Annotated in this window: 50 protein-coding genes and 9 tRNA genes (2 of these 59 running past the window's edge); 23 read left to right on the forward strand and 36 right to left on the reverse strand. The window is 48.7% G+C overall.

Features of this window, described 5'->3' with window-relative positions; all coding sequences use genetic code 11:
- Nucleotides 1-1,099, forward strand: the 3' portion of a protein-coding gene (locus Pan161_RS08150; RefSeq protein ID WP_145225749.1) for a catalase. Its footprint begins 341 nt before the window's first position; 1,099 of the gene's 1,440 nt are visible here — the last part of the coding sequence; its start codon lies beyond the left edge, outside the window; its stop codon occupies nucleotides 1,097-1,099.
- A 73-nt stretch (nucleotides 1,100-1,172) separates the two neighbouring features.
- Here the strand turns inward: Pan161_RS08150 and Pan161_RS08155 are convergent, their stop codons facing one another.
- From Pan161_RS08155 to Pan161_RS08175, 5 genes are all read right to left on the reverse strand, one after another.
- Entirely contained in the window at nucleotides 1,173-1,955 is a 783-nt protein-coding gene (locus Pan161_RS08155) for an ATP-grasp domain-containing protein (protein WP_145225751.1), read from the reverse strand.
- Between the two features lie 221 nt (nucleotides 1,956-2,176).
- Nucleotides 2,177-2,260: transfer RNA gene (locus tag Pan161_RS08160), tRNA-Leu, on the reverse strand.
- A gap of 199 nt (nucleotides 2,261-2,459) precedes the next feature.
- Nucleotides 2,460-2,537: transfer RNA gene (locus Pan161_RS08165), tRNA-Leu, on the reverse strand.
- A gap of 9 nt (nucleotides 2,538-2,546) precedes the next feature.
- Nucleotides 2,547-2,621 (reverse strand) — tRNA-Asp (locus tag Pan161_RS08170).
- Between the two features lie 14 nt (nucleotides 2,622-2,635).
- Nucleotides 2,636-2,709 (reverse strand) — tRNA-Leu (locus Pan161_RS08175).
- Between the two features lie 218 nt (nucleotides 2,710-2,927).
- On the opposite strand from Pan161_RS08175, the gene Pan161_RS08180 reads away from it, so the two are divergent.
- The gene (locus Pan161_RS08180) at nucleotides 2,928-4,406 is read left to right on the forward strand and encodes an IS4 family transposase (protein ID WP_232103254.1); all 1,479 of its coding nucleotides are present in this window, start codon (nucleotides 2,928-2,930) and stop codon (nucleotides 4,404-4,406) included.
- A gap of 100 nt (nucleotides 4,407-4,506) precedes the next feature.
- On the opposite strand, the gene Pan161_RS08185 is transcribed toward Pan161_RS08180, so the two are convergent.
- From Pan161_RS08185 to Pan161_RS08205, 5 genes are all read right to left on the reverse strand, one after another.
- Nucleotides 4,507-4,581: transfer RNA gene (locus Pan161_RS08185), tRNA-Asn, on the reverse strand.
- 38 nt (nucleotides 4,582-4,619) lie between these two features.
- Nucleotides 4,620-4,695 (reverse strand) — tRNA-Pro (locus Pan161_RS08190).
- 10 nt (nucleotides 4,696-4,705) lie between these two features.
- Nucleotides 4,706-4,776: transfer RNA gene (locus Pan161_RS08195), tRNA-Gly, on the reverse strand.
- 30 nt (nucleotides 4,777-4,806) lie between these two features.
- Nucleotides 4,807-4,879: transfer RNA gene (locus Pan161_RS08200), tRNA-Thr, on the reverse strand.
- A 20-nt stretch (nucleotides 4,880-4,899) separates the two neighbouring features.
- A tRNA-Lys gene (locus tag Pan161_RS08205) sits at nucleotides 4,900-4,971 on the reverse strand.
- 559 nt (nucleotides 4,972-5,530) lie between these two features.
- Here Pan161_RS08205 and Pan161_RS08210 point away from each other — a divergent pair.
- Together Pan161_RS08210 and Pan161_RS08215 are read left to right on the forward strand one after the other, a co-directional pair.
- Nucleotides 5,531-6,889: a right-handed parallel beta-helix repeat-containing protein gene (locus Pan161_RS08210; protein WP_145225753.1), complete on the forward strand. Its 1,359-nt coding sequence runs from the start codon at nucleotides 5,531-5,533 to the stop codon at nucleotides 6,887-6,889.
- Nucleotides 6,890-7,009: 120 nt separating this feature from the next.
- Nucleotides 7,010-7,444: a hypothetical protein gene (locus Pan161_RS08215; RefSeq protein WP_145225755.1), complete on the forward strand. Its 435-nt coding sequence runs from the start codon at nucleotides 7,010-7,012 to the stop codon at nucleotides 7,442-7,444.
- A 39-nt stretch (nucleotides 7,445-7,483) separates the two neighbouring features.
- On the opposite strand, the gene Pan161_RS08220 is transcribed toward Pan161_RS08215, so the two are convergent.
- Nucleotides 7,484-8,581 (reverse strand): prenyltransferase/squalene oxidase repeat-containing protein, encoded by a 1,098-nt coding sequence (locus Pan161_RS08220; RefSeq protein WP_145225757.1) that lies wholly within the window; start codon nucleotides 8,579-8,581, stop codon nucleotides 7,484-7,486.
- A 235-nt stretch (nucleotides 8,582-8,816) separates the two neighbouring features.
- Between Pan161_RS08220 and Pan161_RS08225 the strand changes: the two genes are divergently transcribed.
- From Pan161_RS08225 to Pan161_RS30945, 3 genes are all read left to right on the forward strand, one after another.
- On the forward strand, nucleotides 8,817-9,326 hold the full coding sequence (locus tag Pan161_RS08225) for a hypothetical protein (protein ID WP_232103664.1): 510 nt from the start codon (nucleotides 8,817-8,819) through the stop codon (nucleotides 9,324-9,326).
- Between the two features lie 135 nt (nucleotides 9,327-9,461).
- Nucleotides 9,462-10,463, forward strand: coding sequence for an NHL repeat-containing protein (locus Pan161_RS08230; protein ID WP_145225761.1), 1,002 nt, complete (start codon nucleotides 9,462-9,464; stop codon nucleotides 10,461-10,463).
- A 294-nt stretch (nucleotides 10,464-10,757) separates the two neighbouring features.
- Nucleotides 10,758-11,186 carry a S24 family peptidase gene (locus Pan161_RS30945; protein WP_232103665.1) on the forward strand — a complete coding sequence of 143 codons (429 nt, stop codon included), beginning with the start codon at nucleotides 10,758-10,760 and terminating at the stop codon, nucleotides 11,184-11,186.
- An 82-nt stretch (nucleotides 11,187-11,268) separates the two neighbouring features.
- Here Pan161_RS30945 and Pan161_RS08240 read toward each other — a convergent pair whose 3' ends face one another.
- The gene (locus tag Pan161_RS08240; RefSeq protein ID WP_145225763.1) at nucleotides 11,269-12,039 is read right to left on the reverse strand and encodes a hypothetical protein; all 771 of its coding nucleotides are present in this window, start codon (nucleotides 12,037-12,039) and stop codon (nucleotides 11,269-11,271) included.
- Between the two features lie 888 nt (nucleotides 12,040-12,927).
- Between Pan161_RS08240 and Pan161_RS08245 the strand changes: the two genes are divergently transcribed.
- Nucleotides 12,928-13,683: a hypothetical protein gene (locus Pan161_RS08245; RefSeq protein WP_145225765.1), complete on the forward strand. Its 756-nt coding sequence runs from the start codon at nucleotides 12,928-12,930 to the stop codon at nucleotides 13,681-13,683.
- A 14-nt stretch (nucleotides 13,684-13,697) separates the two neighbouring features.
- Here the strand turns inward: Pan161_RS08245 and Pan161_RS08250 are convergent, their stop codons facing one another.
- Nucleotides 13,698-15,062 carry an aspartate kinase gene (locus Pan161_RS08250; protein WP_145225767.1) on the reverse strand — a complete coding sequence of 455 codons (1,365 nt, stop codon included), beginning with the start codon at nucleotides 15,060-15,062 and terminating at the stop codon, nucleotides 13,698-13,700.
- Between the two features lie 486 nt (nucleotides 15,063-15,548).
- Here Pan161_RS08250 and Pan161_RS08255 point away from each other — a divergent pair, with 486 nt between their 5' ends.
- Nucleotides 15,549-16,118, forward strand: a complete 570-nt coding sequence (locus tag Pan161_RS08255) for a DUF6790 family protein (protein ID WP_145225769.1) — start codon at nucleotides 15,549-15,551, stop codon at nucleotides 16,116-16,118.
- A 111-nt stretch (nucleotides 16,119-16,229) separates the two neighbouring features.
- Entirely contained in the window at nucleotides 16,230-18,554 is a 2,325-nt protein-coding gene (locus Pan161_RS08260) for a hypothetical protein (RefSeq protein ID WP_145225771.1), read from the forward strand.
- A 96-nt stretch (nucleotides 18,555-18,650) separates the two neighbouring features.
- Here Pan161_RS08260 and Pan161_RS08265 read toward each other — a convergent pair whose 3' ends face one another.
- From Pan161_RS08265 to Pan161_RS08295, 7 genes are read right to left on the reverse strand one after another with little or no spacing between them, the layout of a single operon-like run.
- Nucleotides 18,651-19,754, reverse strand: coding sequence for an SAM-dependent methyltransferase (locus tag Pan161_RS08265; RefSeq protein WP_145225773.1), 1,104 nt, complete (start codon nucleotides 19,752-19,754; stop codon nucleotides 18,651-18,653).
- Complete coding sequence (locus Pan161_RS08270; RefSeq protein ID WP_145225775.1) at nucleotides 19,751-20,545, reverse strand: DUF1295 domain-containing protein; 795 nt, start codon at nucleotides 20,543-20,545, stop codon at nucleotides 19,751-19,753. Before Pan161_RS08270 ends, Pan161_RS08265 begins: the two co-directional genes overlap by 4 nt.
- Complete coding sequence (locus Pan161_RS08275; RefSeq protein ID WP_232103666.1) at nucleotides 20,542-21,855, reverse strand: SAM-dependent methyltransferase; 1,314 nt, start codon at nucleotides 21,853-21,855, stop codon at nucleotides 20,542-20,544. Before Pan161_RS08275 ends, Pan161_RS08270 begins: the two co-directional genes overlap by 4 nt.
- Complete coding sequence (locus tag Pan161_RS08280; protein WP_145225777.1) at nucleotides 21,852-22,634, reverse strand: DUF1365 domain-containing protein; 783 nt, start codon at nucleotides 22,632-22,634, stop codon at nucleotides 21,852-21,854. The genes Pan161_RS08275 and Pan161_RS08280 overlap by 4 nt, the downstream gene beginning before the upstream one ends.
- The gene (locus Pan161_RS08285) at nucleotides 22,550-23,884 is read right to left on the reverse strand and encodes an NAD(P)/FAD-dependent oxidoreductase (RefSeq protein WP_145225780.1); all 1,335 of its coding nucleotides are present in this window, start codon (nucleotides 23,882-23,884) and stop codon (nucleotides 22,550-22,552) included. Before Pan161_RS08285 ends, Pan161_RS08280 begins: the two co-directional genes overlap by 85 nt.
- Nucleotides 23,885-23,886: 2 nt before the next feature.
- On the reverse strand, nucleotides 23,887-24,297 hold the full coding sequence (locus Pan161_RS08290; protein ID WP_145225782.1) for a thiol-disulfide oxidoreductase DCC family protein: 411 nt from the start codon (nucleotides 24,295-24,297) through the stop codon (nucleotides 23,887-23,889).
- A gap of 38 nt (nucleotides 24,298-24,335) precedes the next feature.
- Nucleotides 24,336-25,274, reverse strand: a complete 939-nt coding sequence (locus Pan161_RS08295; RefSeq protein ID WP_145225785.1) for a sigma-70 family RNA polymerase sigma factor — start codon at nucleotides 25,272-25,274, stop codon at nucleotides 24,336-24,338.
- Between the two features lie 244 nt (nucleotides 25,275-25,518).
- Between Pan161_RS08295 and Pan161_RS08300 the strand changes: the two genes are divergently transcribed.
- Complete coding sequence (locus Pan161_RS08300) at nucleotides 25,519-26,397, forward strand: helix-turn-helix domain-containing protein (protein ID WP_145225787.1); 879 nt, start codon at nucleotides 25,519-25,521, stop codon at nucleotides 26,395-26,397.
- Between the two features lie 3 nt (nucleotides 26,398-26,400).
- Here Pan161_RS08300 and Pan161_RS08305 read toward each other — a convergent pair whose 3' ends face one another.
- The gene (locus Pan161_RS08305) at nucleotides 26,401-28,215 is read right to left on the reverse strand and encodes an arylsulfatase (RefSeq protein WP_145225789.1); all 1,815 of its coding nucleotides are present in this window, start codon (nucleotides 28,213-28,215) and stop codon (nucleotides 26,401-26,403) included.
- A gap of 181 nt (nucleotides 28,216-28,396) precedes the next feature.
- Here Pan161_RS08305 and Pan161_RS08310 point away from each other — a divergent pair, with 181 nt between their 5' ends.
- Nucleotides 28,397-28,849 (forward strand): VOC family protein, encoded by a 453-nt coding sequence (locus tag Pan161_RS08310; RefSeq protein ID WP_145225791.1) that lies wholly within the window; start codon nucleotides 28,397-28,399, stop codon nucleotides 28,847-28,849.
- A 5-nt stretch (nucleotides 28,850-28,854) separates the two neighbouring features.
- Here the strand turns inward: Pan161_RS08310 and Pan161_RS08315 are convergent, their stop codons facing one another.
- Nucleotides 28,855-29,220: a cupin domain-containing protein gene (locus tag Pan161_RS08315; RefSeq protein WP_145225792.1), complete on the reverse strand. Its 366-nt coding sequence runs from the start codon at nucleotides 29,218-29,220 to the stop codon at nucleotides 28,855-28,857.
- 170 nt (nucleotides 29,221-29,390) lie between these two features.
- Between Pan161_RS08315 and Pan161_RS08320 the strand changes: the two genes are divergently transcribed.
- Nucleotides 29,391-30,041: an FMN-binding negative transcriptional regulator gene (locus Pan161_RS08320; protein WP_145225794.1), complete on the forward strand. Its 651-nt coding sequence runs from the start codon at nucleotides 29,391-29,393 to the stop codon at nucleotides 30,039-30,041.
- On the opposite strand, the gene rny is transcribed toward Pan161_RS08320, so the two are convergent.
- Nucleotides 30,038-31,585 (reverse strand): ribonuclease Y, encoded by a 1,548-nt coding sequence (gene rny, locus Pan161_RS08325; RefSeq protein ID WP_145225796.1) that lies wholly within the window; start codon nucleotides 31,583-31,585, stop codon nucleotides 30,038-30,040. The genes Pan161_RS08320 and rny overlap by 4 nt on opposite strands.
- Before the next feature lie 991 nt (nucleotides 31,586-32,576).
- Here rny and tilS point away from each other — a divergent pair.
- From tilS to Pan161_RS08355, 6 genes are all read left to right on the forward strand, one after another.
- Nucleotides 32,577-33,641, forward strand: coding sequence for a tRNA lysidine(34) synthetase TilS (gene tilS / locus Pan161_RS08330; RefSeq protein ID WP_145225798.1), 1,065 nt, complete (start codon nucleotides 32,577-32,579; stop codon nucleotides 33,639-33,641).
- A gap of 284 nt (nucleotides 33,642-33,925) precedes the next feature.
- Nucleotides 33,926-35,491 (forward strand): MFS transporter, encoded by a 1,566-nt coding sequence (locus Pan161_RS08335; RefSeq protein ID WP_145225800.1) that lies wholly within the window; start codon nucleotides 33,926-33,928, stop codon nucleotides 35,489-35,491.
- A gap of 238 nt (nucleotides 35,492-35,729) precedes the next feature.
- Nucleotides 35,730-36,959, forward strand: a complete 1,230-nt coding sequence (locus Pan161_RS08340; RefSeq protein ID WP_145225801.1) for a threonine synthase — start codon at nucleotides 35,730-35,732, stop codon at nucleotides 36,957-36,959.
- A 42-nt stretch (nucleotides 36,960-37,001) separates the two neighbouring features.
- Nucleotides 37,002-37,952, forward strand: coding sequence for a hydroxyacid dehydrogenase (locus Pan161_RS08345; protein WP_145225803.1), 951 nt, complete (start codon nucleotides 37,002-37,004; stop codon nucleotides 37,950-37,952).
- A gap of 18 nt (nucleotides 37,953-37,970) precedes the next feature.
- Complete coding sequence (locus Pan161_RS08350) at nucleotides 37,971-39,437, forward strand: MFS transporter (protein ID WP_145225805.1); 1,467 nt, start codon at nucleotides 37,971-37,973, stop codon at nucleotides 39,435-39,437.
- Nucleotides 39,438-39,512: 75 nt separating this feature from the next.
- On the forward strand, nucleotides 39,513-40,331 hold the full coding sequence (locus Pan161_RS08355; RefSeq protein WP_145225807.1) for a sulfite exporter TauE/SafE family protein: 819 nt from the start codon (nucleotides 39,513-39,515) through the stop codon (nucleotides 40,329-40,331).
- Nucleotides 40,332-40,336: 5 nt separating this feature from the next.
- Here Pan161_RS08355 and Pan161_RS08360 read toward each other — a convergent pair whose 3' ends face one another.
- Both Pan161_RS08360 and Pan161_RS08365 read right to left on the reverse strand, forming a co-directional pair.
- Entirely contained in the window at nucleotides 40,337-41,032 is a 696-nt protein-coding gene (locus Pan161_RS08360; RefSeq protein ID WP_145225809.1) for a TIGR04282 family arsenosugar biosynthesis glycosyltransferase, read from the reverse strand.
- Nucleotides 40,996-41,757 (reverse strand): TIGR04283 family arsenosugar biosynthesis glycosyltransferase, encoded by a 762-nt coding sequence (locus Pan161_RS08365; RefSeq protein ID WP_145225811.1) that lies wholly within the window; start codon nucleotides 41,755-41,757, stop codon nucleotides 40,996-40,998. Before Pan161_RS08365 ends, Pan161_RS08360 begins: the two co-directional genes overlap by 37 nt.
- A 224-nt stretch (nucleotides 41,758-41,981) precedes the next feature.
- Here Pan161_RS08365 and Pan161_RS08370 point away from each other — a divergent pair, with 224 nt between their 5' ends.
- The 4 genes from Pan161_RS08370 to Pan161_RS08385 all read left to right on the forward strand — a co-directional run bounded on the left by Pan161_RS08370 (nucleotide 41,982) and on the right by Pan161_RS08385 (nucleotide 46,004).
- Nucleotides 41,982-43,160: a methyltransferase domain-containing protein gene (locus tag Pan161_RS08370; protein ID WP_145225812.1), complete on the forward strand. Its 1,179-nt coding sequence runs from the start codon at nucleotides 41,982-41,984 to the stop codon at nucleotides 43,158-43,160.
- A gap of 50 nt (nucleotides 43,161-43,210) precedes the next feature.
- Nucleotides 43,211-44,257 (forward strand): arsenosugar biosynthesis radical SAM (seleno)protein ArsS, encoded by a 1,047-nt coding sequence (gene arsS, locus Pan161_RS08375; RefSeq protein WP_145225814.1) that lies wholly within the window; start codon nucleotides 43,211-43,213, stop codon nucleotides 44,255-44,257.
- Between the two features lie 493 nt (nucleotides 44,258-44,750).
- On the forward strand, nucleotides 44,751-45,017 hold the full coding sequence (locus Pan161_RS30480) for a hypothetical protein (protein ID WP_197995768.1): 267 nt from the start codon (nucleotides 44,751-44,753) through the stop codon (nucleotides 45,015-45,017).
- Nucleotides 45,018-45,182: 165 nt separating this feature from the next.
- Complete coding sequence (locus Pan161_RS08385; RefSeq protein ID WP_145225816.1) at nucleotides 45,183-46,004, forward strand: purine-nucleoside phosphorylase; 822 nt, start codon at nucleotides 45,183-45,185, stop codon at nucleotides 46,002-46,004.
- A 124-nt stretch (nucleotides 46,005-46,128) separates the two neighbouring features.
- Here the strand turns inward: Pan161_RS08385 and Pan161_RS08390 are convergent, their stop codons facing one another.
- The 11 genes from Pan161_RS08390 to Pan161_RS08440 form a co-directional block, all read right to left on the reverse strand.
- The gene (locus Pan161_RS08390; protein WP_145225818.1) at nucleotides 46,129-47,151 is read right to left on the reverse strand and encodes an NAD-dependent epimerase/dehydratase family protein; all 1,023 of its coding nucleotides are present in this window, start codon (nucleotides 47,149-47,151) and stop codon (nucleotides 46,129-46,131) included.
- Nucleotides 47,148-48,092 carry a UDP-glucuronic acid decarboxylase family protein gene (locus Pan161_RS08395; protein WP_145225820.1) on the reverse strand — a complete coding sequence of 315 codons (945 nt, stop codon included), beginning with the start codon at nucleotides 48,090-48,092 and terminating at the stop codon, nucleotides 47,148-47,150. The genes Pan161_RS08390 and Pan161_RS08395 overlap by 4 nt, the downstream gene beginning before the upstream one ends.
- Nucleotides 48,093-48,304: 212 nt before the next feature.
- Complete coding sequence (locus Pan161_RS08400) at nucleotides 48,305-49,138, reverse strand: aldolase/citrate lyase family protein (protein WP_197995769.1); 834 nt, start codon at nucleotides 49,136-49,138, stop codon at nucleotides 48,305-48,307.
- On the reverse strand, nucleotides 49,138-50,634 hold the full coding sequence (gene murJ, locus Pan161_RS08405) for a murein biosynthesis integral membrane protein MurJ (protein ID WP_197995770.1): 1,497 nt from the start codon (nucleotides 50,632-50,634) through the stop codon (nucleotides 49,138-49,140). Before murJ ends, Pan161_RS08400 begins: the two co-directional genes overlap by 1 nt.
- 76 nt (nucleotides 50,635-50,710) lie before the next feature.
- On the reverse strand, nucleotides 50,711-51,712 hold the full coding sequence (locus Pan161_RS08410; RefSeq protein WP_145225827.1) for an SDR family NAD(P)-dependent oxidoreductase: 1,002 nt from the start codon (nucleotides 51,710-51,712) through the stop codon (nucleotides 50,711-50,713).
- Between the two features lie 34 nt (nucleotides 51,713-51,746).
- Nucleotides 51,747-52,880, reverse strand: a complete 1,134-nt coding sequence (locus Pan161_RS08415; protein ID WP_197995771.1) for a nucleotidyltransferase family protein — start codon at nucleotides 52,878-52,880, stop codon at nucleotides 51,747-51,749.
- Between the two features lie 51 nt (nucleotides 52,881-52,931).
- A complete protein-coding gene (gene neuC / locus Pan161_RS08420; RefSeq protein ID WP_145225831.1) occupies nucleotides 52,932-54,137 on the reverse strand; it encodes a UDP-N-acetylglucosamine 2-epimerase in 1,206 nt (401 codons plus the stop codon).
- Nucleotides 54,134-55,144, reverse strand: a complete 1,011-nt coding sequence (gene neuB, locus Pan161_RS08425) for an N-acetylneuraminate synthase (protein WP_145225833.1) — start codon at nucleotides 55,142-55,144, stop codon at nucleotides 54,134-54,136. The genes neuC and neuB overlap by 4 nt, the downstream gene beginning before the upstream one ends.
- A complete protein-coding gene (locus Pan161_RS08430) occupies nucleotides 55,141-55,779 on the reverse strand; it encodes an acetyltransferase (protein ID WP_145225835.1) in 639 nt (212 codons plus the stop codon). Before Pan161_RS08430 ends, neuB begins: the two co-directional genes overlap by 4 nt.
- Nucleotides 55,776-56,927 (reverse strand): LegC family aminotransferase, encoded by a 1,152-nt coding sequence (locus Pan161_RS08435; protein WP_145225836.1) that lies wholly within the window; start codon nucleotides 56,925-56,927, stop codon nucleotides 55,776-55,778. Before Pan161_RS08435 ends, Pan161_RS08430 begins: the two co-directional genes overlap by 4 nt.
- A 45-nt stretch (nucleotides 56,928-56,972) precedes the next feature.
- On the reverse strand, nucleotides 56,973-57,671 hold the 3' portion of the coding sequence (locus Pan161_RS08440) for an acylneuraminate cytidylyltransferase family protein (protein ID WP_145225838.1). Its footprint extends 30 nt past the window's final position; 699 of the gene's 729 nt are visible here — the last part of the coding sequence; the start codon falls outside the window, past its right edge — the gene reads right to left on this strand; it ends in the stop codon at nucleotides 56,973-56,975.

A 57,671-nucleotide genomic window follows, 5' to 3' on the forward strand; every position in this document is an offset into this window, starting at 1 on the left:
ATTTTATACCGAAGAAGGCAACTGGGACCTGGTCGGCAATAACACTCCGGTCTTTTTTGTCCGTGATGCTTATAAATTTCCCGACTTCATCCACACCCAGAAACGACATCCCAAAACCAATCTGCGTTCTCCTACCGCGATGTGGGATTTCTGGTCGCTCTCACCGGAATCACTGCATCAGGTGACCATTCTATTTTCCGACCGTGGCTTACCAGTCGGCGTCAGAAATATGAACGGCTACGGCAGCCACACCTACAGTCTCATCAATGACAACAACGAACGCTTCTGGGTCAAGTTCCACTTCAAAACTCAACAGGGACACCAACACTGGACCAACGCCGAAGCGGAACAGGTCATAGGAAAAACCAGAGAAAGCACACAGGAAGATCTGTTCTACGCGATTGAGAAAGGGGACTTCCCCAAATGGAACATGCAGATCCAGGTCATGCCGGAAACAGATGCCGACCTCACGCCCTATAATCCATTCGACCTGACCAAAGTCTGGCCGCACGGCGATTATCCGTTAATCGACGTAGGCACGCTGGAACTGAATCGCAATCCCGAAAACTACTTCGCGGAAATCGAACAGGCGGCCTTTTCCCCTTCGAACAAGGTGCCCGGCATCGGCTTTTCGCCTGATAAAATGCTGCAGGCACGCGTCTTTTCTTATGCCGACGCCCATCGTCACCGTATCGGCACTCACTACGAATCGCTACCTGTGAACGAACCAAAGTGCCCCGTGCATCATTATCACAAAGACGGTGCAATGCACTTCAAATCGAACGGCTGCCCCGTGGATGCCTACTACGAACCAAACTCTTTCAACGGCCCGGTAGAAAAACCCGATGTCGCCGAACCACCACTCAAGATCACCGGCGACGCCGCCCGCTATGATCACCGCGAAGGCAACGACGATTACTCACAGCCCCGCGCCCTGTTCAACCTGTTCGACGACGGACAGAAATCGCGACTGTTCTCCAACATCGCCGCCGCCATGCAAGGCGTGCCCGAGGAAATCGTCGAACGCCAGCTCAAACACTTCGAACTGGTTGACCCCGCGTATGCTGCCGGCGTGCGGACAGCCTTGAACGCTTCCTGAATGTTGAGACTCTGAAAATAAGAATCGCCTGCCGACGGTTTCCTGTTGGCAGGCGATTTCTGTTTTAGGCTATTCAATCTCGACACCAGTTGATCACCAACTCAGTGTACCGTTCCCACAGCAATGGAAAACGGGTGACATTCGGAATATGATTTACTTCTAACAGATACTTCTCCCCATCTTCGCCAACAACATAATCATTGGCAATCACAGGCAGGTTGAAATACTGCGCGAGTGCTCTGGTATCTTCTGCCAAATCGGCATCGACATTCATGAAATCCGCAGTCGGATCGTGGATTGATTTTAACCAGTCGTCGCCTGTAAGCTGTATCTGGAATACTTCATCGCCTAGCAGAACGACGCGTACCGCATTCCCCGGATAAAACGGCTCGAGTGTGCTGCTGAATTCCGCACTCCATTCGCCCTGAACCCGTGCCTTGTTTTCACCACAATGCCAGTTTCCCCACTTGGCTACCTGCTCTGTCTCAAGTTTAACAGAGCCCCCCGCAGGGACATATCCGCGTCCGAAACCCGGAAACTGAGTCTGTGAAAGCGCCCGCACCAGACAGGCATGTTTATCACGGCAATTGAGCATACCAAGCGGATCTGGAAAACAGGGACCACCCCACAATGCCAGCGCGACAAACAACTCTGCATCGCTTTCAAAGATGCCATGAAAAATCACTCGATCAACTCGCGACTGCCAGCCACCCGATTCGTTATCAACGTACAACTGCCCGTCCTCAACCCGAAAACCAGGCAGAGAGGGATGAGCAATCACACGGCCTGAAATCTGTTGTTTCAGAATTTCGATTTCAGGTTCATCAAACCCGATCAGACAGATGTTTTCATTCATGAGACACCATAGCAGTCAGAAGATCCATTTAAGCAATTCAGATACAGAACCAGTAATAAGTGGACCGGATGGGAATCGAACCCAACACACCGACTTTGCAAAATTCAGTCGCCCCCAAGGTACATGCCAGCCCTTAAAATAAATAGCAGAGCCCGGAATCGAACCGGGTATTCCAACCTTATGAGAGTCGGCCGGGCACCTGCCCCTCTGGGTCATAAAAGTTGCCAAGGCGAGATTCGAACTCGCAATCCCTGTGGGAACGACTTTCTGAGAGTCGCGCGTCTTCCAGTTTCGCCACTTGGCCATAGTTAAAAGTGCGTCGGGACGGAGTTGAACCGCCACAGCTTAAAGCGGGTGGGTTACAGCCACCGGGGCTCGCCAATGCCCAGCCAACGCAAGTAAATTAATCTAGTTCTGATTCCGTCTATTCATAAAACTCCCATTCTTAATCTACTCGATCCAGATGGCCCTGGAGACGCTGTAACAAATCTGGCCACTGGTCAGTAGCGCGGGCGGGAGTCGAACCCGCAGACAATCACGAAATTTTAAGTTTCGTTGCTTTACCAGTTTGCATACCGCGCCGTTTTTAAGCGTCCCCGATGGGATTTGAACCCACGACCTTCTGCGTGACAGGCAGACGAGCACTCCGGACTGCTCCACGAGGACGTAATAATTTTCAGTAGCTCGAGTGGGATTCGAACCCACAGCATCACTGATTCTAAGTCAGTGTGGTCTGCCAGTTGCCTACCGAGCCGGAGAATAAAAGGTGTCAGGAACGAATGGCACTGCCGCTGTTTTTTTGATTTGTGTTTGCGCAACGATGCCTGCGTGACGCTGTCACGTTTTTAATTTTCTGATTTTTTGCCAGTTCGCTGGAAATTGTGTTTGGCAAAACGTCTCCTGGCATTATGCTGCGTTCTGGCAGGGCCTTTCTTGGATGGTGTGTGAAGACATTTGACCAAGGAAGGTCCTATGCCATTTATATCATCTTCCCGCGTGAATGCAGCATCGTTTTCTCTTTTTAAACGATCAATGCTGCAAGATGCTTCGCTCCCGCTGTCTGATGTCATCAACGATCAGCGCTGGCAGCAGGTGTTTAACAAACACGACATCGACTTTGGCAGTGATCCCGATGTCATTTACACACCGGCAATCACTCTCTGGGCGTTAATCTCTCAGGTGTTCTTTTCCGGCGAGCAACGCAGCTGTAAGGCAGCCGTCATCCGTGTTGCCAGCTTATGGGCGGCACTGGGGCGACGGGTCTGCAGTACGAATACCGGTGCTTACTGTCGCGCGCGACTCAAACTATCCTTTACCGTCATCCGCGATCTCGTCCAGCAACTTGCCGCGGATGCCGAAGCGGCCTGTGACCAGAACTGTGTCCAGTCCCGAGAGCAGTCAGCGGCGCGTCTCAGTCCTTCCAGCGTCGCCGATGTGAAATCACGGAGTACCGGCGGTCGCATTCTGCTCGTTGACGGCTTCACCATCACGGCCGCCGATACCCCTGAGAATCAGCGGGCCTATCCGCAGAACCCGGCTCAGAAACCGGGGCTCGGGTTCCCCGTTCTCCGCTGCGTTTCTCTGATCTCGATGACCACCGGACTGCTGGTCGATCTGGTGAGCGGGCCTTACAGCGGTAAAGGGAGTGGCGAAACGGCCCTGCTTTGGCAAATGCTCGATGCACTCCGGCCGGGTGATATTCTGGTGGCTGACTCGTATTACTGCACGTACTGGCTGGTGAGTGCGTGCCATGCCCGGGGCGTTCAGATCCTGATGAAGAACCATCACCTGCGTGACAATCATCCACAAACCGCACGTCGACTGAGCAAACAGGAGCGACTCGTAACGTGGTCACGTCCCTCTGTCTGTCCTGCCTGGATGACCCGTCAGGAATTCTGGCGACAACCGCTGACACTCACTCTGCGGCTGGTCGATGTGCAGATCAGTCAGCCGGGGTATCGCGCCAAAACATTTACGATTGCCACCACCATCACAGATCAGAAAGCATGCCCGGCGCGCTGGATCGCCGCCTTGTATCAGAGCCGCTGGCTGGTCGAACTGGATATTCGCAGCATCAAGTGTTCTCTGGGCATGGATATTCTGCGTGCGAAGTCTCCGGGGATGGTGCTCACGGAACTCTGGTCATGCCTGCTGGCGTACAATCTGATTCGGTTGAAGATGCTGCAGAGCGGCATGGCAACAGGTCGTGATCCCCGTTCACTCTCGTTTACCACCACGCAACAGATGCTGGCTGCGAATTGGTTGCTGGGCGCGGTTACAAAGACGACTGAGGAATTAGCCACACTCGGACAGCAGATCCCCAGCAGCGAACGTGTGGGACATCGTACCGGCAGAACAGAACCCAGAGCCAATAAACGGCGAACCAAAGCGCTGGCTTTGCTGAAGCAACCGAGATACCATTACCATCAACAACGAAGGGCCATCATATGAACGCAAACTCTTTCACCACAACAGGCAGTGCCATTCGTGTCAGGAACCTTATTTTAAGGTTCCTGACACCTTTTATTAGATATGATGACTTCCACTCCAGCTGCGGTGGCAGGAATCGAACCTGCGTCAAGACGATTAACAGTCGCCCACCCGTACCAGCACGAGTACCACCGCATTATTATTTTCTCTCTCTTCATCCCGCGTCTCGCGGAGTCAGGGTGACTGGATTCGAACCAGTGATCTCGTGCTCCCAAGGCACGCGGGTTAGACCAGACTTCCCTACACCCTGTTTAAAAAAGAGCGCCCAGCGGGAGTCGAACCCGCACTTCCGCCATGGCAAGACAGTAGGCTGCCGCTACATCATGGGCGCTGATTGGTTTGTTGATTGTCATAGTTCAAGAGCACCAGGTGGGATTTGAACCCACATGACCGCGTTACAAAGGCGACGTCTTACCAGGTTAGACGACCGGTGCGTGTGACTGTTCAATAAAAATGAGGTCGGAGGGATTCGAACCCCCACCTGACTGGTTAAAAGCCAGTAATGCAACCGTTACACCACGACCCCAAATAGAGAGGGGCGTGCGTTTAGAACAAAACAGATCAAACATAATCAATACTCCTTAAATGTTTTTAATGACCCGTGTGGGAGCCGGGGATAAAAGGTGTCAGGAACCTTAACATTAAGGTTCCTGACACCTTTTATCCCAGTGGAGACGTAAAAAAACCCGCTGCCTGATGACACCGGGTGATTTCAGAATTCTAAAGATCAACCAGATGTCAACAGCGCAAATTGAGCGCGAGCTTATCCTCAGCCGGAAGGCTGGCTAAGAGATTGCCTGCGGGATAGGTGTTTAAGCTGATTGTCTGCAAATAAGAAATCATGGAAGATAATATTCCGGTTTTTAAATGTGATAAAATTTAAGCCAACGTGGCTGTCAGTTGGACTGACTAACTACTAAGAGGCGCTCTGGTAGAAACGGTTCGCTTTTTTCGAAAGAAAGCTGCATCTTTTGAGATGCGCGAGGAATGCTGATTATTTCATTGTTTTTCTTGTTTCTGGAGTTTAATCTAAACTTCGACAAATTCATTTACGGCATCTTCGTTCTTTAAACAGGATCAGCGTTTTGTTTTCTCCTGCCCTCTTACAGATGATTCTGGTTGCAGCCCTGCTCTCTTTACTGTCAGCAGGAAAACTGACAGCTTCCGATTATTATGTAGCGACAACAGGCAACGATCAGAATCCTGGTACGCTGAACCAGCCGTTTCGTACTGTCGCCCGTGGTATCAGCTCCGCTCGCCAGCCGGGTGATAATGTGATTGTGAGAAAAGGAATCTATCCGCAGGCACGTACGTTGAATCTCGCTAACCCGGGTACCGCAGACAATTACATTTCCTTAAAGGCATTCGAGGAAGAGGAAGTCATCATCGATGGCAGCAATTTACAAAAAGATGCTACGCTGATTGCCGTCCTCTCACATCACATCCGTATTCAGGGCTTGACCGTCCGCAATTCACAGAACATTGGCATCTCGATCTGGGGACCGGGCACACGTGTGCATGCCGTCGAAGTCAGCGGTAATCGCGTGCATCATTGCCAGAACAGCGGCATCTATGCCGGCTTTAACAGACTGCACGATCCCGTGCGTGACCTGCTCATTGAAGATAATGTAATCAGTGAGTGTTCGCTGATGAATGAAGGCGGGCGATATAACCAGTGGAGCTTTGGTGCAGGAGCCGGTCTTTCCCGAAAGGTGACGATTAGAAACAACACCGTTTCTCATTGTTATGGCGAGGGAATCGGTCTTTACCTTTCCAATAAAGGAACCATTGAAGGAAACACAGTCCATGATAATTTTTCCGTCAATATCTATCTGGACAATACGACCAATACGCGTGTCAGTCGAAACCTGGTCTATTCGACTGAAGATCAGCGATTCTACCGCTTTAATCACCCCGCGTCAGGGATTCAGATTGCCAACGAAAATTATCAGGGCTTTAACAATCCTTCTTCCCATAACGTCATTACCAACAATATTCTGATCGGCAACTATATCGCTATTTCCTCGGGTAGTTATCAACGTGGCGGCGGGCTGAAACATACCCTCATTGCCAATAATACTGCCTGGGGTTCGATCGGTCCTCTGCTGCACATCGATGCCGACACAAGTCATTACAAGTCGCGTATCAGCAACAATATTTTCAAACAGACAGGTAATGTGCCACTCACTGACATCCAGGGTTCGACTGCCCGGATTGAATTCAGCAACAACCTCTGGCATGGCGGCGTACCTCAACAATCTGCGCGAAGTACCAGTGATCTCGAGGCTGACCCACAGCTCATTAACGGGGGATCCTTCAACCCGGAAGCCTATCGACTGAGTGAAAGCTCACCTGCCCACAATGCGGGTATCAAACTCCCGGAAGTGGAGCAGGATTTCAATGGTAAGCCAAGAAGTAAAAATTTCGATATCGGCGCCTGGTGAACCGAATGGTTTCTGCCGGATCAATCATATATGTCTTGATTTTACTCCGAATTATTTATGATTATCATCCAACATATTACAACGCTCTGGTCAAAATATTCACGAGGAATGCCCGACGCGGTGAAAAGAAACGCAGTTCCACATAAGCTGCTTTTACCAGATGCTCCCCAGCCCCTTCCACACATATTCGCGCACAAAGTCATCGCAGAAGAACTAAATGACTTCCAACTGAAACAGACAACATTGTTCCCCGAACCGGCGCAGCAATACTGGTCATTCCAGTTTCAACAACAAGCGGATCAACTGGAGATCCTGTTTACTTTCAGTTGGTCGGAGCACGGTGCGCCTGACCGGGGATCCTACTCCCGTCTGCTGTTCAGTCTGAAGCAGAACCAGACCGGAGTCTTCTCAATCAATGGTCGATTTTCATCGTATGATGATCAGTATTACGCATTGCATTCTGTCAATCTGGGTTTCGTCGATCGATTTCAAGATAATCTGTTTCTGACACAAACCCCGGAACACAATGTCGATCTGCGTGCCCCTCTCTTTTAAGTAATTATTTACTTCCGACCATTATCAAAACATCTACATTCAGCGGATCGCCAGCAGGGGCACATTTCCATACGGAAACTGCAGGACAAGCAGCGCCATCGCGGTTGCGTATTCATCGCCAATATTCGCATCATGCCAGGCACCATTCGGGGACTGTTGTGACAAGAGTTCATCGCGGACCGTCGGGTACCAGCGGTCCCATTCCGGTTTGCCCGCCTGCCAGGCGGCGTGCGTCGCGTAAAAGCGTCCGTAGAAATGATACTCGGCCAATTGACCAGGGGAGAGTTCCTGCGGAGGATGTGGTTGTTGCAAATAGTCACGTCCGCGCTTGACAACTTCGTCATCCTGGAGTCCGGCACAGGTGAGTGCCACCACCGCAGCCGCCGAGCGGGGAAACAGCGATTCGGGAGGATCATCCAATCGATAACGGAACCCCCCATCCGGGTTTTGTGCGCGCCTGAGAAATTCCACACTGCCATCGATGGCCGCGCGGGGTACTCCGATCCCGGCCTGACGTGCCGAAAACAATGCCAGCATCTGGCAGGTGGTGATTGATACATCCGCGTCTTTGGGGTCGGAAGTATAACTCCAGCCCCCCTGCTCGTTCTGTAGATTCAAAATCAATTCCGTCGCCGCTTTCAATTTAGCGCGGACGTTCGGATCGAACGACTCGCCAAACACTTGTCCCAGGAACATGGTCGCGAATCCGTGACCATAGAGCGTCGCATGCGTGCGGACCTCTGCTTCGACGATGAATCCATTCTCCTGCGCCTGTCCGAGCAGATAACGGATGCACTCCTGAATGGAACGGCGATACGCGCCGGTCATGCCCCGATGGGCCAGAAACGCCGTCCCCGACAGAGCACAGACGCCTACATTCCGCGCATACGAACCCCGGCTGCCAAACCCGCCATCTGCTGCCTGTTGCGAAACCAGCCATTTCAAACCGCGTTTGATAGCCGCTTGTGTCTGTGGGGTGATATGTTCCGGAAACCCAGACGGCGCAGCCTGAACGGGCTGTTCTCCCCACCAGCCGCGCACTGCTGCCAGCACACTCCCGAGTGCTGCCCCCAGCGCAGAGCGGCGTGTATATTCCGGCTTGCTTCTATCTGGGATTGTTGAATCAGGTTCTGTCATGAAGCAGTTCTTTTCTCATATTAAACTCTATCTCCTGCTTCATTTTATACGCCCTAACCAGCTCTACTTATGAATATTATTAATAAATTCTCGCTCATTTGAAATCTCTTTTCAGCCCCCCGTTTCATCAAGAGGCGATTATCGCAATAATCATAAGTGATTGGATTGGGGTGGAGTGACTCGAACAGAAATTTTTTTCAGTTTTCAACTCGGAAACACAATGCTGCAAAAAGTCATGGTATATATCGCAATGCTGTTTTTTGCGGCGCTGATTGCAGGCCTGTATGGCATGATTCATGATCAGATCAGCTATACAGTCTCGCCTGAATACTTTACCCGTTTCAAGTTTCAACAGTTTGGTCTTCCCTGGGGTGAGCAGTCACAACGGCTGGGAGCAGCAGTGGTGGGCTTTATGGCGACCTGGTGGATGGGAGTGCTGGTCAGCCTTCCCCTGGGACTGTTTAGTTTCCGGTTTCCCACGCCAGACATGATGGCTCGCAAACTGGCAATCGCATTCTTGATCGTAATTCTTGTCGCATTGCTCACCGGATTACTGGGACTGGGAATTGCCATGATCGTCATCAATGCAGAAACCATTGATGGTTCCCTGCGCCTTGTGCGTCCCAACGTCCAGGATCCCATACAATTCGTGCGTGTCGGCTTCATGCATAACGCCAGTTATCTGGGAGGTCTGTTGGGACTGATTGCAGGTATTATCTATCTGTGCCGAACCAGTACTCAATAATTTCTTTGCCGCGAACTCTCTACTTGAGTATTATCAACAGAAATAAATGCCCTCTTTCAAAAGCTGCCAAGCATGGCCTTTCACATTCCGTTTCTGATTTCTCGTAGATCGATTTCTCGAGCAGCATTACTTTTAATGCTGCTTTTATTCCCGATCGCAGTACCAGATCTCTCACTCGCTCAGAGTGAAGAACCGCAGACAGCCACATTCCTGAAAACCTGGGGGCAGCAGGGTGACAAACCAGGAGAACTGCATTTCCCGATTGATATTATGATCAACGCCACAGACGAAATTTTCGTGACCGATCACTTGAATGACCGTGTGCAGAAATTTGACGCGGAGGGAAAGCTGCTGAGTCACTTTCCGGTACTGCCCAATCCGGGGGGAATTGCGCTCGACAAGCAGGGCAATCTGGTTCTGTCGCACATTCTGGCTTCCGGATCGAGCAAACACAAAATCGGCGATCGCATCTCGATTTATTCCCCTGGCGGAAGACTGATCCGTCACTGGGGTCAGTTGGGTTCTGAACCGGGACAATTCAATTGTCCCGGTGGAGTCGCGGTAGCGGCGAACGGAAATATCTATGTCGCTGATCAGACGAATCACCGGGTGCAGGTTTTTGATCCCACGGGCCAGTTTCTGTTTGAGTGGGGTAAATATGGCAACCAGCCAGGCGAGTTTGGGGGTAAAGCGACGCCCAAGTCGCGTGTAGGCGGTCCACAATTCCTCGCCTTTGACTCTCAAGGGAATGTCTGGACAACCGAAGGCGCCAACTGCCGCGTCCAGCAGTTCACTCCAAAAGGAAAGCTGCTCCAGCACTGGGGAAGTGACGCTGACCAGCCGGGTGGCTTCGGTGGATTATTCACTGGATTTGACGGGCCTCCAGCAAAAGGGCTTAAAGGGCCGATCTCGATCATAGTTGATGACGACGATCAGTTATGGATCAGCGCCGTCAGCGGACGCGTGCAGCAGTTTTCGCCGGCAGGAGAGTATCTCCGCAGCTGTGGCGAAAAACAGGGAACGGCTGCAGGTGAATTCTACGCGCCGCACGGCATGGCATTCGACAGCAAAGGTCACCTGTACGTGGTGGATGCCTATAACCATCGTATTCAGAAGTTTGCGGTGGGACAGAAATGAGCGTCAGATCACGGATCCGAAAAAGAGAGTGGCGGAGATTCAGCCACGTTTATGGTGCGGGAGAAATTCAGGCAGGACGCTTGAAAATCGAACCGGTACATCAGATTCCGGACCGAATTCAAACCGGAGACGAGTTTGATTTCTGGGTTCACAATGGAACCTGTCTGCTGCTGATCACGCTGGAAAGTCAGCCTGCAGCACGCATGCATTATGTCCGCACAAAGTGGCGCGACCACCTCTCCATCCGGGTGCAGTTTGATTTTCATTGCCTGAGCGAACCGGAGCTCATTAAAATTGTCCAATGGATTAATCGTCTCGGGATACCGGACCGGGGACGCATCAGAAAAAGCAGATCAATCTCAGTTCCACCTGGAAGGGTGCCTGACCTGCAAACCAGGCTGTTCTAAAGGAGATACTCCCATCGGCTGGGCCACACACTACATTGAACAACTGCAGGCAGGTGAGACCGTCTCTTTTCGTCCGCGCGGGAATTCCATGAAAGGGAAAATCGAATCCGGGCAGTTATGCACGGTCGCCCCCGTTCTGGAAGATGAGCTCCAGAAGGGGGACATCGTGCTCTGTAAAGTGAATGGCAGTCAGTATCTGCATCTGATCAAAGCCATACAGGGCAAACGCTTTCAGATCGGCAATAACATCGGCCGGATCAACGGCTGGATTACGTTTCAGTCCATTTATGGTAAGTTGATCCAGGTAGAACCCTGACCTGCTACGTGCGGAACCAGAACCTCTCAGTAATCATTTTCGAATCAAGCATGCTTGTGAACGACAGGCATCCTGAACTCTGTTATTGACTATTTTCCTTTTTTTCGTTTTGAGCCTTTAATGCCGCTTTTTGCTCTTGGTATAATTTTTCACCAAGCTTAGACCGTTTCTCCTCGGCTTTCTTAACCTCTCTAGAGTTCACATCAATCCATACGGTCGCTTCATACAATTTTTCCGGTTCTGTTAAACTAAGCTTTAATAAATTTCTGTCCCATTGAAATCCTGTCACAATGGGCATCGGACCTCCGGAACTACCATAACCATTACCAAACACTCTTGAATCTTGGTCTATCTCTTTCAAGTTTGTCAGTCCGTTATTAGCTGCTTGCAAAGAGCCGCCCGTGACATTTTTCTCAAAATGATTCGTAATATTTGTGACATCAGGTAAAGTCGATTTCGGATCATGATCCAGAATACTCTCAGTCCAAAGAATCATTTCTCCGAAGACATGAAAACCCAGAATTTTATTATCAATCTCCAGGTATCCAATCTGTTCGCGTCCCACCCAGATACTCCCTGATTCTGAATCGGAGAATGCGGTCACTGATATCGTAAATTTTTCTGAACCATCACTTAATTCGTAATTGGTTCTTTTCGCATTGATAACAACTGCCGGCTGCTTACCAGACCGAAGTAACATGGCTTTCGAAGCTTGCCACTTACCAACCTGTTTCTTTTTAATTATTTCCGGGATACTAAAGGGCTTGTCCTTCTGCTCACTCGACACGATTGCAGGCACTGCCAGTAATACAAACATGAGGGTTGAAAGAATGAGACTTTGCGAGAAGATCATGTTCTTACTCCTTAATCACCGAAGTTGACAGAGACAGGTCAGCATAGCATGGCTGTGAGTGTAACATAAACAAAGCTTCCAGGAACGAAAAAAAGATTCGATACTCACCTGGCGGGCGGACACATGGGCCCCTGCTTCCAAAGGGTTGGCATTGTATTTCTGATTTGTGAGTCTGTTCTGACAGTTTCCTGTTGTCTGCGACAACCCCGGATTGCATCCGGGGCTACCTGGAGATCTGTTTTTAGTGGTTCAAGATTTTCATCTGCGGGCGTGGGGACACTTCTTTTATAATGCTTTGTGAAACTTGTCAGGGGACGTTAGCACCAGTTCGGTCCGGTCTAAATAGCAAGCCGACAGGTGGCACCCGGAGGCGTGGGAGGATATTGAATTATGTTTGTGGTTGTGATGTTCAATCTGATGATCAATCTAATGGCTGGTGTCAATGGTTCATTGCATGGTGGATTATTTTGTGGAAGGGCGTGGGGAGGTCAAGGGGGATGAACAACAAAATGTGGCGATCTGTGTTGACAGGGGTACGATGTCTGGCGGTGCTGATGTGGTGCCGGGACGAAAACCTGCGATGTGCGGCGACCCGCAGGCATACATCGGTAACGTGTGTGGATTCGACAACTGAATATCTGGAAAAAACAGGCTCATTTATAGTGAAGAGAACGAACAAGTGTCGCGTGTTTTGGTGCACTGTAAACTGGCCACGCGCGCGACCCGAATCAACGCTTATCGCCGGTGGCGCGCCGCGGTCAAGTTCATTTTATGCAGGAGGAGTGCGGGAATGTGTAGCAGCAGGTGCGGGAATTCCATTTTGTTTCCGTCCATTTGTGGTAAACTGATCCAGGTAGAACCCGGTCTTGATGAGCAAGGAATATCAACATGACAGATCAATCCTCAGGCTGGAAGCCTGCTGACTACCAGAATTTTGAATCGATTCATACTGAAGCCTGTGAGGACCGACGCGCTGGCTGTTATGCAGAGGCGTTAGCCAAACGAGTCTGGTACCATGAGAATGCTATCGAATCACCTGTTCGATTGTCATTTGCGCTAGGAGACTGGGCCGAATTGAGTCAGGTTTATCCTCCCGCCTTGGAAAAGCTCATAGTCATCCGAGATACTGCAAAAGAAAAACTCTTTAATGGAAATGATCGTGAGGAATCATTTCATGAGTTTGCCAGCATCAATCAATGTCTGGGCGATGAGCGACTGACTGCTGAAATGTTTCTCTGGCTTGAAATCCAGGATGCTGACCTCACCAGAAAATGTTACCCTTCTGCAGAATCAGCGCTCATTCGTGCTGGTGAGTATCAGCTTTGTGGAAAGTATATGGACCCGCACGAAGCATTCCAACAACGTCTTCATATTTTCGAGCATCAAAAGCGACTGCCTGATAATCCGCTCTATCAAAAGTTGAGAACTGCGAGGCCAGATCTCGGTCCACTAGTCGAGAAAGCGACTAAGGATAGTTTCACTAACTCCATCGCCACAATCGTTGCTCTGCTGGTTCTCAATGATCGCAAAGTGGAAGCACAGGAGATCGCAGGGCGTGCTATGACCGAACTGAATGATGGGAATCTGGACTCGACAATCGCCTCGGCGCTAGAAGGTATTTTCCCACCCGCATACGAAAAGTGAGAAGTATTAAAAATTCACGAACTGGCAATCAGCACTCGATACAACAGTCGCAGGGCATCGTCGGCGATTGCCTGGCTGACGCCGATATGGAAACAGATTTGCGACGGACTCTGGTCGATCATTTCGATGGGGATGTGATGCTCGCCCAACGCGTTGATCGCGTCGACCAGTGGATACGAATTACGTTTGAGCCCCAATCCGACCGGAGTGATGATCGACAGATTGTAGACCACGTCCATGAAGTCGGGTTTGAGCTGTTTTTCGATGGTCCGCCGGAGATCGTTGATACTGCCTTTCAGGTCGTCCTGTTTCACGAGTACGGCGATGTCGTCTTTGTCGGTCGGATAGTGGTAGGTATTGATGCCGTAATTCTGGAAGATGGTTAACAGAGTCGCGGTGAAGCCGACCTCTTCACAGAGCATGTCTTTTTCCAGATAGATGTAAGCCATGTTATCCAGCCGGGCGATACCGACCACGCCTTCTTCGGGAACGCGTTCATTGAGAATCTGCGTGCCGGGATCATCGGGGCGATTGGTATTGCGGACGTGAATGGGGATTTTCCGTTTGCGGCAGTTGAGCATCGCATCGAGGTGGAACACGTTCACACCTTTGGACGAGAGCAGGCGAATTTCCTTAAACGTGAGCCGAGGAATCGCACGGGCAGCGGGAATGATGCGCGGATCCGATTCGAGTACGCCATTCACGTCGGTCCAGTTTTCGTATTTGTCCGCATCAATGGCATAAGCGATTTCGCCTCCTGTGAGATCGGACCCGCCCCGTGAGAAAACGGCGATTTCCGCATGCTCTGTCACGCCATAAAAACCGGGAACGACGGTGATCATTTCCGTACCATCCAGAGCCGCAATATTTTCGTAGGCGATTTCTTCGACCTTGGCATCCAGAAAACTTTCTGTCACCAGAAATCCGAATTCTTCCGGCAGCGAGACGCGGGCCTCCATCCCCTGCTTTTGAAAATAAGCAGCTATGATGCGCGCATTATAGTGCTCTCCACGTGATGCCAGAAAGGCGATTTGTCTTTCACCTTCCAGGCTTGTCTCCAGATCCTGTTTCAGTGACTCCATCATTTTTTTACCATCAATTCCCAGATCATGGACGATGCTTGTAAATCGATCTAAGACGGCCTGCTTACTTTCACTGGCAGGAATGGTCTTCCGTTTTTCCTGGAAGTGAGTACCATTTGATGCAATATTCAGCAGGTGATCTGTAATTTTTTCTTCGTTTTTATGGATACGTCCTGGAGCGGAAACGACGACGAAGCGTCGATGGGGATCATCTATGACAATCCTGCGCACTTTTTCGATTTGATCTGCATTTGCAACAGAGCTGCCACCAAACTTACAGACTACACTATTTGTCATTCTTACTGGTTTCTCTCTTCGTGATTTGTCGTGATTCATTCACTGCTTCGTACGACTGGTCGACAACAGACGAGCATCCTATGGAAATTCACTACAGATTGTGTTTTGAATATTTAAAGATGACGGAGTCGTTTCTCGATTCGACGTCAATAATTATCTGCCCCGGGGATTAAGGGCTTTGAGTTCTCGAATACAGGGACAACAGGTGTCGTCATACCGTCATCGGAATTCACAGGGAGCCATTTCAAAAGAGACGGCACATCGACTGGATGGATTAACAATATACGAATGACAATCCAATCGCAACTGTATGAATGCTGTTATACTACTGTCTGCTTCCATGCCACACTGATTTCAGCATTCAACAAATCTCTTTGATCAATAAAACAAGGGGTTCGAACAGAATTCCATTGTTTTTTAAAAATGTGATACTATTGTGAATTTCTGATCGATAAATAATCTACGACATACTTTAAAAGGAAACTGATGAGTACCGCAATTCGCCTTGTCATGGAAAACTTCACCCTCAGTTTCCTGGTTTTGGGACTACTCGTTTCTGGCATATCACTCGGGAAACAAAAACGCCCGCGGAATGCCGCTGTGATCATCGAAGCATTGTTTGCTTACTTTCTCCTGTTCTCCGTCGGTTGTTCATTTTTCTACAACTTCATCATGCATTCCTTTTTTGGTGAAACTGCAGCCCGGTATATTGGCTGGGAACAGAGTCCGTTTCAGTTTGAAGTCGGTACCGCCAGCCTGGGGTATGCGGTCGTCGGTTTCCTGGCATTTCGAGGTAGCTTCGGCATGCGGGCTGCCGCCGTTGTGGGCCCATCGATGTTTCTGCTGGGCGCTGCAGGCGGGCACATTTACCAGATGATCACAGCGCATAATTTCGCACCGGGAAATGCGGGGATCATCTTTTACACCGACATCCTGATTCCCATCATCGGTTTTGTACTGCTGGGAATGCAGTGCCGATATCCGAAGTCTGCTCAGTCTTTGCCCAAACATGGCACATCGTCCGAAATCGAGAGAAAATTTCAGAATTCAGATTGATCCCTTCTTCGGGTGCAAACGTTACGAATCTGTATGCAAATGAATTCATCGGAAAGATTTGACAAACTGAAAACAAACTGGCTACGGCTGTTAATACTGCTGGTTCTGTTCATGCTTGGACTGCGTCTGGTTTTCGTCCTTCAGAATTCTCCCTCGGGTTGGCGCGGATTCTGGTATGACTGGAAAGTCAGCGCCCTGCGTTTGTCAGGACAAACAACGATGATCGGCGAGGAAATCCCCCCGATTCAGGCAGAATACTGGCTCAGGCAGATCTCACAGATCCCTCAAACCCAGACAGATCCCCAGATTGCAATGGGAGCAGCCTGGATGCTGGATTCTCCCCAAATTTATTTTTACCTGAACTATCTTACAACGAGTGAGGATCCATCGGGATTTGAACTTCCCCTGCAGTTCCGGCGAAAACTGGATGAGGAAGCGATTAACACTCTGAATACCGAATTTGAATCGATCTGCCATGCCGCCTGCCTGGCACAAAGTAAAACAGCAACAGAACTGGCTCCTGATAATGTCGAACTCTGGCGGCAGCGGGCTCTGCTCCAGTTTTATATCAAAAATGATTATGGACTGACTCCCAGGCATGCGAACTGGTTAAGTGTCCTTAATGAGGGTGCCACTCACGATCCGGATAATGCTCTTTACGATTACCTGACAGCGGTTCATCTCTATCATCAATCAGTGGAACACGTCTGGGATGATGATTTCAATCACACATTAAAAATCACAGAACCGAAAAAATTCGAACTGGCTGAACAACGACTTCAGGGGGGCTTGAAGAAACCATTCCTCAGATTCGGCACAACGACTTTTTCATCCACCCTGGCATTTGTATCAGATACATCTCTTCCACTGGAAGAACAACTCCGGGCAGCCGGTAGCCGAAATTATCTATACAGAGGGCAATACAACATTACTAGACTGATTCGCTGGTTATCAAATGCCTCTGAATCAGAACTGAGACAGAAAAATTATTCTGCCGCAATCGAAAAAGCACGACAGGAATTACTTATCGCAGATCAATCGACTTCAGCAGGCAATCCCTTCGATTTAAAATATTTCAGACAATTCTTATTTACTTCCGGCTATGGAAATCTGATCAAAATTCAGCACCTTCATCCTCCGTCATTTACTCCTGCGGAAACAGAGCGAATCAACGAGAATCTGGATTCGGTCTGGCTGGAAGAGAAAATCTATCAGGAATCGATTGAGCAATATAATCAGCAGCATATAGCAAGCTTCTCCGTTAAATCCCCTGTTACTGTCTATTTCACCTTCGTCTGCCAGAATTTCATCCTGCTGTTATTTCCTCTGTCACTCCTGTTGGGACTGATCGTCCGATTGACTGGCAGGAAGGTTGCCTCACCTTTACCTCGACTGGGCTGGTGGCGTACCGGCATTGCCTGGTTGACGGGCTGTGGTCTAAGTCTTTTTTTGTGGTGTTTATTCCCGATCAACCTGTTCCCTGAAGTAGTAAAGACAGTCACTCTGCTGGGGCTTGCCTGGATTGTTTTCACACTATTACTTCTTGTATTCCTGCGTGCCATTCACAAAAGAGGTAATATCGTCTGGCGGCAACAACTTTCTCTACTGCTTCTCTTTTCCGTAACTATTTTTGTGATTTGGCAATTCCCGTCTCTATTCGAATCGATTTATCTGGCATGGATTCAACTATCACTCGGGATATTGACTCTCCTCTCTCTGCTCCTGTTTTTCATCCTGGGACTTGCTACATTTATCACAATCCGATTTTTACGTTCAGAGATGTCGCCTGTCCGCCACAAACTGAAGCTTTGTGGAATGACATTACTTTTAGCTTTGGCAATCGTTCCACTGGGAACTTTTCTCATCAAGGCCAGTCTGAATCCAGAGCAAACTAACGCCTGGTTTTCTTCCACGGTCCAGTCTGAATATTCAAATCTGTTTGGATCTCCTGAAGAACTGAGGCAAAAACTGAAACTGAATCACTCTCCTTACCAGTGGGCCTACCTGCAATGGACCTGGCATAAGGGAGAAATCTTTGCCGTTTTGCTCTCACTGCTCTTCCTGTTTGGCTGGTCTCTCAAGAGAGTGTCCGTCAAGAAAGAAAAAGAATGCAATTCTGACAGTGTGACAGGCCATTATCGCCGTGCGGCACAGATGACTGCCCGTTCCTGCCTGGCAACACTACTGATTTTGACCACTGTCTATTTCGCTGTTGCCCCTGCTGTCATTGTTGCCCAAGACCTGAAACTTGAGAACGAATACCAGACATTGCTCAAGCCGAAACTGTTGAAAGCAGACTTCGATCAAATCAAATCGGAAATCCAAGCAGACCAGAGTCTGATGCAACAGTATCGCGAGGAAATCATATCAATCAGGGAACGGTTAATTGAAGATGCTGAAAGCATGAGCCCATCTCATAATAATATACCGCGGTAGTAAAATAGATCAGGGTTCGTCTCCAGATTTAGATTGCCTCCATCTGTTCCCCTCTCCATGTAAGCAATGATTCTATATTCATGCATTTCAGCCGAATCAGAATGAAGAATATTCTCTCTCTACTGAAACAGCTTTTGTCGTGTCTGCAGACGTGGGCTCAAGTAGATAATGAGACACATACCATTCCGTCCCTTCGCGATAGCCAAACAGTTCCGCAACCGCCATGAAAAATAACCGCCAGCGGATCAGCCAGCGTGCTGCCTGCCTTTTTCCATAAGTGGCAGCCAGGATGGGCATGATCGTTTTTCGCTGCTGATCCAGTTTCGACAGCCATGCTTCAGCCGTTTTCTGATAATGTTCGCCTCCCCAGCGCCATTGTTTTGTCACACGCATCTGCTCTGGAAATTGAGTGAGCAGTTGATCGCTGGGCATGATGCCTCCGGAAAAGAAATGGCGGGCCATCCAGTCATCGGCACTTTGATCATTGAATGCATACGCAAATTCCCGATGGCAGAAAACGTGAACCAACAGTTTCCCCTGCTCGTTCAACCAGCCGGAAATTCGCTGCAGGAGTTGTTCATAGTTCCGCATATGTTCAAACATCTCAACAGATACAACACGGTCATACGCGCCCTCTGGAATGAACTCATTCATATCAGCAGTAATCACCTGGACTCGGTCTGCCACTCCCCGCGCCGTTGCCTGTTGCTCTATGAACTCTCGCTGGGAATGAGAATTCGAGACTGCCGTAATCCGGGAGGCAGGATAGTTTTCCGCCATCCACAGAGTCAATGATCCCCAGCCACACCCCAGTTCGAGAAGCGACATGCCATCCTGAATTTCCGCATGCTGACAAGTCTCACGCAGAGCGGCTGCCTCTGCATCATCCAGGGTCTCCACACCTTCGGGCCAGTAACAGCAACTGTACTTGCGATGGAGACCTAAAACATTCGTGTAGAATTCAGCGGGTACTTCGTAATGCTGCTCGTTGGCTTTTTCTGGCACCAATGCTATCGGGCTTTGCCGACTGTCCGCGATAAAATTCTGCTGCCGCATTCTATTAGATTCTGGTTCACCAGTATCCAGGCGCGACAAACGTTGTGTGCACAGCTTTCTGATAGCGCGACGTGTAATCACATCAGGCACCCAGCCTCGCTCTACCAGTTCAATCCCCAGATTCATAAGCGTTTCAATTTTCATGTTGTCATCTGCTTGGTACGGGGTGGCCAGGGAAAAAAAGGACTCGTTGTCTGCTGATATTCTCGATAGGCATCACCACGACTTTTCAACGCCTGCGCTTCTGTCGGAGGAATCCCCGTCACGTTAACAATAAAATGTAACATCAAAATCGGCCCCAGCAGTGTCAGCCAGCCCCACGGGGCACTCAAAGCCAGACAGACATAAGCCCACCACTGCAGCCATTCAAAAAAATAGTTGGGATGACGGGAATAGTTCCAGAGTCCTTCCCGACAGACCTGCCCTTTGTGATCAGGATTGGCACGAAAGCGAGACAGCTGTCGGTCCGCAATCAACTCTCCCGCAATCGCGATCAGCCAGATCAGAACACCCATAACATCTACCAGACCAAAAGGTGACTTGCCTCCGGCAGCAATCAACATCGGCAAAGCAAATAAGAGACTGCCCACCGCCTGAAGTTGATAGAACCAGAACATACGGGATTGAGCTGCGGATCCCCAATTCGCTTTTAAAGTCTGATAACGCCCGTCTTCCGGCATTGTCAGGACCCTCCAGAGAACATAGCCGCTGAGTCGTAATGCCCACAGCATCGCCAACACAGCCAGCACAATCCGTCTTGTCATATCGCCATCATCACGGCCCCATGCAAAAAAGAGAGTCAACAAACCAACTCCCATCCCCCAGGCTACATCGACAATACCGGCATCTCCGATTTTGCGCTGCAGGAGCCACAAGAATACCATCACAGCAGACATGGTCAGCCAGCCAAATAACATCATTAACCACAGGTTCACGCGGAGACCTCCAGTTCTGGTACAGGACATCGATCACTCGACTGAATAAACTGAGGATCAAACCGGCAATCAGGTCTAGCAAACAGCATCTGCACGGTATTACATTGCCGCTCTTCAAAAGCCGCTTCACAATAACAGAAGTAATAATTCCACATGCGAATAAAGGATTCAGAATAACCTAATTCACGCACTTCTTCGAGTCGTTCTTGAAACTGCTCCCGCCAGCAACGCAGAGTCTGTGCATAATGTGGGGCGATATCATCCAGCCGTAACAGACGCAGGTCTGTTACCCTGGCTGTGGTCTCTAATATTGCAGCGACGGAAGGCAGGCAACCTCCCGGAAAAATATAACGTCTGATGAAATCAACACTCTTGAGATATTCCTGAAACCGCTGATCTTTGATCACAATACTCTGGAGAAACATCATCCCTTCGGGTCGCAGTAGATCGCAACATTTTTGAAAATAGGTTTCAAAGAATTCTGCCCCAACAGCTTCGACCATTTCAATCGATACCAGTTTGTCATATTGTCCCTCCAGATCACGATAGTCAGTTAACAGCAGTTTTACCCTGCCAGACATTCCTGCAGCATCAATTCGCTCTGCAGCCAGATGGTACTGTTCACGAGAGATGGTCGTTGTGGTCACACGACAGCCATAATTCTGCGCTGCATACAACGCCAGTCCTCCCCAGCCCGTACCAATTTCCAGTAGATGATCGTCAGGCTGCAGGTTCAGATGACGACAAACCCGATCCAGTTTTGCCAGAGAGGCCTCCCGCATCGTTGCCTCAGAGTGCTCAAATACGCCACAGGAGTAACTCATCGTCTCGTCGAGAAATAATTTATAGAAATCATTACCCAGATCGTAGTGTTCATGAATATTCTGAGCTGCGCCGAGCCGTGTATTTCTTCTGACCCAGTGTCCCATCCGGGCAGCCACCTGACGAATGCGGGCCACTCCTCGTTCAAACTGATCGGTCACCTCCAGGTTTCGGATAAAAATCCGCACCAGTCCCGTCAGATCATTGGTGGACCAGTCACCATCAATTAATGACTGCGCAATTCCCAGTCCGCCTCCCCGTACCGCAGCCTGATAAAAGCGGGGATGATGAACCATGACCGTTGCCCGTAAATCCGCATCATCTTCACCTAGAACAGTGGATTGGGGCCCTTCTCTCAGCGTGACCTGCCCCCCAACCAACCCGATCAGTTTATTTAATAAGAGCTGTCGACAGGCGGCATTCAACATCCCCATTCTGGAGGATGATGCTGATTCCTGCTGTTCTGCGTGATGATTCTGTAACATCATGGTGTCCTCGATTTTTTATTAGGTTCGGAAGTATTTCCCTGTTTTGGATGCGGATAAAAGGGCACCCTTTTCAACCATAATCTCAGTGCCTGCCAGTATATGGCTACGAATACATACCACGTCATGAACGGATAGGAAATCAGTGAAAGCAGCAGATTCAGCGTCGTGATCTCCTGCCGCTGCAGACTCATGGTCACATCAAATGCGCGTTGCTGACTTTGATAGTTTTCAATCTGAACGGCCAGTTTTTTCGCTGGTTTAGAAAACTGCCAGAAGTATTCCATATCCATAGGGAGGAATGGTGAGACGTGAAACTCTTTGCTGGTGGACTGCCTCTCTGAGTGTTCTATAAACTGATTACGATCAATTATGTAACAGTGTCGCTCTCCCCAGGGGGTGTTATTTACTTCCGCCACAATCGTTTCCAGATTTTCATTTTGTTGATCGAAACAGAAATAAAAAGAAACGGGATTCATCACAAATCCAAAATATCTCAAATGCGTTAAGATTCGAATTGCCCCTGTCGGCCTGGGTCGGCCTGACTGAGCTATTAAGTCTCGCACAGATTTATCGAGTGAGACCTGAAGATCCCCCAAGTGGTCTTCTCGACGGAACCGGGCCAATGCCATTCGCTGCGTAGACCAGCAGATACGCCCCTGAAAAACAGAGTCGAGTTCTGCCAGATCCAGATACATCAGGAAGATTCGATTGCGAAAGCTGTGCTCGACGGGAGCATGGCGTCGGTGCCGAACCCAGCCTGTGTAGATGCCACTTTCCATAAATCTGTCTTTCCCATTAATCCATGGCAGACAGCCATGGCACTATTCACACCATCTTCGTGGAAACCATTTCCCCAATACGCTCCACAAAACGATGTGGAATTCTGATTGATCACTTCGGCCTGCCTGTGCTGTGCGGCTGCACGTTCACTGGTAAAGATGGGGTGTGCATACTCGATTTCTCGAATCACCTTCGTGGGATCAACACGTTCCTTCCCATTCAAAGTCACACAAAAGACATGCTTCGACTGAATCCCCTGCAGCAGGTTCATCTGATACGTGACTGTTGCTTTCCGATTTAAGCCACGCGGCATAAAGTAATTCCAACAGGCCCAGGCACGTTGCGAGACAGGCAGGACTGATGTATCGGTATGCAGTTGAGCGATATTTTTTTCATAAGGAAAAGCAGACAAAAGTTCCTGCTCAACTGGTGATGCCTGATTCCCTAATACGCGTAATGCCTGATCGCTGTGACAGGCAAAAATCACATGATCATACTGTTCGACCGATCCGTCCCGTAGAGTGACATCGACCTGTCTCTCACTGCGTTTAACAGAATTGACTGGGGAATTTAGTCGAATGGATTTAGAAAACCCGGCTGTCAGAGCTTTGACATACTGCTTTGAACCGCCACGGATGACGCGCCATTCAGGACGGTCACGAATCGCCAGGATGCCATGATTCAGATAAAATTCGACAATGAACCGGACAGGAAAATGTTCAAACGTGCCTACCGGGCAAGACCAGATGGCCGATCCCATAGGCAGGAAGTATTGCTCGATAAACTCTTGTGAATAAGAGTGTGCAGTGAGATATTCTCCCACAGTCAATTGATCGTTATCAGACTGCAAGAGTTCGACAGACTGGCGATTAAACCGGAGAATATCAGCAAGCAGACGATAAAAACGGGGATTGATCAGATTGCGACGTTGTGCAAAAAATCCATTCAAATCAGCACCACGATATTCAAGACCAGTTCGGTCACACTTCATGCTGAAGCTCATCGCGGTTGACTGCGACTTGACACCCAGTTCATTTAAAATCCGGGTAAAATGAGGATACGTCTGATTATTGAAGACAATGAAACCCGTATCGACAGCGTGTTGTTCTCCCTCAATCTCGACTTCAATCGTATTCGTATGACCGCCAATATACTGATTGGCTTCATAAAGTGTGATTTCATGCTGGTGATGTAGAAAATACGCTGCGGTGAGACCGGAAATGCCTCCACCAATAATGGCGATCTTCATGATTACACCTCAGCTTTATGAGATGAAATACTGCAGCTTGAATCCTGGTTCTGGCAGCGCCCTGTCAGGCTCAATCTCTTTTTCGCAAAGATCCGGTACAGATAATTCAGTCCCTGTGAAATGCCAGGCAGGCGTGAAGGCCAGACCAGCCAACGAAAGCCGACAGCAGAATAGAGACGTCGAAAAACTTCTACTCCGGTAACCCAGGTCCCGTCTGGAAGGCGGGCATGCATTTCCTGCATGAACTGCTGTTGAGTTTTGCTATATACCTCCGCCTTAAAATTGGGGCTGGAGATATCGGTGAATTGAATCCTGTTCTGACGATCGAGACGTTTTAACAGCTTGACTTCCCGCAGACAGATTGGACAGGCACCGTCATAAAACGCCTCCAGTTCATAACATAAATTTCGCATCCGGCTTCTCCTCAGAATCTAAGGGATTGAACTTAATCTCAGAGCAGATCACGAATCAGGTCCAGCCGGGTCCCCTCTGCTACGGCTCTGAGTTTGGCGACGGCTCGCTGTTCCAGTTGTCTCACACGCTCTTTGGAAATTCCCAGCTGGTCAGCCAGCTTCTGGAAGGTCAGGGTCTTGCGATGCTTCCCCAAAGCAAAGCGACTTTTCACAATCAGTTGCTCGCGTTCGTCCAGAGTACTTATCGATTCATTCAGTAATTCAGAAAGCTCATCCCAGGTTCCGGTTCCCATCAGTGGATTTTTAACTTCCCCAGTTTCTTCTATTGACCGTTCTGGTGGCAGTTGTTTGTACTGTGCACGTTCTTTTCTGAGATTGGCAATCTTTCGATAGGCATAATTTGAAATCGCATGATATGCATAAGTACTGAAACGGAATCCACGTGAATAGTCAAACTTATCGATGGCTTTCAGTAAAGTCAGACAACCATCGCTGAAGAGTTCATCAAAAGAAATACCTGTTGTCATGCACTTCTTTACTATGGAAACAACCAGCCGCATATTCCGACGCAGGATTTCATCGCGTACCAGTTGAGCTCGATGTAACAGTTCCTCGATCCGATTAAGTTGATTTTCAGTAACCCACTCGGGATTCAGCTGTGATCGAAATTGATTCGCTTTGTATTTGAGATAATTCAGACGGCGAAACAGGTTTCGCTCCTCTTCAGCAGAAAGTACATCGGCACGACATAACCGGGAGATTGTTGTACTACTTCCCGATGAGCTTACTGTATCGGTATGGTTAAGCCATGTTTCATTAGAACTGGTATCAACATCTCTCAGGATATCAGATTCAGCCGTGTCATCATTGAAACTGGGATTTGAAATAAAATCAATCTCTTGGTCCAGTATTTTACGGGCACGCCTTGATAATGAATCCGGATCACACACATCAAACTCTTTTGAACATACGATCATTGTTTTCTTCCAATTAAGAGAAATCGTTCATCTCGTTCTAACAAACTATATCCATGCCAGTCTTGGAAAGCAACCACAAATTCGTTCAAATCGTTCATTTTAAACGATCTAGTTCTATCTCAAGTAATGATAATTACTTAGAAATTGCACTCTTGTCAGATACCCGTCTGTCAACTATGATTTCAATAGCCGATCAAATAACCGCGTCCCAAATCGACCATATCGTTCAAGTAAAGATGGCAATATGAACGGATTTTTAACTCCGAAACAGGTATCCCGAGCGATTCAGGTCAGTGAATCTTCAGTCAAACGCTGGTGTGATAAAGGGATCATTCCTACTCAATACACCGCGGGAGGCCATCGCCGGATAGCCCTCTCAGAGCTGATTGAATTTCTCAGATCCAGTAAGCATCAGCTGGTTCGTCCTGAGGTGCTGGGACTTCCTGCGACAACAGGGCAAACGGTCTGGGTGATTGACCGAGCCACCGACCAATTTACTGAAGCACTCCTGAAAGGAGACGATGAACAGTGTCGTCAGATCATCCTCGACCTGTATCTGGCTGAGCATTGCATCAGTTCGATCTGTGATCTGGTCTTTGCCAAAGCGTTTTCTAATATTGGTGATCGCTGGGTATGTGGAGAGGCAGAAGTCTACCAGGAACGGTATGGATGTGAGGTTTCCTTACGGGTACTTCATGAATTACGGACACTCATTCCGCATCCTCCAGCAGATGCTCCCGTGGCAATCGGAGGGACACCAGAGGGTGATCAGTATAGCCTGCCTACAACCATGGTTGAACTGGTTTTAAGGGACACGAAATGGAATGCGGTCTCCCTGGGAACCAATCTGCCTTTTGCGACTTTGGGAGCTGCGATCAGACAACATCACCCCCGCCTCTTCTGGCTCAGCGTCAGCTATATCAGAAATGAACCAGAATTCATCCAGAATTATACCCAACTTTATGATGAGTTTGGCCTGGATGTGGCATTTGTGGTGGGAGGCCGTGCTATGACAGAATCGGTTCGTCAGCAGATACAATATTCTGCTTTCTGTGATAATGTCCGACACCTCGAATCCTTTGCTCAGACTATTCTTAATGCGACTGAAAAACATTCGGATTGAAATTCAGTCTGTTCGGCGTTCGACATAAACATAGTAAGCCCCGCAAATCTCTTTTCCCTGGTCATTCAGCATCCAGGTCGTCAGTTCGACGGGCCCCCTCTCTAAAGTCGTAGAAAAAGTAATCGACGTCGCTTCAGAATCTGGTTCTGCAGTCTTGGAATATGTTCCTATTTCAATTTTTGCCTTCGCGATGGGCAAGGCGACCCCCTCCGCAAGCTGCCCATCAGTCACTTTGAGTGCAGGTGTTCCCTCTGACAGTTGCAAACCACTCTCGCGCGGCCAGCGACGTAATTCGAACTGATAAGTGCCGGGTTGATCCACAATCAAATGCCAAGTGCCATTTCTCCTGACTCCTCGACGCACCTGTCCCTGCTGATCGACGAAGACATCCAGCCATTCACAGGCTGTCAGCATCGCAGGATTCTCTGACGGATGTCCGATGACAACGCGTTGCGGAACCGCGACCGTGGGCTGTAGTCCATCCCACCATTGGTTCAGGTGTGTCTGCATTTTCTTGACTATCTCTGGATGTTCTGCCGCGACATTTTTCTGCTGAAGCGGGTCCGTCGTGAGGTCATAGAGTTCCCGGTTTTCCAGCCAACGCCACCGCTTCCAGAGAACGGCTGCTCCCTCTTTGCGTGGCTGAGAGAGATACATACTTTTCTTATTTCCGGGGAACGGCATGCGGCTGTAGTCGATAACCAGCTTCCGATCCGGCAGAGACTTGACAGAGCCTTTCAATCGGGGTACCAGACTGATGCCATCCAGGTCCGGAATTGTCTGAGGTACGCCACAAAGTTCAGTCAAAGTCGGTAGCAGATCCTGCACGTGGGTTAAGTCATTCAGATTACGAGATGGTCCCAGGTTGCCGGCTGGCCAGCGCAGAAAACAGGGAACGCGATGGCCACCTTCCCAAAGAGTGACTTTTTTGCCTCGCATACCTGCATTGAAATAGTCAGGTCCCATCGTGCTGCCATTATCGGTGAGAAAGATGACGATCGTATTCTCAAGTAAATTAGAATTCCTGAGAACCTGATCAAGCTCACCGATATTCTGATCGATGTTCGCACACATGGCGAGATAGCTTATCAGCGACTTCCGCTTCGCTGGTGAGAGATGAGCGACCAAAGCTTTATTTTTCTCCATTGCTGCCTCAATGGGTCTGCGAAACTGGTCAGGTACAAAATGAGGGCCATGCGGTGCATTCAAAGGCAGATAGGCAAAGAAAGGTTTTGAAGACTTCGGCGAACGAATCCAGTTGGCCATTTCCCGAAAAAACACATCAGTACAATAGCCCTGGTATTTTTCCCTGTTCCCATTATGCATGTAAATATCTTCGAAATAATCATTGTTCCAGAAATCAGGCACGGCACTGATATGAGAAGAAGGAAACCAGAGCGTTTCCTGAAAACCCCGATCTTCCGGGCGAAACGGATAATTGTCTCCTAAATGCCATTTGCCGAATATCCCCGTCCGATAACCGGCTGCCTGAAACAGATCGGCGATTGTTTTCAGCTCGGGTCGCAGCAGAGTTCGTCCGCTGCTGACATTCATCGCCCCATTTCGAAATGCGTCCAGACCAGTCATCAGTTGCCCTCGCGTCGGCGTACACATGGGAGCCACATGAAAATCAGTCAGTCGGATACTCTCTGCAGCCAGTTGATCCAGGTGAGGCGTCTTTAAAATCGGATTTCCATGACACGAGAGTTCGCCGTACCCCTGGTCATCGCTCATGATCAGGATCACATTGGGTTGTGATGCGGCGTAGCCCGTATTGATTGACAGCAGCAGGACATAGATAATGAACCTCAATCGCATTGGACTCTTCCCCTGAAAAGTAAGCTGCTGCCTGCAATAAATCGACGTATATTTTCAATTTATTGATACTGTCCTCGAATTCTCGATTGTATAATGAGCATTTACCAGCTTCAATCAGTGCTTCTCAAGAATACGATCTTTTCATATTCAATTTCACTAAACCCAAAACAGGAGATGAACGATGACGGCCCATTATATCCCCCAAGGCTATCATGCAGTCACTCCTTATCTACTCGTTGAGGGTGCAGCGGAGATGATCGATTTTATGCAAACGGTGTTTGATGCGACCCCCGTTATTATTTCTCATCATGGTGATAAAATCGGTCACGCCGCACTGCAGATTGGCGATTCCATATTGGAAGTCGCAGACGCCTGTGAGGAATGGGGGCTAACTTCTGCTGCCATTCATCTGTATGTGCCAGATGTCGATGCGACTTACCAGAAAGCTGTTGATGCAGGCGCAATGAGTTTACGCGAACCCACCGATATGTTTTATGGAGAACGGGGAGCCTCGGTCAAAGACCCCTATGGGATTCAGTGGCACATCGCGACTCAAACAGAAGAACTCTCAACGGAAGAACTACATCGCAGAGCAGAAGAGTTCAAAACGCAACAGGCTCAGCAAAACCAATAAGCGGCTCAGGCATCCTCGTCTGAAACGGGAATGTATTTGTTAAACAATTCCGCATAGTCTTCGCGGACCGGACTGAACACATCCAGCACTACAGCAGGACCATCAACGGCGACTGCCTGATGAGGTGTATTGGGAGGAATGATAAACATGGCCCCCGCTTCGACAACCCGGACTTCATCTCCCATCGTCAGTTCCAGCTTGCCTTGCAGCAACATTCCCCCCTGCTCATGGGGGTGATGATGCAGAGGGACAATAGCGCCCTCATCCATTTCCAGATAGGACAGCATCAGATTTTCCCCAAAGGGAGTTCGCATTTTACATCCGGGAAGGACTTCCAGTGGCTTAACGGAATTAATATCGATGAATGGCATGTCAGAATCACTCCTTAATTCAATGGGACGCCTGCTGAGCTGAAAGGCAGTTCTCCTTTAAAAATAAAGAATTCGCAGCAGAATTGATAGTCTGACGAACCTGCTGTTATCTTCAACTGTCATAACCGGCTGACAGTGAACTTTGAATCTCCTCCCGCAGGACTACCTCAATGTATGTACCTTCCTCGTTTGCTGAAACTGACCTGGAGACGCTGCATCGATTTGTCGAACAGCACAGCTTTGCCACCCTGGTTACAAATGCAGGCGACTGCTCCTTCGCAAGTCATCTGCCGCTGTTACTGGATCGCGCAGAGGGAGAGTTCGGTCAATTAATCGGCCATCTGGCGAAAGCCAATCCACAGGCAGATCAGCTCCAGAGCAAAAACCTGCTGGCGATCTTTCACGGCCCGCACGCCTATATTTCTCCAGCCTGGTATGAATCGAACCATACAGTTCCGACTTGGAATTACCAGGCGGTACACGTTTATGGTTCCTGCATACTTGAGAATGATCCTGCCCAACTGAAGCAGATTCTCAAACAATATGTAGCCTTCTATGAAGCAGTTCAGCCAGCGCCATGGTCGATACCAGATTCAGACGCTGATTTTGTTGATTCATTATTACCGGCGATCGTGGGCTTCAGAATACAGATTAAGCGGGTCGAAGGAAAATTCAAACTCAATCAGAACCAAACGGCAGAACGCCAGCAAAAAGTCATCAACGCACTTCGACAACAGACTGGTGAAAACCAGCAGGCGATCGCAGACCAGATGCAGGCCAATCTGCAGGAGAGTGAAAACGACACGCCTCCCCGTCTCTAACGTGCGTACTCCACTGTTCTGGCTTCCCGCATTACCGTCACGCGAATCTCACCGGGATAGGTAAGCGTGTCTTCAATTGCCTTGGCAATATCTTTACACATCTTTGCCGCTTCACGGTCATTCACCTGATCGGAATCAACAATCACCCGGACTTCACGGCCCGCCTGAATGGCATAAGTATGATCTACGCCCGGAAAACCACAAACCAGCGTTTCCAGTTCTTCGAGACGACGGACATATTTTTCAAGTGTGTCACGCCGAGCACCGGGACGCGAGGCAGAACAGGCGTCTGCTGCAGCCACAAGTACGGTATAAATGTAGTCAGGGCGAATATCATCATGATGGCCGGCTGCAGCATGCACGACTTCCTGTGATTCGCCGTAGCGTTTCAGCAACTGCGCCCCCACAGCAGGATGGCCACCTTCCATCTCGTGATCAGCTGCTTTACCGATGTCATGAAACAGGCCACACCGTCTGGCGATGGTTCCATCCAGCCCCAGTTGCTCAGCCATCATGCCGGTCAGAGCCGAGACTTCAATCGAGTGCCTGAGCACATTCTGACTGTAACTTGTGCGAAAATGCAGTCGGCCCAGCAGGTCGATCAGTTTGGGATTCACGTTGGAAATATTCACTTCCTGACAGGCATTCTGGCCCATCGTCTGAATATATTCTTCCAGCTCTTTCTGTGTTTCTTCGACCACTTCTTCGATTCGTGCAGGATGAATCCGTCCATCGTTGACCAGTTTCTGTAATGACATTTTACCGATCTGGCGGCGGACATTGTCAAAAGCAGAGACCACAACGACTCCGGGAGTATCATCTACAATCACATCCACGCCGGTCGCTTTTTCAAAAGCACGGATATTGCGTCCTTCACGACCGATAATCCGCCCTTTCATTTCTTCTTCAGGCAGTTCGACTGTGGAGACGGTGGTTTCCGCCACGTGACCGGAAGCGAAACGCTGCACCGCCATGCCTATCGTCTCGCGGGCGATTTTATCGCAGGTCTGCTTCAACTCGTTCTGGTGCTTCATAATCAATGCACCAGTTTCGTTTTTCAGGTCACTATCCAGACGATCCAACAGCATCTGCGAAGCAGTCTCCCGGTCCAGACCACTGATCTTAAACAGTTCTTCCTGTTGTTTCTTCAGGGATCGCTCCAGTTCCTGCTCGCGCGCTTCGACCGCTTTGGAGCGGGCGGCGAGCTTTGACTGTGTCGTCTGAATCATTGCTTCTTTTTTGAGAAAATCAGCCTGCTGATCTTCCAGCGCATTCTCGCGTTTACTGAGTTTCTTCTCGACGGACCACAGCTCTTCCCGTTGTTTATTCACCTCGTCTTCAAGTGCTTCACGGCGTTTGAGCAACTCTTCTTTCGCTTCCAGTTTCTGGCTTTTAAGCAGATTTTCTGAATCAAGCTCGGCCTGTTTCAGTATCTGAGCATAAGACTGGTAGGCAGACCCTCGACGGATCCGGTCAATGAAATATCCAATGATGACCCCGACAATGAACGCCAGGGTCGCTCCAATAGCGACTTCGGTTAACATATCCCAGGTGCTTCCTATGCGCCTATAGTGAAAGCCCCTTTCCTGTCTGATACCATTTGGCGTTGGTACTCGACAGAGACAAAATTGCATCTCCCTGAACTCACCCGAAAGTGTTTTCAATCAGATCAATACAAATCATGTTGTCAGGAATTTCATGAGAATGACAGGAGCGTCAGAGAGTTTCCCGATTTTCCATGCCTGATAAAAGAAATGAATTCAAAGGCATGTCGAAATCTCAAGCAGTCCAGAAAAAAGATAATACGCTTTCAACAAACATATGGCCCGTGCTTTTACCTGCTTAGCGACGCTTAAAGCACCATCGGTCAGAGCGCACCTTCACTGGCACACGTAACCGCTGTTCTATCCCCAGACAAGACAAGACTCGACGCATCATTTCATTTTCCTCTGTCTGCTGAGTCAGAGACTCAACTTGCGGATAGAAATCTCTCCCAGAACGAATCGATTTCCGTGATTGCATCAGCGTCGGCAATACGCGCACTGCTCTGGTGAGCAGGGCATAAATTGCTAGAATTGTCTCATTGAGAATACCAGACATTGTTGATTCTCCAACTCAACTGAAACCAGGACTACTTTAGAAACTCTTAAATCACAAAGAGCACTCCACTTAAAGTTAAGTGAAAATACCCGCTTGCGATAATGCTCCCTGTCAAACTTAGAAATGCCGAAAGGAAACCTAAAAATAAATAAACAATGAAACTATTATGAAAAGCAAACTCCATAACATCCAGAAAAAAACGACAAACATCTGCCAATTCGCAAAGTTCCATAGGTTGCGAAAAGGGAGCTGAGAGTGCGTGTAACTCGAATGAGAGTGGAAACTTCTAATAATATTCCTTTTTTATGGTAACAAGACATTTCTGGTTTCGATAGTATATAGTCAGAAATATTGCCCGAAAGTCAAATCTCGAATTGGCCCCAGCGGGGTGCCCCAATTCAGACTTTAACCCGCTTAGCAGAACTCCCGTTTCCGATGAATCAGTTTATCCAGGCCGTGAAACGCGGATTGCTTACCTGCCAGCAAAGGATTCAGGACGATTCGAGCCCCGTCTCTGCCATTCGTTCAGATCAAAAGTCGCCTGCGCAGCGTCTGTTGATCGCCGTGTCCGGCGGAGCAGACAGCATGGCATTGTTGCGGGCACTACAATGCTTAGCCTCGTCTTCAGAACCGCTGATTGCTCCCGAGGGACTGGTGGTTGCCCACTTGAACCATGGCCTGCGAGGAACCGTCTCCGATAACGATGCAGAATGGCTGAAGCAGGAATGCCAGCGTCTCTCACTCCCCTGCGTGACCGAGAAACAGGAATTGAAACAGAGCTCAGATTCCGGTTTGGAAGAACAGTGCCGTAAAGCACGCTATGATTTTCTCACACGTTCAGCCTTAGCAGAACAGTGTTCGCAAATTGCAGTCGCGCATACCCTGGACGATCAGGCGGAAACGGTACTGCATCATTTTATTCGCGGGACTGGCATCACTGGACTGAGAGGAATTCCACAAACCAGAGCTTTAAAGCAAGGTTTACATCTGATTCGCCCCCTGTTGCAGGTCAGTCGCGAAGAAGTACTGACGTTTTTAAACACATGTGGCCAGGAATTCCGGAACGATGAAAGCAATGCGGACACCAGTTTCACCCGCAATCGGATCCGACATCAACTGTTACCTTTATTAAGAAAAGAGTTTAACCCCAACGTGGTGCAGTCCCTCCAGCGACTGTCACAGCAGGCGGAAGAAGTGACCTGTGTCATCAATTCTCAAGTCGACCAGATACTCACCGCCGCTACTCTCGATCAGAACCAGGAAACCTGGCGGCTGGACTGCCAGGTCTTACAGAACAACGCTGACTACCTTATCCGGCAGTGTTTCCTGAAGATCTGGCAGGAAATGAACTGGTCCCGCAAACGGATGGGATTTGATCACTGGCAGCGGTTACTGGAACTGGCAAAGTCTGGTCAAAAGTTAAGTCTACCCGATCAGATAGAAGCGGAACGTCGAGACAGACTGCTGATTTTACGTAAGCAGAAGGACAGCCATCAGTGACTGGTGGCGAATCTGATAAACATTCACATTCCTGCATACGTGTTGTGGAAATCTCGATCTGGGTTGGTTAGAATCTGGCGTTGCTGATGCTGATAACTGTCTGTTCATCGAGATCTTTTCATTCTCACGAACGGTCGTTGTGAGTTACTGTTGTGTGATCAAGACCATTCAAAGCATCCATTTCCTGATCAGCATTCGATCGATCCGCCTTTGAATTACTAACTCTTGCAGAACACGTTGCACCTATAATCACTCGCCCTCATTCATTCAAAGAAGTCGCAACTATGAACAACAATAAACCACTGTTTATTGCGAGTTTTATGACGCTCATCGCCGCCGGCGTGGGGTTTGCCATTCGTGGAGGTATTCTGGCTGACTGGGGAGCCCAGTATGGATTTACCAAATTTGAACTGGGAACAATCACTGGCGGCGGACTGGTTGGTTTCGGAATTGTGATCCTGCTAGCCAGTCTAATTACAGACAATGTCGGTTATAAACCCATCCTGCTGCTGGCGTTCATTCTGCATGTTCTCTCTGCATTAATTACATTCGCAGCCACACCGGTTTTCGAAGCCGCTGGTAAAGATGCCACTTACTGGTGCCTCTATATCGGTATGTTCATGTTCGCTGTCGCCAACGGCCTGTGTGAAGCGGTGATCAACCCTCTGGTGGCGACACTCTACCCCCACAAGAAAACGCATTACCTCAACATTCTGCATGCTGGCTGGCCCGGCGGTTTGATTATAGGTGGGATTGTGGCCGCCATTTATGCCAACATGAAAGAAACCACAGAGTGGCTCCGGTGGGAAATTCCGATGGCTGTGTTTCTGATCCCGACTCTCATTTATGGCTTCATTGTCATCAAACAGAAATTCCCTCTTTCCGAAGCGAAGTCGGCTGGCGTCAGTTTTGGGCAAATGTTGATGACCTTTGCCAGTCCGTTACTGATCTTCCTACTACTATTACAGGCATGTGTTGGGTATGTAGAACTGGGTACTGACAGTTGGATTGCCAGTATTACGGAATCTATTCTGGAAGGCCAGGGAGAAGGTCAGGGGCTTTACCTTTTTATCTATGCATCTTCAATCATGTTCGTCCTGCGTTTCTTTGCCGGCCCGATCGTAGAAAAAATCAATCCACTGGGCCTGCTCTGCATCAGCGCCTGCTTTGGTGCCGTGGGTCTCTACATGATTGGAACATTCGAGGCAGCAATTTACATCTGGCTGGCAATGACTGTTTACAGTCTGGGTAAAACATTCCTCTGGCCCACCATGCTGGGTGTGGTCGGTGAACGATTCCCTAAAGGGGGCGCTCTGACCATGGGCGCTATGGGAGGCATCGGCATGCTGTCGGCTGGACTGCTCGGTGGTCCGGGCATCGGCTACAACCAGGACTATTATGCGACACAGAAACTGGAATCGCTTTCTCCTGATGCCTATGAACGCTACTCCGCAGCAGAGGAAAAGGGCTTTCTCTTTCTGCCGGAGATCAAGGGCCTCAACGGTCAGAAAGTTGATGTTCTGAAGAACGATGGCGAAGAACTGGACAAGGCTGTGGAACAGCTGAAAGCAGAAGGTAAGACGAACGAAAACATCGAGACATTGAATCAATGGTGGCAAGGTGCAGAAGAATATGCCAAAGAGGATCAACCGGAAGTTAAAAAAGCCGGTATCTACGGCGGTCGGATGGCCCTCAAATGCACGGCCTTAGTTCCGTTGTTCATGGCCTTCGGCTACCTGATTCTCGTATTCTACTTCTACAGCAAAGGTGGTTACAAAGCGGAAGTGCTGCATGGCGAAGAACCCGTGGGTGAACACTATACCGGAGGTGTGGAAGGACCTGTGGAATAACAAACCATTTCGTAGAAACAATGGAACGACTACCCGCCTGCGGGTAGTCGTTCTTTCATTTTCAATCCTCACCACAATTTGATGAGTTTGACAGTAGTCAGTACCACCAGAGGAAAACGAATACACCAGCTTTAAAGGGTTGACTTTTAAGCCAATTGCTGGATAACTGAATGATCGTTCCGCGTAAAACAACAGAATTATCACTACCATATAATGATCTGATAACAGGTACGCTCTCATGGATAATCCATTTCCCGAAGCTCAAACATTTGTCACGCATCTTGAGTGTGGAATGCACCATGATCGTTACGAAGCCGATCAGTTGCACGGACTTTCTCAAGCGGGAAAACCTCTGCTGGTCAAATATGATTTAGAGGCGCTCACCCAGGCAGTCACAAAGGAAGTACTGGCCACCCGCCCGGCCACGCTCTGGCGGTACCGCGAATTCCTGCCGGTACGCAAATCAGAAAATATTGTAAGCCTGGGAGAAGTCCACACTCCCCTGATCCCCGTTCCCCGCCTGCAGGGAGGAAACGGTACGGTCTGGATAAAAGACGAGGGTCGGCTCCCCACAGGTTCGTTCAAAGCCCGGGGACTCTGTATGGCTGTTTCGATGGCGAAAGAACTGGGAGTCTCCAAAGTCGCGATGCCGACCAATGGCAATGCAGGCGCTGCGCTGGCCGCCTATGGTACCCGGGCCGGCATGAAGTCCTATATCTTCTGCCCGGACGATACACCGGAAATCAATGTGCGCGAGATTGCTGCCCAGGGAGCGCAGGTCTGGCGTGTGAATGGTCTGATCAATGACTGCGGCAAGATCGTCGGTCAGGGTAAGGAACAGGTGGGCTGGTTTGATTTTTCAACCCTCAAAGAACCGTATCGCATCGAAGGAAAAAAAACGATGGGACTGGAACTGGCCGACCAGATGGGCTGGGAGGTTCCCGACGTGATTCTATATCCGACTGGTGGCGGGACCGGACTGATTGGGATGTGGAAGGCGTTTAACGAACTCAAAGCGATGGGCTGGCTGAAAGGCAAACTGCCCCGCATGATCGCCGTCCAGGCATCTGGCTGTGCTCCCATGGTCAAAGCCTACGAAGCCGGTGAAGAACACGCAGAACTCTGGCAGAATGCCCACACGGTGGCAGCCGGAATTCGCGTCCCGGTTGCGGTAGGCGATTTTCTGATCTTACGAGCTGTCCGGGAAAGCAATGGTTTCGCGACAGCCGTCGACGATGAACTGATCACCGCCGCTCTGGATGAATGCTCTCAGAAGGAAGGGTTCCTGATGTGCCCGGAAGGAGCTGCCACCTACGCCGCCTACAAACAGGAACTGGCCTCGGGCAGAATCAGCCCGGACGAGAGTGCTGTACTGTTCAACTGTGCCACCGGTTTGAAATATGAACTCCCGCCAGCCGACCAGTCGATCGACATTAATCAGCCGATCGATTACTCTCAATTTAATTGATCGACGCTGTAGTAGTAAAACGTTATCGCAGGAAGTAGTGACATGAGCGATGTTCTGGTAACAGAGAATATTCAAGGCGTGTCCATGAATCGTCTCATCCAGGAGCACGATGTCGAGTTCGATGCCTACCTGTGGCAGAATACCGATCTGCTCAAACAGAAAATCCAAAACACCAAAGCCTTGATCGTCAGAAATCAGACGAAAGTCGATCGCGAGTTGATCGATGCTGCCCCCGACTTGAAAATCATCGCCCGGGCTGGCGTGGGTCTGGATAATGTAGACACAGAGTATGCCCACGAAAAAGGGATCGTGGTCTGTTTTACTCCGGATGCCAATTCACTCTCTGTAGCAGAACTTACTATCGGACTGATGCTGGCTTTAATGAGAAAAATTCCGGAAGCACGCCAGGATACCCTGACCGGCGGCTGGAACCGACTCAAATTTACCGGCAGTGAACTATATGGGAAGTCGTTCGGGCTGATCGGCATGGGACGCATTGGTTCCCTCACTGCGACTCGCGCAAAGGCATTCGGGATGAATATCCTCGCCGCCGACCCGTTTCTGAAAGCAGACGCGCCACAACTCAAAGAACTGAATGCCACCCTGCTCTCACTCGATGATCTACTGGCTGAGTCAGATGTCGTTTCCTGCCATAGCCCGTTGACTCCCGACACACGCAAAATGCTGACTTATCAGCATTTCAGAAGAATGAAACCGGATGCCTTTTTCATCAACACCTCGCGCGGCGAAGTCGTTGATGAACGCGGACTGACCCAGGCTTTGCTTGAGCATAAACTGGCCGGAGCGGCGTTAGATGTTCGAGAAACAGAGCCCCCCAAACAGAGTCCTTTGAATCAGATGGAAAATGTCATCTTAACCCCTCACATCGCCGCGTTTACTGTCGAAGCACAGGCTCGAGTGGTCGATTCGGTCTGCGAAGATGTGCGTCTGGTGTTGAGCGGAAAAAAAGCAATCAATGTTTTTGAACCTTAAACTGAGAGACACAGCCTGATGCAAGACGAACTCGAAGAAGACAAATGGTATCACGGCATTTCGCGGTACCAGTGGCTCGTTTTGACGATCGCTTCCCTGGGCTGGGTCTTTGATGTCTTCGAAGGGCAGATCTTCGTTGCCAGTATGAATGAAGCCATGCCTTCGCTCATTGAAACAGAACCACTGGATGAGGAATCCCAAAACGATCCGGTCGCTGTGGAGAAACAACAGAAAGAAATTAAAGGACGACTGGCTGTTTACAATAATATCGCGCTGGGAGCCTTTCTGATTGGCGGCGCGCTGGGAGGCATCGTCTTCGGTGCCTTAAGCGACCGGATTGGTCGTAAAAAGACAATGTCATTGACGATTCTGTTTTACTCATTCTTTACCTGTTTATCGGCGTTTTCACAGGAATGGTGGCAACTGGCCGGTTTTCGATTTCTGGTAGCACTCGGCGTGGGCGGGGAGTGGGCGGTCGCAAGTACCCTTGTTGCCGAATCGTTTCCTCCTAAAGCTCGCGCTCGAGTTGGCAGCATTTTTCATGCTTCCAGTGTTTTTGGAACTTATCTGGCGATTCTGGCAGGTGCGTTTATCATCGGTAATGAAAGTATCCAGGAATATGCCGAAAAAGTTGACTTCCCCAGCCTGCCCTGGCGAATTGGATTTGCGTTAGGAGTTGTACCATCGTTCCTCATCATCTGGATTCGCCGATCCATGAAAGAACCGGATTCCTGGCAACACGCTCAGGAAGCAGCGAAACAGGACAGCAGCCAGAAGATGGGCACCATTGGAGATCTCTTTCTGCCTGACTTTTTAAAGAGTACCTGCATAGGTGTGTTACTGGCAGCCATAGGCCTGGCCACATTCTGGGGAGTACACATTTATGGTAAAAATGCGTTTTTAAATTCAGTCACTGCCGACTATGTCGCGGAACACTTTGAGGGTCAGCCCGATGTGACCTCGGAACAGATTAAAGCATTCAAAAAAGAACCCCCTGTGACAATCAAATCGCAATTAAAAAAGTGGGAAATGCTGGGAATGTTTCTGGCGACGACTGGGGGCGGCCTCGGATTACTGGCGTTTGGACCGATCTGCGAATGGGTGGGAAGACGGGGCGCATTTTTTCTGTTCAATGCTGGCGGCTTAATCAGTTCGGTTCTGCTGTTTAATGTACTTGATGGCGCTGTTGCTATCGGCTGTTTCTTGCCCATTTTTGGTTTTCTGACGCTGGGTATGCACGCTGGTTATGCCATTTATTTCCCGGAACTCTACCCCACACGTCTGCGCGGAACTGGAACCGGTTTCTGTTTTAATGCAGGCCGCATCCTGGCAGCTCCTATCCTGTTTCTTGCTGGCTGGATGCAAAGTACTGCTGTGGGCTTGACTCTGGCGCAAACAGCGACGACGCTCAGCATGCTGTATATCATCGGTGCCATCCTTCCTTACTTTGCGAAAGAGACCAAAGGCAGCGCTCTGATGGAATAACTTTTCCCGCCGCGTTCACCCCCGCTTTCTCGAGTCATCAGTAAAATCTTGACTCATATTGACTTGTTCACAATCATGATGTTTTCTGATCCACAGTTGTGGTTTTTTGTCCTGGCTGTCATTTTTCTGTCTGCATTCATCCAGGGAATTATCGGGTTTGGATATGCCATCGTCGCGATGGCAGTCCTTCCTTTAATGCTGGATTTTCGCGAAGCCAATCTCCTGGTTGCTTTAAGCATCGTGTTACCCGTGATCTGGATCTTCTGGGCCTATCGGAAGCATTCGAATTTTAAAGTGCTGCTGGGAGCAATTGCAGGTTCTCTCGTAGGATTGCCTCTGGGGCTACTGATGTTTACCGTGATTGACCTGGATTACCTGGTGCGCGGTACCGGACTGGTGATCCTGCTGATTGTGGTCGATGGTTTTTTCCAGAAACCCGTTCAAACAGAATCCGGCCCGCAACAGGCGTCCCCAATCTGGAGTACGTTTGCCGGCTTCTGCAGCGGCTTCCTGGCCGGGTCAACCAGTATTGCCGGCCCGCCGATTGTGATTTATGCCATCCGACAACCCTGGACACAGGACCAATACAAGGGATTTATATTTGGTTTTTTCATCCTGATCTCGATCACACGTGTCATAGGTTTGTCGTTAATGGGACTGGTCACCACGCCTGTGATCCTGACATCCGCCATTGCGATTCCGTTTGTGATCATAGGCATGGCGCTGGGTACTTTGATCGGCCCCCGAATTAATCCTGTGATTTTTAAACGTTGCCTGCTGATGTTACTCGCAGTCAGTTCGCTGTACATGGTCATTCAGGGAAGCGCCGACGAGAAAGAGCTAAAACCAGAATTGTCCGCTCGTACCACTCCCTCCACAACCATTGTCCAGTAGCGGAACTAATCTGACCGTGCTTCCCATTCCTGTATCCACTTGAGAACCTGCAGTTGTTCTGCCAGCCAGTCCTCACCTGCAGTTAATTGCCGGGCTACCAACGGCAGTTCCTGAACGGTGTCCACATCACTCAACTCAGGCAGCAGATGGATTTCACCCAGATCCTGAATCTGTTCCCGAAGCACTTTTGCAGTGTCCTCGACACTGTAAGGTACATCCAGCCAGATTTTTGGATCGATCGTTATCTGACTGCCAAACAGATAAAAACCTCCATCACAGGCAGGCCCGATGACAAACTGCGGTGAATCGCTATTCGTGCACAGAATCTCAACAGCTGCATTCAATAATCTCACAGGCAGATGCGGCGTATCCGCGCCCAGGAAAATGACGAAATTATATGATGCAAGCAACTGCTGTTGCACATACGCCAGCCGGGCCCCCAAGCCCCCTGCTCCCTGATCAATGGTTTCAAACTGACTCCAGAGCGGATCGTTAACTGCTTCTGGTTCAGCGACCGCCCAGAACGGAGTGACTGATTTCTGTTTTGCGGTTGTCTGCACGACTGCTGCGACTGCTTTTGCGGAAAGGATATGAAACTGCTCCGCGCGCACCGTACCGACCGACTGTGCCAGCCTGGTCTTCAAAGGAGAGTAGCCAGGAGTTTTTACGAAGACTGCGATGGCGCCTTGCTTTGACAGCATTTCCAGGTTCGATCTTTTATCAGAAGTAATAATTGAGGGACCGCCTGCCGTGCCGTCAGCCAGAGATGTCTGACTGTCACTTTCGACCAGCCCTGCTCTCGATATTTGCGGGCACTGGTTTCGATTTCTGCGCCGTTGCACTTGAGACGTATCCCGTGTCGTCTGGCCGCCCACACCAGCAGATGATCTTCACCATAGGCTGCCTCCTCATTAAATCCCTTGAGTTCATGGAACAAAGTACTCGACAAACAGAACCCCTGATCACCGAAGGGAACCCCCAGCACATGCGAACGAAAATAAACGCCCCAGGAATTGAGCCGCATCAGCAAAAAGCTCTGATCCCGGAATTTAAGATTAAAATAGAGTAACGCATCCGGATATAAATTCAGGGTATTAAATAGCTGTTGGACAGCTGAGTCACTTAAGCGAGAATCGGCGTGCAAAAATAATAGATGTTCAGATTGAGCTTGTAGTGCCCCGTGATTCATCTGGATCGCCCTGCCTCTGGTTGTACGATGCCAGTGACTACGGCTGTTTAACCCGTAAGGCATGAGCTGCTCCTGAAACTCTGGCGGAGCCAAACCGTTTGAAACAAACAGGAATTCGGTAGATTCCGGGAACGCCCCCAGATCCACCAGTAAAGCCTGCCAACTGTCATCTCCCTGCAATATTGGAATAATGACCGAAATCGAGCAGGCTGTTTTTCTCTGATGAACGTTACTCATTTTTTATACTTAAACGGGAATTGTAATTCGTTTCACAGTATTTGAATTCATAGTAGTCCATAATACAAACTCCCAAAAGTAATCTTCATTCGGAAACGCAATGTTTCTGAAATTCACTGACTTGGCTATACTGGAAGATCTTCAAGCAGCCTTTTACTTTCAGCAGTTGTTTTCGTCAGAAATTCAAAAGAAACCGAACGGACTTTAAAGGAACCTTGAGCAAGATGAATTCTGTCAATACGCAGACGTCCTCCAGTGAAGAAGAATCTGTCTATGCCCGTTATGCAAACGCGGCGCACCAGGCTGAACCGGCACTGTGTTGTCCTGTTGAATACAATCAGGAATATTTATCGATCATCCCGAAAGAGATTCTGGAAAAGGACTATGGTTGTGGTGACCCGACCCCTTATCTCTCCCCGGGCGATACCGTTCTGGATCTAGGTTCAGGGGGAGGTAAAATCTGTTACATCGCATCACAGATTGTGGGGCCTTCCGGAAAAGTAATCGGAGTGGACTGCAATGCGGAGATGCTGGCTCTGGCCCGCAAGTATCAGCAGGACGTCGCCGATCAACTCGCATACGGAAATGTTGAATTTCGCACGGGCCTGATCCAGGACCTAAAACTGGACCTGGATCTGTTGAATCAGGAATTGTCCGCCAACCCGATCGACAGTCAGGCGCGCTGGCTGGAATTACGGAATCTGGAAGAACGGCTGCGACAGGAGTCACCACTGATTCCAGATGACTCGATTGACTGTGTGATCTCAAACTGTGTTTTAAACCTGGTACGTGAGAGCGACCGTAGCCAGTTACTGCAGGAAGTCTTTCGAGTTTTAAAACGCGGTGGGAAAGCGGTCATCAGTGATATTGTCTGTGATGAAATCGTTCCTCACCATATGCGCAAAGACCCTGAACTCTGGTCAGGATGCATTTCTGGTGCCTTCCAGGAAGCCGCGTTTTTGAAGGCATTTGAAGACGCCGGGTTTCATGGGATCGAAATACTGAAACGCGAAGAAAACTCCTGGCAGACAGTAGAAGGTATTGAATTCCGATCGGTGGTTGTCTCGGCGTATAAAGGTAAACAGGGCTCCTGCCTGGAACGAAATCAGGCGATGATATATCGCGGACCGTTTAAGAAAGTCGAGGATGACGATGGGCATACTTATTTTCGAGGCCAGCGGATCGCCGTCTGTGATAAAACATTTCGACTGCTGCAGGCTGCGCCTTACGCAAGCCAGTTTCTCCCGGTTGAGCCATATCAGGATATTCCCCTGGAGCAGGCACGCGAGATGGACTGTCGCAGGAATGCGATCCGCAGTCCCTTGGAAACCAAAGGCAAAAACTTTAATCTGACTACTCAGATTATGGATGACTGCTGTAGTCCGGACAGCGGTTGCTGCTAGACTCCGTTTTTCGGAATAGAATTCCGTTTACACTCAAATCGGGAAGACTGATGCCCCCTCTCACCCTGCTTAGACAACATAGCAAACTAGCGGACCCGCGTGAACAACTGCGGATTCTAAATGAACATTCACAACAGCCGACGTTTGAAAAACAGTTACAGCAGCATCAACTCCCCAACCTGCAGGCGACAAGGATTGATACCTTGCAGGTCAACCTGGGAAAACTCTGCAACATGACGTGTGAGCATTGTCATGTCGATGCGGGTCCTGACCGCAGGGAAATCATGACAGCTGAAACGGTAAAGGAGTGTCTGCAGGCCTTGCAACATCCGGGATTTGAAATACTCGATTTAACCGGTGGTGCGCCGGAAATGAATCCACAGTTTCGAGAGATGGTGATCGCCGCCCGCCAGCTGGGTAAACGCGTAATCGATCGGTGCAATCTGACGATATTACTCGCCCCCGGTTTTCAAGATCTATCAAAATTTCTGGCAGAGCATCAGGTCGAAATCGTGGCCTCTCTGCCCTGTTACCTGCAGGAAAATACGGATGCACAACGGGGCAATGGTGCTTTTCAAAAATCGATTGACGCGCTGCAGCTTTTGAATTCATTCGGCTATGGAACTTCTGACTCAGGATTGAAGTTAACACTGGTTTATAATCCGGTCGGTTTTTCACTACCGCCTGATCAATCGGAACTGGAAGCCGCCTACCAACGCGAGTTGAAAACACGATTCGATATTCAGTTTACAAACCTGATCACCATCACCAATATGCCGATCAGCCGGTTTCTGAGTGAGCTGATCCAGCAAGGACAGTTTGAAGAATACATGGAGCGTCTCGTGAGCGCTTTTAACCCGGGTACTGTGTCCGGGCTGATGTGCCGCTCGATTCTCTCAGTCGACTGGGAAGGATATCTCTACGACTGTGATTTTAACCAGATGCTGAATATACCGATCGCAGTGTCTGAGCAAAGACACATCCGTAATTTTAATTACGATGATCTCGTCAACAGAAACATCAATTCCAGCCAGCATTGCTATGGCTGTACGGCAGGGGCTGGATCAAGTTGTGGCGGAGCCATTCAAAACCCGTGACACCTCCGCCCTAACGCTGGATTGACGGTTTTTGCCAAGCCTGTTCTGCCCCCTTCACAGCCGATTTATGAAACCATTGTAAAGAATAGATGAAGGTTCCTGACGGGATCCGAATACTCAATTTTGAACCAGTGCAGGCAGGCGAACTATTCAAGTTATCACCATTTGTTTATCAGGAAAAACCGGTCCATCCCGGGAGCAACTTTTTCCCGCTGACAGCGAAAAACTACGCTTTTTTCCTCATGTGTTTACGGCACGCAGACGGAAATAGAACTATATATTTCCAGTTCTTTTTTTTTCGCACTTGACAAAGTATTTTAAATATAATAATGGAAATATTCTGAACTATATTTTTGCCTTTCAAGAGTCGAAATAGTTCTCCCCGAATGTCAATACGATCCCACGATTGGATGTTGACATGGGGCTTTAATGCTCTGTAAAAATCGTATAGAAATTTGGAAAGATTGCACAAAGAAACAACGAGGATTTAACTGTGTTAGTAATTGATTCACCCCTTATCGAATCCCCCGAAAAACTTGATCCATTTACGGAAGAAACCCCTATAGTTTTCTTTTCACTGGATGATGATGAAGAAAATATTGGTTTCGATGACCTGGAAGACCTCGACGATGAATTCGACGATGACGAAGACGATTTCGATGATGATGACGAAGAAGAAGAAGAAGAAGAATTCGATGATGAAGAAGATGAGTTTGATGATGAATTCGATGATGATTTTGATGACGATGACGCGTTTTAAAATAATCTGATGCCAGGTTAGTCGACTCGCCATTGAATTGATTTAAAAGGCGAGTTTCGCCCCCTCTCTTCTCCGTCCACACGATGCGACGATCCACCCGCCAATCACTTGAGTAGGGGTGCTTCCACCAGCTTCCTGAACTCTCCTACTGAAAAGATACTATCCATGCAGGGACTGGTCGAAAAAATAAATGATGCTGTCGAATATCTGAAACCTCGGATTCAGGAGCCCCCTCAGGTCGGTTTAATTCTGGGTACCGGTCTGGGTGGCTTCACTCAACAGATCAGCCAGCAGAATTCAATAGCATATGAAACGATTCCTCACTTTCCCCGCTCGACGGTAGAATCACATGCGGGTCAGTTGGTATCTGGAATCTTAAATGGAACCCCGATTGTCGCGATGGAAGGCCGATTTCATTTTTATGAAGGCTACTCCATGAAAGAGGTCACTTTTCCCGTTCGAGTAATGAAAGCCCTGGGGGTCGAAACCTTGATCATCACCAATGCCTCGGGTGGGATGAATCCTCACTATCAGCTGGCAGATATTATGATCATTGAAGATCAGATTAATTTAATGGGTGACAATCCATTACGTGGTATCAATGATGATCGACTCGGCGTCCGTTTCCCGGATATGTGCGCCCCCTACGACCGCAGCTTAATCAGGCTGGCTGAACAGAAGGCGCTGGAACTACAGATACGTACTCAGACAGGGGTATTTGTCGCCGTTGCTGGACCAAACCTGGAAACACGTGCGGAATATCGTATGCTGCGTCAGATGGGTGCAGACTGCGTGGGCATGTCGACGGTCCCTGAATGCATTGTCGCCAATCATGCGTCCCTGAAAGTATTGGGGCTCTCGGTGGTGACTGATCTCTGTCTGCCCGATGCCCTGGAACCAGTTGAGATCAGTAAAATCTTAAAAGTGGCAGCAGATGGTGGCCAGAAACTGGCTCAATTGATACCGCAAATCATTGCGGAATTGTAATCCCCCAGATCGCATGAGCTTACTTGAGAGCACGTCACATTTCACCATAGCGTCTCTTATACTCGGTCCAACTGCCCTGGAGACGTTACAGTAAAACGGGACACAGTCGGGAACACTGACCAGGTTATTTTCCTCTGGAATGATATTCCAGATACCAGTCGACAAATCGATCAATCCCCTGTTCAATCGATGTAGAGGGAGCAAATCCTGTTGCCTGCTGCAACTCTGAAATATCTGCATACGTTTCCAGAACATCCCCTGGTTGCATCGGGTAATTTTCACGAATCGCAGGTTTGCCGACTCGCTGTTCTATCACATCGATCAATCGGGCGATTCCTACAGGCTGATGATTACCGATGTTATACAATCGATAGGGGGCAACCGTCTCTTGAGTCAACTCGTCGGCAGTTGCTTTCCCAACAGGCTCTGTTCGAACGGGCGTCTGTTCCAGAACTCCCAGCACTCCGGTTACGATATCATCAACGTAGGTAAAATCCCGTTTAAGATTTCCATGATTGAATACCTTAATGGGTGTCCCTTCCAATATGGCTTTAGTAAAGAGATAGACAGCCATGTCAGGCCGACCCCAGGGACCATAGACTGTAAAAAATCGCAATCCAGTGGTAGGTAGATCGTATAAATGGCTATAACTATGAGCAATCAGTTCATCAGACCGTTTGGTCGCAGCATACAGACTGACAGGGTGATCAACGGCATCATGTGTAGAATAAGGAATCTTTCGATTCGCGCCATACACAGAACTGGATGAAGCATAGACAACATGTTCCATCTCTTTCAGTCGGCATTGCTCCAGCAGATTCACAAAGCCCAACACGTTACTCTGAATATATTCGAGCGGTCTGAGCAGGGAATTCCTTACTCCGACTTCGGCTGCCAGATGGACCACCTTCTGAAAAGAACTCTCATTAAACAGCTGCGAAAGGCATTCCACGTCTGTGATATCCGCTTCATGAAACTGAAACGTCGGGTATTGCTGTAATTCTGCCAGCCGATCGAGTTTCAAACTGACGTCATAATGGCTGTTAAGATTATCAACCCCCGTCACCCGATGCCCTTGTGAAAGCATGCGAGCAGAAACATGAAATCCGATGAAACCAGCTGCTCCCGTCACCAGAATATGGTTCATACCGATTCCTGTTGCATCAGATTCCGATAGTACTCAACAGTCTTGGCCAAACCTTCCTGTAATGAAACTCCGGGTTCCCAGTCTAGAAATTTTCGTGCTTTGGTAATGTCGGGACAGCGCTGTTTTGGATCGTCAGTCGGTAGCGGTTCATAAACTAATTCCGAGCCAGAATTGACTGACTTCAATACAGCCTGTGCCAGTTCCAACATACTGTTCTCTATAGGATTCCCCAGGTTAATCGGTCCGGTTGTCTCATCCTGGTCCATCATTTTCAGAAAACCTTCAATCAGGTCATCAACATAACAGAAAGAGCGAGTCTGCTGACCATCACCATAAATTGTGAGTGGCTCTCCCCGCAGTGCCTGATTAATGAAATTGGAGATTACACGACCATCATTCGGGTCCATTCGCGGCCCATAGGTATTGAAAATTCTTACGATGCGAATCGGCACCTGATGTGCCTGATGATAATTAATACACAGCGATTCTGCGATCCGCTTGCCTTCATCATAACAACTGCGAGGGCCAAGAGGGTTCACATTCCCCCAATACTCTTCTACCTGCGGGTGCACATCCGGATCACCATAAACTTCGGATGTGGATGCGTGCAGCACCTTGGCACGACAGCGTTTTGCCAGCCCCAGAACATTCACCATCCCGACACTCGATGTCTTGATTGTTTTGATGGGATTATATTGATAGGCAACCGGAGACGCCGGACATGCGAGATTGTAGATCTCACTGACTTCCAGATAAAACGGATGCACAATGTCATGCCGGATCAATTCAAACCGGGGATGTCCGATCAGATGAGCAATATTTCTTTTGCTGCCTGTAAAGAAGTTATCGAGGCAGATCACTTCCCTGCCCTGTTCGATCAGTCGGTCACATAAATGACTTCCCAGGAAACCGGCTCCACCAGTTACTAAAACAGAGTTCACCAATTATTCCTTTTCGAAAAACAAGCTACCTGAATCAGGGATGAACCCTTGATTTACTTTATCGTTATATTGCAAGTGTACTTTAACAGAACGTTAAAAACGAGAATAGAAATCCGTTTCCACCCCGGAATTTTATGTAATTCATTTGGGAAACTGGAAGGATGAAGCAAAACAGGGCTTGAAGTGGCGAAGTGTCGTGTCCAAGAGTAGGATTACGAGGCGTTACGTTCCGCCATTTCATTTGAGGCAACTTCGTCCACTGCCTGTGAAAGCAGTTGCTTATCCTGTTCAATCTCGAAATCGGTCCGCTTCATTAGTTCAGAGTAGGCTTCATCAACTTTCTGAAGTTCCAGCGGCAGGTTGATTTTTGACTGCAATTCTGACAGGCTTGTCGCAAGCTGATGAAAAGAGCGAGAGAGAATCACCCACTCAGATCCCAGCCGTGCATGCGCACTCAATACCAGCCGCCCTGAAACCAGCCCCTGATCCATTGTAGAGATCCCCCCAATGCCGAAGGGGATTTCGGCACGTCTGCAAATTTCAGCCATTTTATCCACAATTCCATTTGACATCAGCTCAAACATGAAATTCAGCTCCATGTCGAGATGTAAATCATTTAAACCAATATGGATCCGTGAGACACCAGGGAGTTGTACGATTTGATCGAGTTGATTCATTGCTCCGATCGTTTCCACCAATGGCACCACTCTGGCCCGTGAATTGACTCGATCGCAGAACCATTCTATTTCTTCAAGCGAACGGAACATCGGCAGCATCAGCGCATCCGCCCCCTGATCCAGTGCACTTTCAATCTCAACCGATGTTTGAGGATTCAGAGGATTCAAGCGAACCAGAACTTCAGCATTCTGGACCACATTCTTGACACGCGAAATATTTTCTACTTTATGGTGTGAAATCACTGTATCCCTGCCTCCCTGACGCTCGACTTTTCCCAACAACTCGAGATCAATGAAGATACAATGGACGCCGCAGCGATCGACGTATTTTGCAATCTCAGGGCAATCAGTGATAAATAAATACTTCATTATAAAGACAGCTTCCCGTTGAAACGCGGCAAGTGATTCTTCAGGATCAATAAAACAGCCCCAAAACAAAGCCCCCCCAGTCCCACAGAACATATAAACAAGTGGACATGATCCGACACGATATTGACTATCATAGTGGAAATCGAGATCCCTGAGAATGTCAGAAAGACCAGGGCTGAGTAATGTTTCAAATCAATACCCTGAATTATGGATACCTTTAATTTTACATGCAATGAAACAGCCAGACCCAGAAAATGTAGCCAGCTGGCCAAAACAAACGCCAGCATGATCCCGGATATTCCGAGAAACTCTCGCAGTCCCAGCGAAAGCAGAATGAGACAGGCTAGAGAGACACAACTGATTTTAAAAGGAATGATCGTTTCATGTCTGGCATAAAACACATTCATTGTCAAAATAGATAAAAACAAGGCTGGCATCGACAAGATAGAAATCTGCAGCAATTTCGCGGTATTTGCAACATCCAGTGCTGAAAACTGGCCACGTTGAAACAACAGCGAGACTACCGGTTCAGCACTTACATAAATGGCAATGCCTGCAGGAATAGAAATTAATAAGATCAATCCAGCTATCTGACTGACCATTCTCGCCCCCGTAGTCAGATCCCCTGTCGCAAATATTCGACTGAGCCTGGGAAAAATCACCATTGAGATCACAGCCCCTATTAATCCTCGTGGCAGCTCCACCAGTTTTTGGGCATATTCAAACAGACTGATTCCCCCTTCATACATCGAAGCAAATGATCGTGACACAACTGGAAAAGTAACTACCAGACCAATGGCGGTGAGTGCCTGGAAGTATTTTACCATCAGTTGCCGGTTCAAGGAACTCAAGCGAAAAAAGGATTTAAAAGCCCCTTTAAAGTCACTTACAAAATAACAGCAGATGAGTTGAGTCAGTAATCGAAATAAACTTGCCACCACCACTGCCCAGGCGAGAATCTCAATTTGTCCTGGTGTCACCCAGAGAAAAATCACCACGATCAGGACCAGATTAAAAAATAAATTTCCATATGCGGGAATCACTGGTTTGTGATGCCCCTGTAGAACGGCAGAAGTGACCGCTGTCACAGCGCTGACAGGAAACGCAATCAATACAATTGAAATCAGTTTGCCGGCCTCGTTTATCTGAGCAGGTGTGAACCCGGAAGCGAGTAGTTGCGTAAACCATGTCCCTCCCATAACCAGCAGGAAAGCCAGAACACCAGTCACGACAGCGATCGCAAAAAAAGTCTGCACGATCAGCTGACTGGCAGACTGTTCTGAAACTTCTTCATTGCGACGATGCATTTCTGGTATCAACACCACACCTAAAGCGCCCCCCACCAGCATGGCATTCAGTATATCCGGGACGGAAATGACGAGTATGGCAAGATCGTTCGCATAGGTAACACCGAGTACCGTTGCAAGTCCTAAAATGCGCAACAGGCCTGTCATTCGCCCCAGCAGCATCGCCAGAGCAACTAATATCGCCGACACAGATGTGGCTCGTTGTGTCATATTCGCTATAGCTTCGTTAAAAAATATTCATTTCAGAATTCATGTCGCAAGCCCGTCAGATGGTGTAGCGTTCTACGTTGAAATACCGGAGATTCTGTCTGATCCAGTCGGAAGTGGCTGCGAGCCCTGACTGAAAAGATACCTGACTTTTCCAGTCGGTCAGTTTCTGAATTTTCGTATTATCGGCCAGGAGCCGATTCACTTCACTTTTTTCGGGACGAATCCGATCCTCATCACACAGGATGGGCACCTCACGTCCCGTAACTTCCATCAGAATTTTCGCAGTTTCTTCAATGGACCATTCCCTGCCGCTCCCAATATTAACAACTTCACCTTCGGCCTGCTTACAAAGTGCAAGAGCAATCATTCCCGCCGCCGTGTCGGTAGCAAAATTAAAATCGCGTGTCGGTGTTAACGCTCCCAGTTTTAATTCAGAGCAGCCTGAGAGCAACTGACTGGCAATCGTCGGAATCACAGCTCGTGCCGTCTGCCGCGGCCCATAGGTATTAAACGGCCGAGCCGTTACAACAGGCAGTTCAAACGATAGATAAAAACTTTCTGCCATCTTATCTGCGCCAATTTTACTGGCGGAATAAGGAGACTGCCCGACCAGGGGATGATCTTCATCAATGGGGACTCGCTGCGCAGAACCATATACTTCCGAAGTAGAAACATGTACTAATCTGGTGAGACTGTCTGAACTGCGACATGACTGTAAAACATTTAATGCCCCTGTGATATTGGTATCCACATACGAGCGGGCAGCTACGTAGCTATAGGGGATGGCAATCAGACTCGATAAATGAAAGACATACTCGCAGCCTGTGACAGCTCCGTTAACCCGTTCTGCATCCCGAATATCCCCCTGAATGACTTCAATGGACTGCAGAACCTCAGTAGAAATATCGTTCAACCAGCCAATCTGGTTCCAGGAATTGTAATAGACCAGCGCACGCACACGGGCCCCGGATGCGACAAGCTGTTCGACCAGATGGCTCCCGATGAAACCATCGGCCCCTGTGACCAGAACCTGCTGACCTGTTAATGACTCTGTCATGCTTGATTTCTTTAATATTTCGCTTTTCAATGGTCTAGGCTGCTTTGCGGTGGTTTAATTCAATGTGTACCGCAAATTCATCACTTTCTTCCAGCTCCCCGAGGGTTTCCCTCACAATCTTTAACTCAGAACGTGCTTTATCCAACTCAGCGTGAGTCCCAATATCAGACCAGTACTCATGCACCGGAAACACAGCAACGCCCTCTTTCTGCGAAAGTCCTGTCTCGATGAGATCGGTCATATTGTAAGGTTGGTGGTGAGGAACAAGACTCACAGCTTCAGGAGACAGTGCATAAATTCCGGCGTTACACAAAAACTGCTGTGAAGGTTTTTCTTCCAGACACAGGGCAAATGAGCCCTCTGTTTTAATGACTCCGTAAGGAATCTCTACATGATAATCAATGGCGGCCACAGTTATCAGAGGCTGATGCTTAGAATGAAAATCCAGTAGGTACTGAAAATTGATCGAGGTTAAGACATCTCCATTCATTAACAGCAATGGTCCATCCAGCTTTTCTGTGATCAGCGAGAGTGATCCAGCTGTACCCAGCTTTTTCGGTTCGCGTAAATATTGTATTTCCACACCAAAACGGCTGCCATCTCCCAGATGTGATTCAATCATTTCAGCCAGATAATTTACTGCGACATAAATTCGATTGACGCCAGCATGTGCGATTCTGCGAACCTGTCGTTCAATCAGAGGCATGCCCCCGACTTCGACCAGCGGTTTAGGCAGATTCTCAGTCAGTGGCAATAATCTTCGCCCTTCTCCACCTGCCATGATCAGGGCACTACTGAACCCGGTGGCCTGCCCTGGATGTGAATGACGTCTTAATGCTGACAGCAATACAATATCAACAACACAATTTTGCTCATCCACCAGTGGAAGTGCTTCCAGTCCGCTTTGTTCCAGCAACTCTCTAATCGAAGTCTGAGAGGATCGCGAATCCGCCTTGGTTGGTCTGCGATTCATAATCGCTGTGACAGAATCTTTCAGTTTCTGACCTGCCAGCAAACCACGTCGGACATCACCATCGGTAACAACACCCTGTAAAGTACGGCAGTGATCAATCACCACTGCGATTCCTTTTTTGCCAGATTCGATGGCGCGGATTGTGTCTCGGATATCTGCAGTTTCGTTGATCAGACACTCATTGATCGAGTCCATCTCTGGTCTCCCTCTCCCGGCTGGCATATGTTATCACTCACAGGATTCATTTTAGTCTGCAGGTACAATTTTAACGCCGTGTGGCATTACGCGATCAAACGCCAGATCATAAAACGATTTTTGTGTCGTCTGTGTCAGAGGACTTTCCCTGAGTATTCTGGCGATTCGCGGTGCTGACTTGCCATCTCCGTAAGGGTTGGTGGCTGTCTTTCGAAGTTTTTCAAAGTCGGGAGAATATAACGTTTTAAATGCTGTGACTATAGTAGTTTCGTCCGGTGCACAATCAATTACCAGCTTTGACCGAATTCGCCCTTTCTGCCGATCGCCCAGGTTCACAGTTCCAACGCCAAAACTGGAAGCCTCAATGATTCCACTTGAAGAGTTTCCCACAACAGCATCGACATATTGCATCAGTGATAAATATCGCAGTTGTCCTAAACTCACATAAGCATGGTAGTGATCACGGTCTTTCTGTACAAAATCGTCAATCATCTGATTAATGACTCTTCCACTCGTATCAGCGTTTGATTTCGTAAAAATGATGTTTGTGTCTTCCTGCTGCTCCAGCACATTTAATAAGTGCTGCATTTGAGTTTCTGCGGTATCCGATTCCAGTGTGACCGGATGAAATGTGCACAAAAGGTTACGGTGTTTGAATTTAAAATCCAGACAAACTTCGAGTTCCTCTCGACTAAGCAGATTGAGCCGAGTGATATTATCTAATCCGATCGCTCCTACGTTAAAAACTCGCGAAGGATCTTCCCCCAACTGGATCACACGCCTGCGGTAATCTTCGGTCGCGGTAAAATGCAGATAACTCATTTTTGTGATCGCGTGTCTTAATGCATCATCAAAAGCGCCTTCTGTCACTTCGCCACCGTGTAGATGCGCCACCGGTATACGGCTGATATGAGCAGCAGAAACTGCGCTGAAGATTTCGTAACGGTCCCCCAGAACGACAATCAGATCGGGATTCAGTCGGGAATATGCTTCAGAAAAACTGATCAATCCCAGCCCCATGGATTTACAGATTCCGACGGAGGAATCCGAACTCATGACGACTTCCACTTTTTCATCGATTTGATAACCGTCTGCTTCGATTTCCTGATACGTCAGCCCAAATTCGGGAGAGAGATGAGACCCGGTCACCAGCAATTGCAGGTGGATTTCTGAATCAGCCTGCAGTTCGTCCAACAAAGGACTCAACAGACCATAATCTGCTCGCGAACCGGTTATCAGACAGACAGTTTTATTCATAATTCAATGATTTCGTCTTCCTGATAATCACGCCGGGCAATCTGATTCTGCATCTGATCCCAGAGCATGGGACTGATGCCTGTTCCCGGGCGTTTCACGCAGAGATTTCTCTCAGTAAAAGGCTCACCTTTTTTGATAGGTTCTGCAGCAACAATACTTTTGCGGACCACCGGCTTGTTCTTTGCTTCCGAAAGTGAGGGTTTCTTAAGCGGGCTGCCCAGTGACCTTTCTGTATTACGAATACCACGCACGAGCATCAGAAGCTCATCAGGCTCCAGGGAGGCAGCATGATCAGGGCCTTCCATATTTTTATCGAGCGTAAAATGCTTCTCTATGACACATGCTCCCAAAGCAGTGGCGGCGATAGAAACTTCAATCCCCAGTGTATGATCGGAATAACCGACTTTAACTCCCAGAGCATCTCGGATGGTTTGCATCGCTTTGAGATTCACATCCTGAATCGGCGTGGGATATTCTGTATTACAATGCAGGACTGTGATGTTGTCGCGTTCGACCCCAGCGGCGATCAGGATATCCAGTGCATCTTCGATCTCGCCCAGGTCTGCCATCCCCGTAGAAAGGATCACTCTATGAAATGTCTCTCCCACTTTTTTCAGGTAGGGATAATTGGTAATTTCACCAGAGGGAACTTTGATTCTTTCCAGGCCGAGACCTTTCAACAGGTCAATGCTATCCAGATCAAAGGGAGTGGAAATAAACACAATTCCTGCAGCCCGACAATAATCGAATAACTCCAGATGCGTTTCCCGATTTATTTCGAGTTTCTTCAGTAGCGTGAACTGGGAATCTTCTTCTCCGTTTCCCATATTGTTTTTCAGCTGATATTCTGCTTGAGGCGCAGACTTACAGACCAGTTTTTCCGTTTTGAATGTCTGGAATTTAATCGCATCCGCCCCGGCTTCCACGGCCGCGTCGATCATTTTTTTAGCTGTTTCCACACTCCCGTTATGATTCACACCTGCTTCTGCGATGACAAATACACTCATTTCGCTGGCACTCCTTTGACTAAGGCACCGTCCCTGACATCCCGCGTCACAACAGCGCCTGCTGCAATGACTGCATTTTTTCCAATTTTTACACCTTGAATCACAACTGATCCTGCCCCCAGAAATGCATTCTCACCAACTGATACGCCGCCACACAAAATCACTCCCGGTGCCAGAAACGAATGCTTGCTGATCTTGCAATCATGATCGATCCGGCTTCCGGTATTCACGACAACTCCCTCCCCAATTATTGTATCTGTTTGGACAATCGCCCCGGCCATAACTTGTACCCCCTCACACAAAGTGACATCTGACGCCAGGAATGCCCGGGGGTGAATCAGCGCCGGTTGCTGGAATCCCAGATCCCGACACTGGTTGAATAATTTTTCCCTTAACTGATTCGAATGCACACTACCGATGGCAACAGCAGCATGTTTCACTCCCTGCTCTTGAATCCCTACCAGCCCCGCATCCGATCCTAGAACTTTGATTCCTTTGATGTGGTGTCCGATGACAAGATCCGGGTCCAGAATTCCGATCACTTGAAATGATTCTCCCTGCAGAATCAGATCGATCAGCACCTTAGCGTGACCCCCACCTCCTAACAGAATGATGGATTCCCGGGAATGATTCATGACTGATCAAAATAGGTTTGAATGCACTTTACTACAAACCTGATTTCCTCCTCAGTCAGCTGCACACTCGATGGAATTGAAATGCAGTGTCCAAATACTGCTTCTGTTTCTTCGAGCCGATAAGACTGACAGTCCTCGTACATCGGTAAAGTATGCATGAGTTTCCATGCTGGTCTGACCTGGATATTCTCAGAAATCAGATAGTCCATGAGTGGTTTTCGGTCCGCAGCTGGAACCAGTAATGTACACAGCCAGAAATTGCTTTTTGCCCAGGGTTCTTCCCAGGCAAGATTAACCTGTGGAATTTCAGCTAATAGTTGCCTGTAAAGTTCTGCGTTCTTCCGTTTGATTTCCAGAAAGGAATCCAGTTGCTCCAACTGAGCCACTCCCAAAGCCGCCTGAATATTTGTCAGTCGATAATTATAACCCACTTCATTGTGTTCATACTCAAAGGGTTTGCTGTTGGCCTGTGTACTGAGATGACGGATGTGTCGTGCCAGAGGCTCCTGGTTTGTTGTCACCATGCCTCCCCCACCACAAGTAATAATCTTATTGCCATTAAATGAAAAGCAGCCGACCGTAGCCAGCGCCCCGGTCTTCTTTCCTCGATATTCAGAGCCGAGACTTTCAGAAGCGTCTTCAATGACGGGTAGCTGGTATCTGTCTGCAATTGCAACCAGTGATGACATATCCACGGGATGTCCGAAGACATGGACAGGTAAGATTGCCTTGATGTAGCGACCCGTCTGTTTATTTTTCAGCCCCGATTGATCTGTAATGCATTCCTGTTCCAGAAATTCCTGCACTTTCTGAACATCAAGGTTCATTGTTTTCGATTCAGATCCAACAAATACAGGATTCGCCCCGCAGTATCGAATCGCATTCACAGGTGCAACAAATGTAAAAGCGGGAACAATAACTTCATCACCAGGCTGTACTCCACACGCCAGCAGACTGAGATGCAAGGCAGCAGTACCATTGACAGTAGCGATACCGAATTCCGTTCCCACATATTCACTGATCCGCTGCTCGAACCTGTCAACGTAAGAACCAACAGAGGAAACCCACCCCGAGTCGAGGCAGTCCTTAAGATAGCTCCATTCATTCCCGGCAAGGTGCGGAATGGATAACGGAATGAGTTCGCGCATGGTTTGCATAATTCAGTTAGAATCCCGCTGAGTTGCTCTCTGTTTTCAAGCAGCTGTTCGTTTTGACGTCATATTGATTTGATTTTCCATCAACAGACTGGCAACCAGAAATTCCCATTCAGTATCTATTTCCCAAGACCGTTCTTCTGGCATTTTATATCCATACGTTTCTCCCTGTGGACGAAACGTTTTCGTTGACCTGAAATCTTCGGTCCGCAGCACATACAATGCGCCATTGAATGCATAGACCTCCGGTAAGAGCTGCCTGCGCAGTGCAGACTCTTCCTGCTGAGGTGTCAGTTCCACCAGTAGTCCTGCTTCCGTCATCAACCGTAAACAGACGGGATGACTGGGAGCTTCCATCATTCCAATGACTGCTTTGGCATTTTTTTCTCTGGCAAACCGAATGGAACCATCAATATCTTCAGCAATCCGGAACGGTGAGGTTGGCTGCAGCATTGTGATATATTCGGACTCATACTGCTCATGTTCTATCAGCCAGTCAATGGCATGTAGCACTACATCAGTATGACTTGAAGCATCCAGAGACAGTTTCAGAGGTCTGAGAAAAGGAACTTCTGCACCATACTGCCGGGAAATTGATGCGATATCTTTGTCATCAGTGGAAACAATCACCCGATCCAGTTCCCGGCTCTCAAGTGCTGCTTCAATTGTCCAGGCAATCAGAGGTTTCCCAGCCAGGACTTTGATATTTTTCCGAGGCACCCCTTTTGAACCACCTCG

It is taken from the genome of Gimesia algae, assembly GCF_007746795.1.
GTDB lineage: Bacteria > Planctomycetota > Planctomycetia > Planctomycetales > Planctomycetaceae > Gimesia > Gimesia algae.

Bases quoted from the DNA above. Each gene is read 5' to 3' on its own strand.
- Pan161_RS08155 (WP_145225751.1), bottom strand. From the start codon at position 1,955: ATGAATGAAAACATCTGTCTGATCGGGTTTGATGAACCTGAAATCGAA.
- Pan161_RS08180 (WP_232103254.1), top strand. From the start codon at position 2,928: ATGCCATTTATATCATCTTCCCGCGTGAATGCAGCATCGTTTTCTCTT.
- Pan161_RS08220 (WP_145225757.1), bottom strand. From the start codon at position 8,581: ATGACAGAACCTGATTCAACAATCCCAGATAGAAGCAAGCCGGAATAT.
- Pan161_RS08225 (WP_232103664.1), top strand. From the start codon at position 8,817: ATGGTATATATCGCAATGCTGTTTTTTGCGGCGCTGATTGCAGGCCTG.
- Pan161_RS08230 (WP_145225761.1), top strand. From the start codon at position 9,462: ATGCTGCTTTTATTCCCGATCGCAGTACCAGATCTCTCACTCGCTCAG.
- Pan161_RS08240 (WP_145225763.1), bottom strand. From the start codon at position 12,039: ATGATCTTCTCGCAAAGTCTCATTCTTTCAACCCTCATGTTTGTATTA.
- Pan161_RS08245 (WP_145225765.1), top strand. From the start codon at position 12,928: ATGACAGATCAATCCTCAGGCTGGAAGCCTGCTGACTACCAGAATTTT.
- Pan161_RS08250 (WP_145225767.1), bottom strand. From the start codon at position 15,062: ATGACAAATAGTGTAGTCTGTAAGTTTGGTGGCAGCTCTGTTGCAAAT.
- Pan161_RS08255 (WP_145225769.1), top strand. From the start codon at position 15,549: ATGAGTACCGCAATTCGCCTTGTCATGGAAAACTTCACCCTCAGTTTC.
- Pan161_RS08260 (WP_145225771.1), top strand. From the start codon at position 16,230: ATGCTTGGACTGCGTCTGGTTTTCGTCCTTCAGAATTCTCCCTCGGGT.
- Pan161_RS08265 (WP_145225773.1), bottom strand. From the start codon at position 19,754: ATGAAAATTGAAACGCTTATGAATCTGGGGATTGAACTGGTAGAGCGA.
- Pan161_RS08275 (WP_232103666.1), bottom strand. From the start codon at position 21,855: ATGATGTTACAGAATCATCACGCAGAACAGCAGGAATCAGCATCATCC.
- Pan161_RS08280 (WP_145225777.1), bottom strand. From the start codon at position 22,634: ATGGAAAGTGGCATCTACACAGGCTGGGTTCGGCACCGACGCCATGCT.
- Pan161_RS08285 (WP_145225780.1), bottom strand. From the start codon at position 23,884: ATGAAGATCGCCATTATTGGTGGAGGCATTTCCGGTCTCACCGCAGCG.
- Pan161_RS08290 (WP_145225782.1), bottom strand. From the start codon at position 24,297: ATGCGAAATTTATGTTATGAACTGGAGGCGTTTTATGACGGTGCCTGT.
- Pan161_RS08295 (WP_145225785.1), bottom strand. From the start codon at position 25,274: ATGATCGTATGTTCAAAAGAGTTTGATGTGTGTGATCCGGATTCATTA.
- Pan161_RS08300 (WP_145225787.1), top strand. From the start codon at position 25,519: ATGAACGGATTTTTAACTCCGAAACAGGTATCCCGAGCGATTCAGGTC.
- Pan161_RS08305 (WP_145225789.1), bottom strand. From the start codon at position 28,215: ATGCGATTGAGGTTCATTATCTATGTCCTGCTGCTGTCAATCAATACG.
- Pan161_RS08310 (WP_145225791.1), top strand. From the start codon at position 28,397: ATGACGGCCCATTATATCCCCCAAGGCTATCATGCAGTCACTCCTTAT.
- Pan161_RS08315 (WP_145225792.1), bottom strand. From the start codon at position 29,220: ATGCCATTCATCGATATTAATTCCGTTAAGCCACTGGAAGTCCTTCCC.
- Pan161_RS08320 (WP_145225794.1), top strand. From the start codon at position 29,391: ATGTATGTACCTTCCTCGTTTGCTGAAACTGACCTGGAGACGCTGCAT.
- rny (WP_145225796.1), bottom strand. From the start codon at position 31,585: ATGTTAACCGAAGTCGCTATTGGAGCGACCCTGGCGTTCATTGTCGGG.
- tilS (WP_145225798.1), top strand. From the start codon at position 32,577: ATGAATCAGTTTATCCAGGCCGTGAAACGCGGATTGCTTACCTGCCAG.
- Pan161_RS08335 (WP_145225800.1), top strand. From the start codon at position 33,926: ATGAACAACAATAAACCACTGTTTATTGCGAGTTTTATGACGCTCATC.
- Pan161_RS08340 (WP_145225801.1), top strand. From the start codon at position 35,730: ATGGATAATCCATTTCCCGAAGCTCAAACATTTGTCACGCATCTTGAG.
- Pan161_RS08345 (WP_145225803.1), top strand. From the start codon at position 37,002: ATGAGCGATGTTCTGGTAACAGAGAATATTCAAGGCGTGTCCATGAAT.
- Pan161_RS08350 (WP_145225805.1), top strand. From the start codon at position 37,971: ATGCAAGACGAACTCGAAGAAGACAAATGGTATCACGGCATTTCGCGG.
- Pan161_RS08355 (WP_145225807.1), top strand. From the start codon at position 39,513: ATGATGTTTTCTGATCCACAGTTGTGGTTTTTTGTCCTGGCTGTCATT.
- Pan161_RS08360 (WP_145225809.1), bottom strand. From the start codon at position 41,032: ATGCTGTCAAAGCAAGGCGCCATCGCAGTCTTCGTAAAAACTCCTGGC.
- Pan161_RS08365 (WP_145225811.1), bottom strand. From the start codon at position 41,757: ATGAGTAACGTTCATCAGAGAAAAACAGCCTGCTCGATTTCGGTCATT.
- Pan161_RS08370 (WP_145225812.1), top strand. From the start codon at position 41,982: ATGAATTCTGTCAATACGCAGACGTCCTCCAGTGAAGAAGAATCTGTC.
- arsS (WP_145225814.1), top strand. From the start codon at position 43,211: ATGCCCCCTCTCACCCTGCTTAGACAACATAGCAAACTAGCGGACCCG.
- Pan161_RS08385 (WP_145225816.1), top strand. From the start codon at position 45,183: ATGCAGGGACTGGTCGAAAAAATAAATGATGCTGTCGAATATCTGAAA.
- Pan161_RS08390 (WP_145225818.1), bottom strand. From the start codon at position 47,151: ATGAACCATATTCTGGTGACGGGAGCAGCTGGTTTCATCGGATTTCAT.
- Pan161_RS08400 (WP_197995769.1), bottom strand. From the start codon at position 49,138: ATGAAGTATTTATTTATCACTGATTGCCCTGAGATTGCAAAATACGTC.
- Pan161_RS08410 (WP_145225827.1), bottom strand. From the start codon at position 51,712: ATGACAGAGTCATTAACAGGTCAGCAGGTTCTGGTCACAGGGGCCGAT.
- Pan161_RS08415 (WP_197995771.1), bottom strand. From the start codon at position 52,880: ATGGACTCGATCAATGAGTGTCTGATCAACGAAACTGCAGATATCCGA.
- neuC (WP_145225831.1), bottom strand. From the start codon at position 54,137: ATGAATAAAACTGTCTGTCTGATAACCGGTTCGCGAGCAGATTATGGT.
- neuB (WP_145225833.1), bottom strand. From the start codon at position 55,144: ATGAGTGTATTTGTCATCGCAGAAGCAGGTGTGAATCATAACGGGAGT.
- Pan161_RS08430 (WP_145225835.1), bottom strand. From the start codon at position 55,779: ATGAATCATTCCCGGGAATCCATCATTCTGTTAGGAGGTGGGGGTCAC.
- Pan161_RS08435 (WP_145225836.1), bottom strand. From the start codon at position 56,927: ATGCGCGAACTCATTCCGTTATCCATTCCGCACCTTGCCGGGAATGAA.